Annotated in this window: 56 protein-coding genes (1 of these 56 cut by a window edge); 27 read left to right on the plus strand and 29 right to left on the minus strand. The window is 61.6% G+C overall.

Going from position 1 to position 54,565, the window contains the following annotated elements:
* Nucleotides 1–76 precede the first annotated feature (76 nt).
* Complete coding sequence (gene lnt / locus ACTJKT_RS26760) at nucleotides 77–1,612, plus strand: apolipoprotein N-acyltransferase (RefSeq protein ID WP_440789213.1); 1,536 nt, start codon at nucleotides 77–79, stop codon at nucleotides 1,610–1,612.
* Nucleotides 1,613–1,683: 71 nt separating this feature from the next.
* Here the strand turns inward: lnt and ACTJKT_RS26765 are convergent, their stop codons facing one another.
* Nucleotides 1,684–2,454, minus strand: a complete 771-nt coding sequence (locus tag ACTJKT_RS26765) for a YdcF family protein (RefSeq protein ID WP_440789215.1) — start codon at nucleotides 2,452–2,454, stop codon at nucleotides 1,684–1,686.
* A 127-nt stretch (nucleotides 2,455–2,581) separates the two neighbouring features.
* Complete coding sequence (locus ACTJKT_RS26770; RefSeq protein WP_025807683.1) at nucleotides 2,582–2,902, minus strand: hypothetical protein; 321 nt, start codon at nucleotides 2,900–2,902, stop codon at nucleotides 2,582–2,584.
* 259 nt (nucleotides 2,903–3,161) lie between these two features.
* On the opposite strand from ACTJKT_RS26770, the gene leuS reads away from it, so the two are divergent.
* From leuS to ACTJKT_RS26795, 5 genes are all read left to right on the plus strand, one after another.
* Nucleotides 3,162–5,768, plus strand: a complete 2,607-nt coding sequence (leuS, locus tag ACTJKT_RS26775) for a leucine--tRNA ligase (RefSeq protein ID WP_440789217.1) — start codon at nucleotides 3,162–3,164, stop codon at nucleotides 5,766–5,768.
* Between the two features lie 88 nt (nucleotides 5,769–5,856).
* The gene (locus ACTJKT_RS26780; protein ID WP_025807686.1) at nucleotides 5,857–6,462 is read left to right on the plus strand and encodes an LPS-assembly lipoprotein LptE; all 606 of its coding nucleotides are present in this window, start codon (nucleotides 5,857–5,859) and stop codon (nucleotides 6,460–6,462) included.
* A gap of 29 nt (nucleotides 6,463–6,491) precedes the next feature.
* A complete protein-coding gene (gene holA / locus ACTJKT_RS26785; RefSeq protein ID WP_063433146.1) occupies nucleotides 6,492–7,529 on the plus strand; it encodes a DNA polymerase III subunit delta in 1,038 nt (345 codons plus the stop codon).
* A 214-nt stretch (nucleotides 7,530–7,743) separates the two neighbouring features.
* Nucleotides 7,744–7,905, plus strand: a complete 162-nt coding sequence (arfA, locus tag ACTJKT_RS26790; RefSeq protein WP_007927093.1) for an alternative ribosome rescue factor ArfA — start codon at nucleotides 7,744–7,746, stop codon at nucleotides 7,903–7,905.
* 61 nt (nucleotides 7,906–7,966) lie between these two features.
* Nucleotides 7,967–9,289, plus strand: a complete 1,323-nt coding sequence (locus ACTJKT_RS26795) for a lytic murein transglycosylase (protein ID WP_440789220.1) — start codon at nucleotides 7,967–7,969, stop codon at nucleotides 9,287–9,289.
* Nucleotides 9,290–9,384: 95 nt separating this feature from the next.
* Here the strand turns inward: ACTJKT_RS26795 and ACTJKT_RS26800 are convergent, their stop codons facing one another.
* From ACTJKT_RS26800 to ACTJKT_RS26860, 13 genes are all read right to left on the minus strand, one after another.
* Entirely contained in the window at nucleotides 9,385–10,332 is a 948-nt protein-coding gene (locus ACTJKT_RS26800) for a S66 peptidase family protein (protein ID WP_440789222.1), read from the minus strand.
* A gap of 168 nt (nucleotides 10,333–10,500) precedes the next feature.
* Complete coding sequence (gene lipA / locus ACTJKT_RS26805; RefSeq protein WP_053281074.1) at nucleotides 10,501–11,523, minus strand: lipoyl synthase; 1,023 nt, start codon at nucleotides 11,521–11,523, stop codon at nucleotides 10,501–10,503.
* A 1-nt stretch (nucleotide 11,524) separates the two neighbouring features.
* On the minus strand, nucleotides 11,525–12,172 hold the full coding sequence (gene lipB, locus ACTJKT_RS26810) for a lipoyl(octanoyl) transferase LipB (RefSeq protein ID WP_124309638.1): 648 nt from the start codon (nucleotides 12,170–12,172) through the stop codon (nucleotides 11,525–11,527).
* Nucleotides 12,172–12,447, minus strand: a complete 276-nt coding sequence (locus tag ACTJKT_RS26815) for a DUF493 domain-containing protein (RefSeq protein ID WP_008152827.1) — start codon at nucleotides 12,445–12,447, stop codon at nucleotides 12,172–12,174. The genes lipB and ACTJKT_RS26815 overlap by 1 nt, the downstream gene beginning before the upstream one ends.
* 80 nt (nucleotides 12,448–12,527) lie before the next feature.
* The gene (locus ACTJKT_RS26820; RefSeq protein ID WP_025807694.1) at nucleotides 12,528–13,685 is read right to left on the minus strand and encodes a D-alanyl-D-alanine carboxypeptidase family protein; all 1,158 of its coding nucleotides are present in this window, start codon (nucleotides 13,683–13,685) and stop codon (nucleotides 12,528–12,530) included.
* Nucleotides 13,686–13,870: 185 nt separating this feature from the next.
* Nucleotides 13,871–14,872 carry a septal ring lytic transglycosylase RlpA family protein gene (locus ACTJKT_RS26825; protein WP_440789225.1) on the minus strand — a complete coding sequence of 334 codons (1,002 nt, stop codon included), beginning with the start codon at nucleotides 14,870–14,872 and terminating at the stop codon, nucleotides 13,871–13,873.
* Nucleotides 14,872–15,885 (minus strand): lytic murein transglycosylase B, encoded by a 1,014-nt coding sequence (mltB, locus tag ACTJKT_RS26830; protein WP_044465252.1) that lies wholly within the window; start codon nucleotides 15,883–15,885, stop codon nucleotides 14,872–14,874. Before mltB ends, ACTJKT_RS26825 begins: the two co-directional genes overlap by 1 nt.
* Before the next feature lie 17 nt (nucleotides 15,886–15,902).
* The gene (rodA, locus tag ACTJKT_RS26835) at nucleotides 15,903–17,006 is read right to left on the minus strand and encodes a rod shape-determining protein RodA (protein ID WP_189635944.1); all 1,104 of its coding nucleotides are present in this window, start codon (nucleotides 17,004–17,006) and stop codon (nucleotides 15,903–15,905) included.
* 31 nt (nucleotides 17,007–17,037) lie between these two features.
* Entirely contained in the window at nucleotides 17,038–18,933 is a 1,896-nt protein-coding gene (gene mrdA, locus ACTJKT_RS26840; protein ID WP_440789227.1) for a penicillin-binding protein 2, read from the minus strand.
* A 12-nt stretch (nucleotides 18,934–18,945) separates the two neighbouring features.
* On the minus strand, nucleotides 18,946–19,413 hold the full coding sequence (gene rlmH, locus ACTJKT_RS26845; RefSeq protein ID WP_003185785.1) for a 23S rRNA (pseudouridine(1915)-N(3))-methyltransferase RlmH: 468 nt from the start codon (nucleotides 19,411–19,413) through the stop codon (nucleotides 18,946–18,948).
* 9 nt (nucleotides 19,414–19,422) lie between these two features.
* Complete coding sequence (gene rsfS / locus ACTJKT_RS26850; protein ID WP_009051039.1) at nucleotides 19,423–19,845, minus strand: ribosome silencing factor; 423 nt, start codon at nucleotides 19,843–19,845, stop codon at nucleotides 19,423–19,425.
* Between the two features lie 60 nt (nucleotides 19,846–19,905).
* Complete coding sequence (nadD, locus tag ACTJKT_RS26855) at nucleotides 19,906–20,550, minus strand: nicotinate-nucleotide adenylyltransferase (protein WP_025807711.1); 645 nt, start codon at nucleotides 20,548–20,550, stop codon at nucleotides 19,906–19,908.
* The gene (locus tag ACTJKT_RS26860; RefSeq protein WP_009051041.1) at nucleotides 20,550–21,815 is read right to left on the minus strand and encodes a glutamate-5-semialdehyde dehydrogenase; all 1,266 of its coding nucleotides are present in this window, start codon (nucleotides 21,813–21,815) and stop codon (nucleotides 20,550–20,552) included. The genes nadD and ACTJKT_RS26860 overlap by 1 nt, the downstream gene beginning before the upstream one ends.
* Nucleotides 21,816–21,991: 176 nt before the next feature.
* Between ACTJKT_RS26860 and ACTJKT_RS26865 the strand changes: the two genes are divergently transcribed.
* Together ACTJKT_RS26865 and ACTJKT_RS26870 are read left to right on the plus strand one after the other, a co-directional pair.
* A complete protein-coding gene (locus ACTJKT_RS26865) occupies nucleotides 21,992–22,678 on the plus strand; it encodes a DNA-3-methyladenine glycosylase (RefSeq protein ID WP_440789230.1) in 687 nt (228 codons plus the stop codon).
* Between the two features lie 94 nt (nucleotides 22,679–22,772).
* Nucleotides 22,773–24,089: a bifunctional DedA family/phosphatase PAP2 family protein gene (locus ACTJKT_RS26870; protein ID WP_440789232.1), complete on the plus strand. Its 1,317-nt coding sequence runs from the start codon at nucleotides 22,773–22,775 to the stop codon at nucleotides 24,087–24,089.
* Nucleotides 24,090–24,203: 114 nt separating this feature from the next.
* Here ACTJKT_RS26870 and ACTJKT_RS26875 read toward each other — a convergent pair whose 3' ends face one another.
* From ACTJKT_RS26875 to ACTJKT_RS26885, 3 genes are read right to left on the minus strand one after another with little or no spacing between them, the layout of a single operon-like run.
* Nucleotides 24,204–24,794 (minus strand): LON peptidase substrate-binding domain-containing protein, encoded by a 591-nt coding sequence (locus ACTJKT_RS26875; RefSeq protein WP_063433150.1) that lies wholly within the window; start codon nucleotides 24,792–24,794, stop codon nucleotides 24,204–24,206.
* Between the two features lie 10 nt (nucleotides 24,795–24,804).
* A complete protein-coding gene (locus ACTJKT_RS26880) occupies nucleotides 24,805–25,521 on the minus strand; it encodes an LrgB family protein (RefSeq protein ID WP_440789234.1) in 717 nt (238 codons plus the stop codon).
* Nucleotides 25,518–25,880: a CidA/LrgA family protein gene (locus ACTJKT_RS26885; protein WP_053269999.1), complete on the minus strand. Its 363-nt coding sequence runs from the start codon at nucleotides 25,878–25,880 to the stop codon at nucleotides 25,518–25,520. The genes ACTJKT_RS26880 and ACTJKT_RS26885 overlap by 4 nt, the downstream gene beginning before the upstream one ends.
* Nucleotides 25,881–26,060: 180 nt before the next feature.
* Here ACTJKT_RS26885 and ACTJKT_RS26890 point away from each other — a divergent pair, with 180 nt between their 5' ends.
* The 3 genes from ACTJKT_RS26890 (at nucleotide 26,061) to ACTJKT_RS26900 (ending at nucleotide 29,008) form a co-directional block, all read left to right on the plus strand.
* A complete protein-coding gene (locus ACTJKT_RS26890) occupies nucleotides 26,061–26,516 on the plus strand; it encodes a MaoC family dehydratase (protein WP_053281082.1) in 456 nt (151 codons plus the stop codon).
* A 103-nt stretch (nucleotides 26,517–26,619) separates the two neighbouring features.
* Nucleotides 26,620–28,338 (plus strand): C13 family peptidase, encoded by a 1,719-nt coding sequence (locus ACTJKT_RS26895; RefSeq protein WP_440789237.1) that lies wholly within the window; start codon nucleotides 26,620–26,622, stop codon nucleotides 28,336–28,338.
* A 28-nt stretch (nucleotides 28,339–28,366) separates the two neighbouring features.
* Nucleotides 28,367–29,008 (plus strand): oxidoreductase, encoded by a 642-nt coding sequence (locus tag ACTJKT_RS26900; protein WP_440789239.1) that lies wholly within the window; start codon nucleotides 28,367–28,369, stop codon nucleotides 29,006–29,008.
* A 58-nt stretch (nucleotides 29,009–29,066) separates the two neighbouring features.
* Here ACTJKT_RS26900 and ACTJKT_RS26905 read toward each other — a convergent pair whose 3' ends face one another.
* The 4 genes from ACTJKT_RS26905 to ACTJKT_RS26920 all read right to left on the minus strand — a co-directional run bounded on the left by ACTJKT_RS26905 (nucleotide 29,067) and on the right by ACTJKT_RS26920 (nucleotide 33,522).
* Nucleotides 29,067–29,354, minus strand: a complete 288-nt coding sequence (locus ACTJKT_RS26905) for a YceK/YidQ family lipoprotein (RefSeq protein WP_025807731.1) — start codon at nucleotides 29,352–29,354, stop codon at nucleotides 29,067–29,069.
* Nucleotides 29,347–29,979 (minus strand): flavin prenyltransferase UbiX, encoded by a 633-nt coding sequence (ubiX, locus tag ACTJKT_RS26910; protein ID WP_025807733.1) that lies wholly within the window; start codon nucleotides 29,977–29,979, stop codon nucleotides 29,347–29,349. The genes ACTJKT_RS26905 and ubiX overlap by 8 nt, the downstream gene beginning before the upstream one ends.
* A complete protein-coding gene (gene mpl, locus ACTJKT_RS26915; RefSeq protein WP_440789241.1) occupies nucleotides 29,976–31,325 on the minus strand; it encodes a UDP-N-acetylmuramate:L-alanyl-gamma-D-glutamyl-meso-diaminopimelate ligase in 1,350 nt (449 codons plus the stop codon). Before mpl ends, ubiX begins: the two co-directional genes overlap by 4 nt.
* A gap of 280 nt (nucleotides 31,326–31,605) precedes the next feature.
* The gene (locus ACTJKT_RS26920) at nucleotides 31,606–33,522 is read right to left on the minus strand and encodes a sigma-54-dependent Fis family transcriptional regulator (protein WP_440789243.1); all 1,917 of its coding nucleotides are present in this window, start codon (nucleotides 33,520–33,522) and stop codon (nucleotides 31,606–31,608) included.
* Nucleotides 33,523–33,922: 400 nt separating this feature from the next.
* Here ACTJKT_RS26920 and exaC point away from each other — a divergent pair, with 400 nt between their 5' ends.
* From exaC to ppa, 8 genes are all read left to right on the plus strand, one after another.
* A complete protein-coding gene (gene exaC / locus ACTJKT_RS26925) occupies nucleotides 33,923–35,443 on the plus strand; it encodes an acetaldehyde dehydrogenase ExaC (RefSeq protein ID WP_440789245.1) in 1,521 nt (506 codons plus the stop codon).
* A gap of 166 nt (nucleotides 35,444–35,609) precedes the next feature.
* Nucleotides 35,610–37,058: an ethanolamine permease gene (eat, locus tag ACTJKT_RS26930; protein WP_009051053.1), complete on the plus strand. Its 1,449-nt coding sequence runs from the start codon at nucleotides 35,610–35,612 to the stop codon at nucleotides 37,056–37,058.
* A gap of 55 nt (nucleotides 37,059–37,113) precedes the next feature.
* Nucleotides 37,114–38,508, plus strand: a complete 1,395-nt coding sequence (locus ACTJKT_RS26935; RefSeq protein ID WP_009051054.1) for an ethanolamine ammonia-lyase subunit EutB — start codon at nucleotides 37,114–37,116, stop codon at nucleotides 38,506–38,508.
* A gap of 10 nt (nucleotides 38,509–38,518) precedes the next feature.
* Nucleotides 38,519–39,343, plus strand: a complete 825-nt coding sequence (gene eutC / locus ACTJKT_RS26940; protein ID WP_440789248.1) for an ethanolamine ammonia-lyase subunit EutC — start codon at nucleotides 38,519–38,521, stop codon at nucleotides 39,341–39,343.
* A 106-nt stretch (nucleotides 39,344–39,449) separates the two neighbouring features.
* Complete coding sequence (locus ACTJKT_RS26945) at nucleotides 39,450–39,908, plus strand: GNAT family N-acetyltransferase (protein ID WP_009051056.1); 459 nt, start codon at nucleotides 39,450–39,452, stop codon at nucleotides 39,906–39,908.
* Nucleotides 39,909–40,161: 253 nt separating this feature from the next.
* Complete coding sequence (locus tag ACTJKT_RS26950; RefSeq protein ID WP_053281090.1) at nucleotides 40,162–40,818, plus strand: DedA family protein; 657 nt, start codon at nucleotides 40,162–40,164, stop codon at nucleotides 40,816–40,818.
* A gap of 5 nt (nucleotides 40,819–40,823) precedes the next feature.
* Nucleotides 40,824–41,633, plus strand: a complete 810-nt coding sequence (locus ACTJKT_RS26955; RefSeq protein WP_097305256.1) for a zinc-dependent peptidase — start codon at nucleotides 40,824–40,826, stop codon at nucleotides 41,631–41,633.
* Nucleotides 41,634–41,895: 262 nt separating this feature from the next.
* Entirely contained in the window at nucleotides 41,896–42,423 is a 528-nt protein-coding gene (gene ppa, locus ACTJKT_RS26960; RefSeq protein ID WP_007933577.1) for an inorganic diphosphatase, read from the plus strand.
* Between the two features lie 522 nt (nucleotides 42,424–42,945).
* Here ppa and ACTJKT_RS26965 read toward each other — a convergent pair.
* The gene (locus tag ACTJKT_RS26965) at nucleotides 42,946–43,740 is read right to left on the minus strand and encodes an alpha/beta fold hydrolase (protein ID WP_106698735.1); all 795 of its coding nucleotides are present in this window, start codon (nucleotides 43,738–43,740) and stop codon (nucleotides 42,946–42,948) included.
* A 285-nt stretch (nucleotides 43,741–44,025) separates the two neighbouring features.
* On the opposite strand from ACTJKT_RS26965, the gene ACTJKT_RS26970 reads away from it, so the two are divergent.
* Nucleotides 44,026–44,487, plus strand: coding sequence for a nuclear transport factor 2 family protein (locus tag ACTJKT_RS26970; RefSeq protein WP_081251693.1), 462 nt, complete (start codon nucleotides 44,026–44,028; stop codon nucleotides 44,485–44,487).
* 134 nt (nucleotides 44,488–44,621) lie between these two features.
* Here ACTJKT_RS26970 and ACTJKT_RS26975 read toward each other — a convergent pair whose 3' ends face one another.
* Nucleotides 44,622–45,548: a LysR family transcriptional regulator gene (locus ACTJKT_RS26975; protein ID WP_440789252.1), complete on the minus strand. Its 927-nt coding sequence runs from the start codon at nucleotides 45,546–45,548 to the stop codon at nucleotides 44,622–44,624.
* A gap of 224 nt (nucleotides 45,549–45,772) precedes the next feature.
* A complete protein-coding gene (locus tag ACTJKT_RS26980; RefSeq protein ID WP_124325606.1) occupies nucleotides 45,773–46,801 on the minus strand; it encodes a helix-turn-helix transcriptional regulator in 1,029 nt (342 codons plus the stop codon).
* 167 nt (nucleotides 46,802–46,968) lie between these two features.
* Here ACTJKT_RS26980 and ACTJKT_RS26985 point away from each other — a divergent pair, with 167 nt between their 5' ends.
* The 6 genes from ACTJKT_RS26985 (at nucleotide 46,969) to ACTJKT_RS27010 (ending at nucleotide 52,040) form a co-directional block, all read left to right on the plus strand.
* Entirely contained in the window at nucleotides 46,969–47,502 is a 534-nt protein-coding gene (locus ACTJKT_RS26985; RefSeq protein WP_440789254.1) for a 2,4'-dihydroxyacetophenone dioxygenase family protein, read from the plus strand.
* A gap of 144 nt (nucleotides 47,503–47,646) precedes the next feature.
* Nucleotides 47,647–48,471, plus strand: coding sequence for an SDR family NAD(P)-dependent oxidoreductase (locus ACTJKT_RS26990; protein ID WP_036998127.1), 825 nt, complete (start codon nucleotides 47,647–47,649; stop codon nucleotides 48,469–48,471).
* Nucleotides 48,472–48,649: 178 nt separating this feature from the next.
* Nucleotides 48,650–49,330, plus strand: coding sequence for an isochorismatase family protein (locus tag ACTJKT_RS26995; RefSeq protein ID WP_440789256.1), 681 nt, complete (start codon nucleotides 48,650–48,652; stop codon nucleotides 49,328–49,330).
* Nucleotides 49,331–49,515: 185 nt separating this feature from the next.
* Entirely contained in the window at nucleotides 49,516–49,920 is a 405-nt protein-coding gene (locus tag ACTJKT_RS27000; RefSeq protein WP_063433159.1) for a DoxX family protein, read from the plus strand.
* Nucleotides 49,921–50,285: 365 nt separating this feature from the next.
* Nucleotides 50,286–50,678, plus strand: coding sequence for a DUF6124 family protein (locus ACTJKT_RS27005; protein ID WP_440789259.1), 393 nt, complete (start codon nucleotides 50,286–50,288; stop codon nucleotides 50,676–50,678).
* Between the two features lie 198 nt (nucleotides 50,679–50,876).
* Entirely contained in the window at nucleotides 50,877–52,040 is a 1,164-nt protein-coding gene (locus tag ACTJKT_RS27010; protein ID WP_440789261.1) for a diguanylate cyclase, read from the plus strand.
* Nucleotides 52,041–52,045: 5 nt separating this feature from the next.
* Here the strand turns inward: ACTJKT_RS27010 and ACTJKT_RS27015 are convergent, their stop codons facing one another.
* Both ACTJKT_RS27015 and ACTJKT_RS27020 read right to left on the minus strand, forming a co-directional pair.
* On the minus strand, nucleotides 52,046–52,339 hold the full coding sequence (locus ACTJKT_RS27015) for an addiction module antidote protein (RefSeq protein ID WP_053281098.1): 294 nt from the start codon (nucleotides 52,337–52,339) through the stop codon (nucleotides 52,046–52,048).
* Entirely contained in the window at nucleotides 52,336–52,635 is a 300-nt protein-coding gene (locus ACTJKT_RS27020) for a type II toxin-antitoxin system RelE/ParE family toxin (protein WP_440789262.1), read from the minus strand. Before ACTJKT_RS27020 ends, ACTJKT_RS27015 begins: the two co-directional genes overlap by 4 nt.
* A 179-nt stretch (nucleotides 52,636–52,814) precedes the next feature.
* On the opposite strand from ACTJKT_RS27020, the gene ACTJKT_RS27025 reads away from it, so the two are divergent.
* Nucleotides 52,815–53,264 carry a DUF3828 domain-containing protein gene (locus tag ACTJKT_RS27025; protein WP_440789264.1) on the plus strand — a complete coding sequence of 150 codons (450 nt, stop codon included), beginning with the start codon at nucleotides 52,815–52,817 and terminating at the stop codon, nucleotides 53,262–53,264.
* Between the two features lie 24 nt (nucleotides 53,265–53,288).
* Here the strand turns inward: ACTJKT_RS27025 and ACTJKT_RS27030 are convergent, their stop codons facing one another.
* Together ACTJKT_RS27030 and ACTJKT_RS27035 are read right to left on the minus strand one after the other, a co-directional pair.
* Nucleotides 53,289–54,299 (minus strand): zinc-dependent alcohol dehydrogenase family protein, encoded by a 1,011-nt coding sequence (locus ACTJKT_RS27030; RefSeq protein ID WP_440789346.1) that lies wholly within the window; start codon nucleotides 54,297–54,299, stop codon nucleotides 53,289–53,291.
* 55 nt (nucleotides 54,300–54,354) lie between these two features.
* Nucleotides 54,355–54,565: the 3' portion of an ArsR/SmtB family transcription factor gene (locus ACTJKT_RS27035; RefSeq protein WP_007924100.1), read on the minus strand. 89 nt of this gene lie beyond the right edge of the window; the window shows 211 of its 300 coding nt (coding positions 90–300); its start codon lies beyond the right edge, outside the window; it ends in the stop codon at nucleotides 54,355–54,357.

Consider the following 54,565-nt stretch of genomic DNA (forward strand, 5'->3'; position numbering starts at 1 on the left):
TTGAAAAAACCAAACCACACTCCTCGCGCCTTGCCCTGCGCAACAGCAGGCTCCGGCGCGACACAGGAAAGAGCAGATGACACGCCTCTTGCTGCGCTTAACCCGCCCCGGCTGGCCCGGTAACCTGCTGGCCATGGCGGCTGGCGCAATCACCACCCTGGCCCTGGCGCCGTACGACATCTGGCCGCTGGCACTGCTGGCGGTCGGCTTCTTTTATGCCGGCCTGCGCGAGCTGAACCCGCATCAGGCGCTGTGGCGCGGCTGGTGTTTCGGCTTCGGCCTGTTTGCCGCCGGCACCAGTTGGATCTACGTCAGCATCCATACCTACGGTGGCGCCTCGGTGCTGCTGGCCAGCTTGCTGATGCTGGCCTTCATTGCCGCCATCGCCTTCTTTTTCGCCCTCCCGGCCTGGCTCTGGGCGCGCTGGCTGCGCCGCAATGAGGCGCCCCTCGCCGACGCCCTGGCCTTCGCTGCCCTCTGGGTGGGCCAGGAAGCCTTCCGCGGCTGGTTCCTGACGGGTTTCCCCTGGCTCTACTCCGGCTACAGTCAGCTCGACGGCCCTCTGGCCGGCCTGGCCCCGCTGGGTGGCATGTGGCTGATCTCCTTCACCCTGGCGCTGACCGCCGCCCTGCTCTACAACCTGCCCGGCCTGATCCGCGCTGGACGCAAAGGCTTTATCGCCGCCGGTCTGGTGCTGCTGGTCGGCCCCTGGATGATCGGCATCGCGCTCAAGGGACATGCCTGGACCAGCCCGTCGGGCGAGCCGCTGACCGTGGCGGCGATCCAGGGCAATATCGAACAGAACCTGAAATGGGACCCCGCGCAACTCAACTCCCAGCTGGCGCTGTACCGCGACATGAGCTTCAGCTCCAAGCGCGTGGATCTGCTGGTGTGGCCGGAAACCGCGGTGCCCGTGCTCAAGGAATCGGCCGAAGGTTATCTGAACATGATGGGTAACTTCGCCGCCGACCGACATTCGGCGCTGATCACCGGCGTACCGATCCGCCAGGAAGTGCATCACCAGAAACGTTACTTCAACGGCATTACCGTGGTCGGCGAAGGCGATGGCGAGTACCTCAAGCAAAAGCTCGTGCCCTTCGGCGAGTACGTGCCCCTGCAAGACCTGTTGCGCGGCCTGATCGCCTTCTTCGACCTGCCCATGTCGGATTTCGCCCGCGGCCCCGCCGACCAGCCGTTGCTGCAAGCCAAGGGTTACCAGATTGCGCCATTCATCTGCTACGAGGTGGTGTATCCGGAATTCGCCGCCGGCCTGTCAGCCCGTAGCGACCTGCTGCTGACCATCAGCAACGACACCTGGTTCGGCACTTCGATCGGCCCGCTGCAGCACCTGCAGATGGCCCAGATGCGCGCCCTGGAAGCCGGCCGCTGGATGATCCGCGCCACCAACAACGGGGTGACCGGCCTGATCGATCCGTTCGGCAAGATCACCGTGCAGATTCCACAGTTCGAACGCGGAATTCTCTATGGCGAAGTAGTGCCGATGCACAACCTGACGCCTTACCTGCAGTGGCGCTCATGGCCCCTGATCATCCTGAGCGTTCTGCTGTTCGGCTGGGCCCTGCTGGCTAGCCGGATCGCCAAGACTGTCTGACCTCATCATAGCCAGCTCGCTCCTGCCAGGAATCTGCGACTCCTGCGGGAGCTGGCTGGCTCGAGATGAGCCTAGTCCTCTCCACGATAAAACAGCTTGTAGCCCACCAGCCCCACCGCCTCGTTCAGCAACTGGCCGCTCTGCCAGATCGACTTGAACTCCGGCATCCAGCCGCCCAGCGGCCTGGCGTTATCCACCCCGAGGAATCCCACCGGTGCCGGCACCACGGTGAATCCTGCCTGCTCGAAACTCCAGACAGCCCGCTGCATATGCCAGGCCTGGGTGACCAGCACTATACGTTTGACGCCTTGCGGTTCCAGCACTTGCGCAGTGAATTGGGCGTTTTCCCAGGTTGTGCGGCTGCGCCCTTCCTGCCAACGCACCTTCACGTCGAAATCGTTCAGCAACGACTCGGCCATCAACGCCGCTTCCGTAGGCGGCGTGCCGTAGTGCAGGCCTCCGCTGGTCAGGATCGGCAATCCGGAAGCCTTGGCCAGGCGCGCCGCGTAACGCTGGCGCTCAAGCCCGACCCCGGTCGGCTGGTCGCTTCCCCAGGCCGGATCGCCACGCTCCCGTCCAGAGCCCAACACCACGATCGCATCGGCCTGTTCGGCCAGGGTCGACCACTGGCTTTGCGTCAGAGCCGGCTCAATCTCCAGGGTACTGGCGCCCCACTCCACCATCACAGGCAGGCTCATCAACCAGAACCCGCCCAGGCCTAGGGCAAAACACACACCGGCCAATCGCGGCCTAGAGCGACGAAACCACCAGGCGAGCAGAAGCAACAGCAACAGAAGGCCTGGCGGCAGGAACAGTTGTTTGACGAAATAACGAAAAGGCATCGAGCATCTCCAAAGATGCTCGAAGCCTAAGTGGGTAAAAGCAAAGCAACAACAGATACGAAACAGATTTTACGCACAAGGTACGCGGCGTTGACGCTGCGCAGATGCCCGAATGGGCGGCGCAGACTCATTTGAACTGCAGGGACCGGACCTTTACCGCATCCCGGGCGGGCACCTTGTCTTTCAACCAGATGACCTTGGCCGAATGTGGAGTCACTTCGTGCCTCAGGCATTCGAGCACGCTCAATTGCGTCTCACGCTCACTACGATCCAGATAGGCCTTGATCACCTCGAGCTCGGCATGACTCAGGCCCCGCAACTCCAACTCCGCAGGACGCTCATTACGCAAGCTCCCTGCTGTTCTCGCTGCGTCCAGGGCCAAAGCCAGACGATCTATCAATCGTTCGTACAACTCGGGTTTTGTAACTTTCCGCTGCGACTCAACCATCCATTCACCTCATGAAAGTAAGACTCACTCCCCTTTTTGAGCTTAGTCGCACTGCCAAAACCGGCAGGGTGCCGCGACCAACGGCCCACGGCGCGTAATCAGGGTTTCCCTCGGTAGAGCGCGGTCATGTATGCTACGGCGCTTCCTGTAACTCCACTTCCAGCTCGACTGGGTCGCGAAAACGCCATATCTGGCGTCATCACCGCCCAACGTTGCATTGAAGAGGATTAGGCCACCCCTATTCAGTTCAAAAGTAGCCATGCACGAACACTATCAGCCCCGTGAAATCGAAGCCGCCGCCCAGTCGTTCTGGGATGAGCAAAAGTCCTTTGAAGTCAGTGAACAGCCAGGCAAGGAAACTTACTACTGCCTGTCGATGTTCCCTTACCCCAGCGGCAAGCTACACATGGGGCACGTGCGTAACTACACCATCGGCGACGTGATCTCCCGCTACCAGCGCATGCAAGGCAAGAACGTGCTGCAACCCATGGGTTGGGACGCCTTCGGCATGCCGGCGGAAAACGCCGCGATGAAGAACAACGTCGCACCGGCCAAGTGGACCTACGAAAACATCGCCTACATGAAGTCCCAGCTGCGCAGCCTGGGCCTGGCGGTGGACTGGTCCCGCGAGGTCACGACCTGCAAGCCGGACTACTACCGCTGGGAACAATGGCTGTTCACTCGCCTGTTCGAAAAAGGCGTGATCTACCGCAAGAACGGCACCGTGAACTGGGACCCGGTCGACCAGACCGTTCTGGCCAACGAACAGGTGATCGACGGTCGCGGCTGGCGCTCCGGCGCGCTGATCGAAAAACGCGAAATCCCGATGTACTACTTCAAGATCACCGCCTACGCGGATGAACTGCTGGAGAGTCTCGACGAGCTGCCGGGCTGGCCCGAGCAGGTCAAGACCATGCAACGCAACTGGATCGGTAAATCCCGTGGCATGGAAGTGCAATTCCCCTACGACCAGGCCTCCATCGGCGAAGCGGGCGCACTGAAAGTCTTCACCACCCGCCCTGACACCCTGATGGGCGCGACCTACGTTGCCGTAGCCGCCGAACACCCGCTGGCCACCCTGGCGGCGCAGAACGATCCGGCGCTGCAAGCCTTTATCGCCGAGTGCAAGGGCGGCAGCGTCGCCGAAGCCGACATCGCCACTCAAGAGAAGAAAGGCCTGCCGACTTCGCTGTTCGTCGAGCACCCGCTGACCGGTGAAAAACTCCCGGTATGGGTCGCCAACTACGTGCTGATGCACTACGGCGATGGCGCGGTAATGGCCGTTCCGGCGCACGACGAGCGCGATTACGAGTTCGCCACCAAGTACAACCTGCCGATCAAGAACGTGGTGCGTACCAGCGCTGGCGACGAAACGCCTGCGCCTTGGCAGGACGCCTACGGCGAGCACGGCGAACTGATCAATTCCGGCGAGTTCAACGGCCTGGATTTTGCCGGTGCCTTCGACGCCATCGAAGTGGCCCTGCTGAAGAAAAACCTCGGCCAATCCCGTACCCAGTTCCGCCTGCGCGACTGGGGCATCAGCCGTCAGCGCTACTGGGGCTGCCCGATCCCGATCATCCACTGCGACAGCTGTGGCGATGTACCGGTACCGGAAGACCAACTGCCGGTAGTACTGCCGGAAGATGTGGTGCCGGACGGCGCCGGTTCGCCACTGGCGCGCATGCCCGAGTTCTACGAGTGCAGCTGCCCGAAATGCGGCAAGCCTGCCAAGCGTGAAACCGACACCATGGACACCTTCGTCGAGTCCTCCTGGTACTACGCCCGCTACGCCTCGCCAAAATACGAGGGTGGCCTGGTCGACCCGGCCGCCGCCAACCACTGGTTGCCGGTGGACCAGTACATCGGCGGTATCGAACACGCGATCCTGCACCTGCTCTACGCCCGCTTCTTCCACAAGCTGATGCGCGACGAGGGCCTGGTCAGCTCCAACGAGCCGTTCAAGAACCTGCTGACCCAAGGCATGGTGGTCGCCGAGACCTACTACCGCCGCGAAGCCAACGGTGCCTACACCTGGTACAACCCGGCCGACGTCGAGCTGGAGCGTGACAGCAAGGCCAAGATCGTCGGCGCCAAGCTGATCAGCGACGGCCTGCCGGTGGAAATCGGCGGTACCGAGAAAATGGCCAAGTCGAAGAACAACGGCGTCGACCCTCAGTCGATGATCGAACAGTACGGCGCGGATACCTGCCGCCTGTTCATGATGTTCGCTTCGCCGCCTGACATGAGCCTGGAATGGTCCGACTCCGGCGTCGAGGGTGCCCACCGCTTCCTCAAGCGCGTCTGGCGCCTGGCCCAGTCCCATGTAGCCCAGGGCCTGCCGGGCACACTGGAGTTGGGTGCGCTGAATGACGAACAGAAAGTCATTCGTCGCGCCATCCACCTGGCGATCAAGCAAGCCAGCCAGGACGTCGGCCAGAACCACAAATTCAACACCGCCATCGCTCAGGTCATGACGCTGATGAACGTGCTGGAAAAAGCACCGCAAGCCACCCCGCAGGACCGTGCCCTGTTGCAGGAAGGCCTGGAAACCGTGGCCCTGCTGCTGGCGCCGATCACCCCGCACATCAGCCACGAGCTGTGGAGCCGGCTGGGTCGCAGCGGCGCCATCATCGACGCCGGCTGGCCGGTGCTGGATGAGAACGCGCTGGTTCAGGACAGCCTGCAGCTGGTCATTCAAGTGAATGGCAAACTGCGTGGCCAGATCGAAATGCCGGCCAGCGCCAGCCGTGAAGAGATCGAAGCCGCCGCTCGGAGCAACGAGAACGTGCTGCGCTTCACCGAAGGCCTGACGATTCGTAAAGTGATCGTCGTGCCTGGCAAGCTGGTCAATATCGTCGCTAGCTAATTGGATCAGGCGTCAGCCCAAGGCTGACGCCGAATAAAACCTCCAGGGCCGCCCTATCGGCCCACATGGTTTCAAGGGGAGCAACAAGATGATCAAACGCAACCTCCTGGTGATGGGCCTGGCCGTACTGCTGAGCGCCTGCGGCTTTCAGCTGCGCGGCACCGGCACTACCGAACTGGCGATCAAGGAACTCGACCTGAGCGCGCGCAACGCTTACGGCGAAACCGTGACCCAGCTGCGCCAGGTTCTGCAGAGCAGTGGCGTCAAGGTCTACGCCGGCGCGCCTTACAAGCTGGTACTGACCCGCGAACAGGAATCCCAGCGCAGCCTGAGCTACGCCGGTGCCGGTCGTTCGGCCGAGTATGAAATGACCACCGTGCTGAACTACGACATCCAGGGCCAGAACAACCTGACCCTGCTCAGCGACAAGCTGCAAGTGCAGAAGGTCTACATCCACGACGGCAACAACCTGGTGGGTTCCGACCAGGAGTCGCTGGAAGTGCGCAAGGAAATGCGTCGCGACCTGGTACAGAACATGATGCTGCGCCTGCAACTGCTGACTCCGACCCAGCTGGATCAACTGCAGCAGACCGCGGATGCCCGCGCCAAGGCCGAGGCCGAGGCGCTGGAAGCCGCGCAGAAGGCTGAGGCGGAAACCCCGCAACAGTCGCCCATGCAGCTGCCGAACCAGTAAGTCTTGCGGGNCCCCGCTTGCCCCTCCTTATGAAACTCGCCCCCGCTCAACTCGGCAAACACCTGCAAGGCACGCTCGCACCGGTCTATGTCATCAGTGGCGATGACCCGTTGCTGTGCCAGGAAGCCGCCGATGCCATTCGCAGCGCCGCCCGCCAGCAGGGCTTCGACGAACGCCAGGTATTCAGCGCCGACGCCAATTTCGATTGGGGAACGTTGCTGCAAGCCGGCGCGAGCATGTCGCTGTTCGCCGAAAGACGCCTGCTGGAACTGCGCCTGCCTTCGGGCAAGCCCGGTGACAAAGGCGCCGCGGCCTTCATCGAATACTGCTCACGGCCGGCCGAAGACACCCTGCTGCTGATCAGCCTGCCCAAGCTCGATGGCAGCGCGCAAAAGACCAAATGGGGCAAGGCCCTGATCGACGGCGAGCAGACCCAGTTCATCCAGATCTGGCCGGTGGATGCCAGCCAGTTGCCGCAGTGGATTCGCCAACGCCTGTCCCAGGCCGGGCTTTCCGCCAGCCAGGACGCCGTGGAACTCATCGCGGCCCGGGTAGAAGGCAACCTGCTGGCCGCCGCCCAGGAAATCGAAAAGCTCAAGCTGATGGCCGAAGGCGGCCAGATCACGGTGGAAACCGTGCAAGCGGCAGTCGCCGACAGCGCGCGCTTCGACGTTTTCGGGCTGGTGGATGCCATCCTCAATGGCGAGGCGGCGCATGCCTTGCGCATGCTCGAAGGCCTGCGCGGCGAAGGTGTCGAGCCTCCGGTGATTCTCTGGGCCCTGTCCCGGGAATTGCGGGCGCTGGCCAATATGTCGCTGCAGTACAGCCAGGGCACTCCGCTGGACAAAGTGTTCAGCCAGGCCCGCCCGCCCGTCTGGGACAAACGCAAGCCGCTGATGAGCAAGGCCCTGCAGCGCTATTCGGCGCCGCGCTGGGCGCAATTGCTGCTCGATGCCCAACGTATCGATGCGCAGATCAAGGGGCAGGCCGCCGGTTCGCCCTGGAGCAGCCTGAGCCGCCTGTCGCTGCTGATGGCCGGCCAGCGTCTGCCTCTCCCCGCCGAATAAACCCGACACTTTGCAGGAGCGAGCTTTCTCGCGATCAGCGTCAGCCTTGGTACCGCGGTTTCCTGGCTGATCACCATCGCGAGCAAGCTCGCTCCTACAGGTTCGGGAGATCCAACGAAAAACACTGAAAAGTCCTACACATCGCGGGGCTGGACAGCAGGACAAAGCTGGCCGATCATCTGCCGCGCAAACCCACCTCAAGCGAGAACCCAAAATGAGCAAGCCATCCAAGCATGGCCCCAACAAGGCCAAATCCATCATCGCCCAGCCCCTGTTCCGCAGCCGTCAGGAACGACCCGCCAAGGGCAAAGGCAGCTACCGCCGCGAAGCCTTCCAGTCTAAAAGCTGGGAGGCTTCTTACTTTCTGGCTGCATAAAGCGGAGAACCCCGCCGGCGTGATAAGGTCTGTATCTGATTCGTATTCTCTGGACCTGTGCATGCCCTTTTGTCTTTCCCGTCGTTGGCACCTGCGCCAACTGATCGCTGCCTCCAGCCTTGCCCTGCTCGTCGCCTGCGCGGAAAAACCCACCGCCGCCGATGCCCAGCCACTCCAAAGCATTCAAGCCGCCCCTCTCGCCGCACCTGCGACCGTCGCTGCGCTGGCCGTCGACAATCTGGACATCCAGCCAACCCAGACCTTTGCCCAATGGCAGGCAGGCTTCCGTGTCGAAGCACTGAACGCCGGGATCCGCGCCGATCTTTTCGACCGGGCGTTCGCCGGCGTCACCCCGGACATGGGCGTGATCAAGGCCGACCGCAGCCAGCCGGAATTCACCCGGCCGGTGTGGGAATACCTCGACGGCGCTCTGTCGCCGCTGCGGGTGCGCAAGGGTCAGGCGCTGATCAATCAATACGCCGACATCCTGCAGCAGATCGAACAACGTTATGGCGTCGATCGCCAGGCGCTGGTGGCGGTCTGGGGCATGGAAAGCAACTTCGGCGAGTTCCAGGGCAACAAATCGGTGATCCGCTCCCTCGCCACCCTGGCCTACGAAGGTCGCCGTCCGGCCTTTGCCAACAGCCAGCTGCTGGCCGCCCTGCAAATCCTCCAGCACGGCGACATCCAGCCCGAGAAAATGCTCGGCTCCTGGGCCGGTGCGATGGGGCAGACCCAGTTCATCCCGACCACCTACAACACCCACGCCGTGGACTTCGACGGCGATGGCCGTCGCGACATCTGGAACAGCCCGGCCGATGCCCTGGCCTCGACCGCGCACTATCTGCAAAGCTCCGGCTGGCAGAAAGGCCAGCCCTGGGGGTTCGAGGTGCAGCTGGCGAACGGCTTCGACTATGCGCTGGCGGACGGTGCGACCCGTAAGCCGGTGGCCGAATGGCTGCGCCTGGGCATGAAACTGCCCAATGGCGCCAACGTTCCGGCCGGCTCCGAACAGCTTTCGGCGGCCTTGCTGCTGCCGGCGGGTTATCGCGGTCCGGCGTTCCTGATCCTCGACAACTTCCGCGCCGTTCTGAAGTACAACAACTCTTCGTCCTATGCCTTGGCGGTGAACCTGTTGTCGCAACGCTTCAACGGTTCAGGCCTGATCAACGGCATCTGGCCGAAAGACGACATGCCTCTCAGCCGCTCCGAGCGCATCGAGTTGCAGAACCTGCTCAGCGCCAACAATTACGATGCCGGCAACCCGGACGGCATTATCGGCGCCAATACCCGCAAGGCGATTCGCAGCGCGCAGCAATCGCTGGGCTGGCCTGCCGATGGCTATCCGACCCACAAGCTGCTGGAGAGCCTGCGCTCGCGTTGAAACTGGAAGGGCGACGCCTGAAGCGCCGGCGCCATCGCGAGCAAGCTCGCTCCTACAGAGGAGCGGTTTGTTCGCGATAGCCAGTTGAGGGCTGATCAGCCGAATACCACATCCTGTTCCAGGATCAACTGCTTCTCCCCCGCATCCAGCCTGACCATCGCCCCCAGCGGCAGGGTCAGGTTCGGATCGCAGTGACCACTGCGCCACCCAGCCAGCACAGGAATGCGCAGGGGTTCGAAGGTCTGCTTGAGCAGCCCGGCAAGCGCCTGGGGCTCCACTCCCGCCACATCCCCCACCAGCACGCCGCGAAGCCTGTCGAGCTTGCCCGCCAGGCGCAGATGCGTCAGCAGACGGTCGATCCGGTACAGCGGCTCGTTGATGTCTTCGATAAACAGAATGATGCCGTCGGCGTTGATCTCATACGGCGTGCCCATGGTTGCGGCGATCAACGACAGATTCCCCCCGAGCAGTTGGCCGCAGGCGATGCCGGGTTCGATGGTGGTCAAGGGATAAGCCGTTGGATGGGCCAACAGGCTGCCGGCCTTCAGCTGCCCCCTGAGCAGGCTGAACAACGAAGACTCGGTCGGCGGCTGTTTGTCGCCCAGCAGATCGGCATTGAGCATCGGCCCGTGAAAGGTCACGAAACCCGCATAACGATTGATGGCCAGATGTAACGCGGTGATGTCGCTGTAGCCGACAAACGGCTTGGCATGGCGGCGTAGCAGGTCGTAATCGATCCGGTCGAGCAAGCGTGGGCTGCCGTAGCCGCCTCGCAGGCACAGGATGGCATCGACATCGTCATCGGCAAAAGCGGCGTGCAGGTCATTCAGGCGGACCTCGTCGCTACCGGCCAGATAGCCATCGCTCTGTTGGACCCCGGGGTAGATCCGCAGCGAATAACCTCGAGCGCGCATCCAGCGAACGGCTTGCTCGGTATCCAGGGCAGCAGGCCCGGCGGGTGCAATCAAGCCGATCCGCCCTTGCGAAGGCAGCGCCGGCACCGGCCGTTGCGCACAAAGGACGTCAGTCGGTTGGAGGGTCATCCAATGGTTCTCCCTGTGTGGATTCTCTAGTGCACAGTAGACATGAAAGCGGGCAAACAGAAGTGCCGAAACGCCACGGCGCTTGCAGGGAAAGTCTATGAAGGGAGGGAAACGCGGGCGTAACGGAAGATGACGCCCGCAAGGAAAAGACCTTGCGGGCGCTTTACATCAGGAGACCAGGCCTTCTTTGGCCAGCTTCGCCTGCTCGTCGGCGTGGTAGGAGGAACGTACCAGCGGGCCCGAGGCGACGTTCTTGAAGCCCATCTTGTAACCTTCCTCGGCGAACCAGGCGAAGGTGTCCGGGTGCACGAAACGCTGCACCGGCAAGTGGCTGCGGGACGGTTGCAGGTACTGACCGAGAGTCAGCATGTCGATGTCGTGCTCGCGCATGCGCTTCATGACCTCGATGACTTCGTCGTCGGTCTCGCCCAGGCCCAGCATCAGGCCGGACTTGGTCGGTACGTGCGGCACCAGCTGCTTGAACTTCTGCAGCAGGGTCAGCGACCACTGGTAGTCCGAACCCGGACGCGCGGCCTTGTACAGGCGCGGAACGGTTTCCAGGTTGTGGTTGAACACATCCGGTGGCTCGGCCGCGGTGATTTCCAGCGCGACGTCCATGCGGCCACGGTAGTCCGGGACCAGGGTTTCCAGCTGCACGTTCGGCGACAACTTGCGGATTTCGCGGATGCAGTCGGCAAAGTGCTGGGCACCGCCGTCACGCAAATCGTCGCGGTCGACCGAGGTGATCACCACGTACTTCAGGCGCAGGTCGGCGATGGCTACCGCCAGGTTCATCGGCTCATCGACGTCCAGAGGCTTCGGACGACCATGACCGACGTCGCAGAACGGGCAGCGACGGGTGCAGATGTCGCCCATGATCATGAAAGTCGCGGTACCGCCGGAGAAGCATTCGCCCAGGTTCGGGCAGGAGGCCTCTTCGCAGACGCTGTGCAATTTGTGCTTGCGCAGCAATTGCTTGATCCGGTCGACTTCCGGGGAAACCGGAATACGCACGCGAATCCAGTCAGGTTTCTTCGGCAGTTCGGTGGTCGGAATGATCTTCACCGGGATACGTGCGACTTTCTCGGCACCGCGCAATTTAACGCCGGCTTCAACTTTCGCACGGGCCGGGCGCTCGGAAACATCCAGCGTCGGGATCAGGGTTTGCACAGCGTCTTGCGCAGTAGTCATATCAGTCGATTCCGCCCGTTAGGGTCGTCTGCTCAGCATAGTCGAGGTGTTTGACGAGCTGCGCGCGCAGCCGGGCACTTACCTCGGCAAATTCAATCGGTCCTGTGTGGTCGCTCAGCTGGGTCATTGCCAGCCCGGCATAGCCACAGGGGTTAATCCGTCGAAACGGCTGCAGATCCATGTCCACGTTCAAGGCCAGGCCGTGAAAGGAACAACCATGGCGGATCCGCAGGCCCAGGGAGGCGATTTTCGCGCCATCGACGTAAACGCCAGGGGCATCCGGCTTGGCCGCCGCAGTCACGCCGTAGCTGGCCAGCAGCTCGATCAGGCACTGCTCCATCCGGCTGACCAGGTCGCGCACGCCAAAACCCAGGCGGCGCACGTCCAGCAGCAGGTAGGCCACCAGTTGGCCAGGACCGTGATAGGTCACCTGGCCACCCCGGTCGACCTGCACCACCGGGATATCCCCGGGAAGCAACAGATGTTCGGCCTTGCCCGCCTGGCCCTGGGTAAAGACCGGCGGATGCTGCACCAGCCAGACTTCATCGGGAGCGTCGGTGCCGCGTTCGTTGGTAAAGCGTTGCATGGCCTGCCAGACCGGCTCGTAGGCCATCTGGCCGAGCTCGCGAAAGCCCAGCGTTTGCGGCATCACAGCACCATGTGCACGAAACCGGTGGCCCGCAACTCGCTGTTGATGTCGTACAGCTGTTCTTGACCGGTGGCGATGATGTGCAGCTGGATGGTCGTGTACTTGCCGTTGGTGCTCTGACGCTCGGCCAGGGTCTTGTGGTCAACGGTCGCGTGTTTTTCAAGGATCGCGATGATCTTGTCCTTGAAACCCACGCCGGTGTCGCCGATCACCTTAATCGGGTAATCCGCGCAGGGGAATTCGATCTTTGGCGCCTTTACTTCGGTGTCTGTCATGGCGTAACGGCCTCGTAAGCCGTGGCGACGGACGTGGCCCCCGCTCTACTTCAGAGCGAGGGCCACGCGGGTCGACAATATCAGTTGAACAAGCCGTAGAAGAATAGGCGGATGCTATCCCACATGCGGCGGAAGATACCACCTTCGTCGACCGCGTCCAGAGCGATCAGGTCGGCACTATGCACCACCTTGTCGTCCAGTTTCACTTCGACTTTACCGATCACATCACCCTTGGCGATAGGCGCGGTCAATTGTGGATTCATGGTCATGCTGGCGGCGAGCTTCTTCAGCTGGCCTTTTGGCATGGTCATGGTCAGGTCCTGGGCCAGACCGGCCTTGACCTGGGAAGTGGTGCCCTTCCAGACAGGCGCCTGAGCCAGCTCGGTGCCCTTCTGGTAGAAGGTCTGGGTTTCGAAGAAGCGGAAACCGTAGGTCAGCAGCTTCTGGGTTTCGGCTGCGCGAGCCTGCTCGCTGTTGGTACCGAATACCACGGCGATCAGGCGCATGCCGTCACGCACGGCCGAGGACACCATGCAGTAGCCGGCTTCGTCGGTGTGACCGGTTTTCAGGCCGTCGACAGTCTTGTCACGCCACAGCAATAGGTTGCGGTTAGGTTGCTTGATGCCGTTCCAGAAGAACTCTTTCTGCGAGTAGATCGCGTAGTGAGCCGGGTCTTCATGAATGATGGCGCGAGCCAGTACCGCCATGTCGTGCGCCGACGAGTAGTGCTCGGGGTTCGGCAGGCCGGTCGGGTTCATGAAGTGGCTGTTGGTCATGCCCAGGTCGCCGGCGGTCTTGTTCATCATGTCGGCAAAGGCGTCTTCGCTTCCGGCGATGTGCTCGGCAACCGCGACGCTGGCGTCGTTACCCGACTGGATGATGATGCCGTGCAGCAGGTCGCTGACGGTAACTTGCGAGCCGACCTTGATGAACATCCGCGAACCGCCGGTACGCCAGGCGTTCTCGCTGACGGTCACCGGGTCGTTCTCACCGATCTGGCCGCGACGGATTTCCAGGGTCGCGATGTAGGCCGTCATCAGCTTGGTCAGGCTGGCTGGCGGCAGACGCTGGTCACCATTGTTCTCCACCAGCACGTTACCGCTGCTGGCCTCCATGAGCACATAGGACTTGGCGGCCAGCTGCGGTGGCGACGGCATCACTTCTACCGCCCAGGCGGCAGGCGTGATGATCAGCGGGACAAGCAGACACAGGCGTTTGGCAAAGGTGGTGATGTTCATCCGTCTCTCGAAATTGCTAATGGAAACTTGTCCTCGCGGACAAAACTATTCAGACAGCCTTCTAAAGGGCTGTCGCGTGTTCAGTTGTTCACTCACTGACCCTTGCCGGGCTTTTGTTGTACGACGAGCCAACAACCTGGGTTCACCCCCCAAATACCGCAGGCGAACCATGAATCAGTATCCGATTACTCGGCGGTTACCAGGCTCGGCTGCCCCAGATTGGCCAGCCGGACACTGTTCTGCACTTGCTGGATCTCACCCTGCGAGCCGATCGGCCCCAGGCGCACCCGATGCAGGGTCTGTTGATTGCGCACGATCGAGCTGATGAACACCGGAGCGCTCACCATCCCGCTCAGCTTCGAGCGCAGGAGCTCGGCAGCGTCCGGGTTGGCGAAGGCGCCCACCTGCAGATACTGGCCAGAGGCTTGCGCAGAAGCGTTTTTTTTTGCATCCAGCTGCACCGGCACAACGGCCGCGGCGTGCTGCTGCGGAGGCGGAGTCCATTGTTCTACGGTGCCCGTGGACGCCGTCATCACTGGCGTGGCTTTCGGCTCGTTGAGCATCAAGGGCGCCGGCCGGCCGCGCTGGGCCCACCATTCCTGCGGGTCGATGCCCTCGACCTTGACCCGGGCGGTACCGATCTCGGCGTAACCGAGCTTCTTGGCCGCGGCGTAGGACAAATCGATGATCCGGTCCGAATAGAACGGCCCACGGTCGTTGACCCGCAGGATCACGCTCTTGTGGTTGTCCAGGTTGGTCACCCGGACATAACTCGGCAAGGGCAGGGTCTTGTGCGCGGCACTCATGCCGTACAGGTCGTACACCTCGCCATTGGCGGTGTTCTGCCCGTGGAACTTGGTGCCGTACCAGGAGGCCGTGCCCGAAGCGACATAACGCTTGGATTCGGCCATCGGGAAATAGGTCTTGCCCAGCACCGTATAAGGGTTGGCCTTGTACGGACCGGTGTGCAGGGTCGGCGTGGCGTCGGGGATGCGCGATACATCGACGTCCCACCAGGGCGCACCGTCTTTGTGGGCGCGGTTGATGTCCAGGCCTGGCGTCGCACGTACAGCCGTCGCCGGGCCTTTCTGTTTTGGCGCCTGGGTCGACGAACAACTGACCACCAGCAAGGACAACGCGGCAAGAGCCACCAGCTTCAGGGGTTTGCGGATTGGCGATGCCAGCATTACTTGACGCCCCGTGCTTGGACCAGCTGTTCAGAGAGCTGATGTACGGCCATGGCGTACATCACGCTGCGGTTATAACGCGTGATCGCGTAGAAATTCTTCAGGCCCATCCAGTATTCGGGGCCATTGTCACCTTCCAGGCGGAAAGCCGTGACCGGCATATCATCGCGCAGCGCATCATGACTCGACCAGCCCAGCGCCCGCAACTCCCCGACGGTTTTCGTCGGTTCGATACCGGTGGTCAGGCCTTCGTCGACCCGGTCGCCACGCACTTCGGCCCGGCTGACCACCGGCTGCCCGGCCTCCCAGCCGTGACGCTTGAAATAGCTGGCAACACTGCCGATGGCATCGTCCGGATTGGTCCAGATATTGATGTGACCATCACCGTCGAAGTCCACAGCATAGGCGCGAAAACTGCTTGGCATGAACTGCGGCAAGCCCATGGCACCGGCGTAGGAGCCTTTCAGGGTCAGTGGATCGACCTGTTCCTCACGGGCCAGCAGCAGGAATTCGCGCAATTCCTTGCGGAAGAACTCGGCGCGTGGCGGGTAATCGAAGCCCAGGGTCGACAGCGCATCGATCACCCGGTAATTACCGGTGTTGCGCCCGAAGAAGGTTTCAACGCCGATGATCGATACGATCACCTGGGCCGGTACGCCGTATTCCTGCTCGGCACGGGCCAGTACTGCCTCGTGCTGGCGCCAGAAGTCCACACCGCGGGCGATCCGCGCGTCGGTGATGAACATCGGCCGGTATTCTTTCCACTGCTTGACCCGCTCGGCGGGCCGGGAAATGGCGTCGAGGATCGACTGCTTGCGCTCGGCCTCGCGAAACACACCCATCAGCTGTTCGCCCGCAAAGCCGTAGTCGCGAGTCATTTCGCCCACGAATTCGGCCACTTGGGGCGAACCTTCGTATTCGCCGCCGGCCAGCGCTTCCTGCGCTGCGCCAAGGATGCCTACCAGACCGACCCACGGCGCATACCGAGCGGTCCAGCCACGCATTGCTTGCATTGAATTCTTCACCTTATTCAAACCTGCGCGATCCACTTACGATGGGTATGGATCGACATCAAAACCCCAAACGCTGACAGCAGCGTCACCAGCGAAGTTCCTCCGTAGCTAATGAACGGCAACGGCACCCCCACGACCGGCAACAGGCCACTGACCATACCGATGTTGACGAAAACGTAAACAAAAAACGTCATGGTCAGGGCGCCGGCAAGCAATTTGCCGAACAGCGTCTGCGCCTGGGCGGTGATCACCAGACCACGACCGATCAGCAGCAGATAGATCAGCAGCAGGGCGCAAATGCCCACCAGGCCGAACTCTTCGCCCATGACCGCGATAATGAAGTCGGTGTGACTCTCGGGCAAAAAGTCCAGGTGGGACTGAGTACCCAGCAACCAGCCTTTGCCGAAGACGCCGCCGGAGCCGATGGCGGCCTTGGACTGAATGATGTTCCAACCAGTGCCCAGCGGATCGCTTTCCGGGTCGAGGAAGGTCAGGATCCGCTGCTTCTGGTAGTCGTGCATGATGAAGAACCACATGGCGATCGCCACCGGCACCGCGGCGGCCAGCACGCTGAGGATCCAGCGCCAGCGCAGCCCGCCCATGAACAGCACGAAGGCGCCGCCGGCAAGGATCAGCAGCGAGGTCCCCAGGTCCGGCTGGCGCACGATCAGAATGAACGGAATACCGATCAGGACCAGGCTGATGCCCACATGCTTGAGTTGCGGCGGCAAGCTGCGCTTGGCCAGGTACCAGGCGATGGTCGCCGGCATGATGATCTTCATGAACTCCGAGGGCTGGAAGCGAATCACCCCGGGGATATTGATCCAGCGGGTGGCACCCATGGCGTTGTGCCCCATGACATCCACCACCACCAGCAGCACCACGCCGAACACATAGGCCAGCGGCACCCAGCGGGCCATGAACCGGGGTTCGAACTGGGCAATGACGATCATCGACACCAGACCGATGCCGAACGATGTCGCCTGCTTGCCCAGCAGGTCCCAGCTCTTGCCGCTGGCCGAATACAGGACGAACAGGCTGCCAGCCGCCAGGGTCAGCAACAGGATCAGCAATGGACCGTCGATGTGCATGCGCTGCAACAGCGTCGCGCGGCGACGCATCACATCCTCGCTGGACAGGATGCGATCGAAATTACTCTTCACGGGCCGTAGCCTCCGCACTGATAGGGCCGGCAAACTCAGGCTTGAGCAGGCCATCCGGGCCGAGGAGCCAGGCATCCATCACCTGGCGCACCACCGGGGCCGCCACGCCGGAACCGGACTCGCCGTTCTCGACCATGACCGAGACCACGATTTTCGGGTTTTCCGCCGGCGCGAAGCCGACGAACAGGGCGTGGTCGCGATGGCGCTCCTGAACCTTGGAGCGGTCGTACTTCTCGCCCTGCTTGATCGCAACCACCTGGGCCGTACCACTCTTGCCGGCGATCCGGTATTGCGAGCCGATGGCCGCCTTGCGCGCCGTACCGCGGGCACCGTGCATCACCTGCTGCATGCCGTGGTTGACCTTCGTCCAGTCCGACGGATCGCGCAGGACGATGTCCGGCATAGGGTTTTCATCCACCGGTTTTTCGCCTTCGATGGTCTTGGCCAGGTGCGGACGGTTCCACTTGCCCTTGTTCGCCACCAGCGCCGTGGCCTGGGCCAGCTGCAACGGGGTGGACTGCATGTAACCCTGGCCGATCCCGAGAATCAGCGTCTCGCCCGGGAACCAGGCCTGGCGCCGGGTGGCGCGCTTCCATTCCCGCGACGGCATCAGGCCCGGCGACTCCTCGAACATATCCAGCGAGACCTTCTGGCCGATCCCGAACTTGTTCATGTAGGCCGACAACCGATCGATCCCCAGCTTGTGGGCCAGGTCATAGAAATAGGTGTCGTTGGACCGCATGATCGCGGTATCGAGGTCGACGTAACCGTCGCCGCTGCGGTTCCAGTTACGGTACTTGTGATCGTAGTTGGGCAGTTGGTAATAGCCCGGGTCATAGACCCGCGTGGAGGCCGTCACCACCCCGGAATCGAGACCGGCGATCGCCACTGCCGGCTTGATGGTCGAGCCCGGCGGATACAGGCCGCGCAATACCCGGTTGAACAGCGGACGGTCGATGGAGTCGCGCAGTTCGGCATAGGCCTTGAAGCTGATACCGGTCACGAACAGGTTCGGGTCGAAGCTCGGCTGGCTGACCATGGCCAGCACTTCCCCGGTGTTCGGGTCCAGCGCCACCACCGCGCCACGCCGACCGCCCAAGGCAGCCTCGGCGGCTTCCTGCAGTTTGATGTCCAGGCTCAGGACAATGTCCTTGCCGGGAATCGGGTCGGTACGCTTGAGCACCCGCAACACGCGGCCGCGAGCGTTGGTCTCGACCTCTTCGTAACCCACCTGGCCGTGCAGTTCAGGCTCATAGAAGCGCTCGATCCCGGTCTTGCCGATGTGGTGGGTGCCGGCGTAGCTCACCGGGTCCAGGGTCTTCAGCTCTTTTTCGTTGATCCGCCCCATGTAGCCCACCGAGTGCGCAAAGTGCGCGCCCTGAGGGTAATGGCGGACCAACTGCGCCACCACTTCCACCCCGGGCAGGCGGAACTGGTTGACCGCGATCCGGGCAATTTGCTCTTCGTTGAGTTCGAACAGGATCGGCACCGGCTCAAATGGCCGGCGCCCCTGTTTCATGCGCTTCTCGAACAGCACTCGGTCTTCCGGCGTCAGCTCCAGCACCTCGACAATGACGTCGAGCACCTGGCGCCAGTCCCCGGAACGCTCGCGGGTCATGCTCAGGCTGAAACTCGGCCGGTTATCAGCCACCACCACGCCATTACGGTCGAAGATCAGACCGCGAGTCGGTGGAATCGGCTGGGTATGGACCCTATTACTCTCCGACTTGGTCGAGTGATATTCGTACTGAATCACCTGCAGGTAATACAACCGCGCGATCAGCACCCCGATCAGGCAGACCACGGCAATAGCCCCGAACACGACCCGGCTACGCACCAGACGGGCGTCTTTTTCGTGGTCCTTGATACGGATCGGCTGGGACATTAGGGGCGCGGACTATTTATGATAAGGGTGCCCGGACAGGACTGTCCAGGCGCGATACAGCTGTTCACCGATCAGAATCCGTACCAGCGGGTGCGGCAAGGTCAGCGGCGACAGCGACCAGCGCTGATCCGCCCGCGCGCAGACTTCCGGCGCCAGCCCCTCGGGGCCGCCGACCATGAAGTTCACGGTACGCGAGTCGAGGCGCCAGCGATCCAGCTCCACCGCCAGTTGCTCGGTGCTCCAGGGTTTGCCGTGAACCTCGAGGGTGACGATCCGCTCGTTCGGGCCGACCTTGGCCAGCATGGCTTCGCCCTCCTGACGGATGAAGCGAGCCACATCAGCGTTCTTGCCACGGGTATTGAGCGGTATTTCCACCAGTTCCAGCGCCAGCTCGGATGGCAGACGCTTGGCATACTCGTGCCAACCCTCTTCCACCCACTTGGGCATGCGTGAACCGACAGCGATCAGACGCAGGCGCACAGCCGTCCCTTATTGCTGGTCTTTGTTGAGCTTGGTGAAGTGCTCATGGGTGTGCTCCGGGCTGTGATGCTTGCCATCGGCCGCACGGCTCTGCTCGGCGCCCTGCCACAGACGCTCCAGGTCGTAGAACTGGCGTGCGGAGGCGGTCATCATGTGCACGATCACGTCGTCCAGGTCCAGCAGCACCCAGTCGCTGTCGCCCTTGCCTTCTTCACCCAGCGGCTTGACGCCCTGGGCCTTGACCATCTCGCGGACCTTTTCCAGCATCGCGCCGATCTGGCGGTTGGAAGTACCGGTGGCGATGATCATGTAGTCGGTGATGCTCTGCTTGTCGCGAACATCGATCACCAGGACGTCCTGGGCCTTGACGTCTTCCAGCGCGGCGACTGCCACCTTGACCAGATCTTCGCCTTTCATTACTTGGTTAGTCATATAAAACTCGTTCAGCTCGTATGTTTGGCGCGTTGCACGGCATTGGCCGGCAGCGCGCCTTCAGTTCGGCCCACGGTAAAGACCGTGGGCATCGATATAGGCCAGGACCGCATCAGGCACCAGGAAACGTACCGACTTACCGCTGGCCAGCAGTTGACGGATCTGGGTGGCGGACACCGCGAGCGGTGTCTGCCAGACGAATGCAATGTGTCCTCCGGGCCCTTGCAGGGCCAGGGGATCGCTCACCGAGCGCGCCGCCAGCAGGTTGCGCAACGCATCCGGCGGCTCGCTGTCGGCATCCGGGCGTTGCAGCACCAGGATGTGGCAATGCTGGAGCAACTCTTCCCAGCGATGCCAGGTAGGCAGGCCGCAAAAAGCGTCCCAGCCCAGCAACAGGAACAACTGGTCATCCGCGGCCATCTCGGCCCGCATCTGTTCCAGGGTGTCTATGGTGTAGGACGGCTTGTCCCGTTTCAGCTCACGGTCGTCCACCACCAGGGGTGAAACGCCCGCCACCGCACACTCGACCATCGCCAGACGGTCCAGGGCCGACACCTGCGGTGCATCGCGATGCGGCGGCCGCGCGCTGGGGGTCAGACGCAGCTCATCGAGCCCCAGCGAGTCGGCCACCTCCAGCGCGCTGCGCAGGTGACCGATGTGCACGGGGTCGAAGGTACCGCCCAGCAGACCGATACGTTTGCTCATCAAGTGCGCACATGGCCGTCGCCGAAGACGACATACTTCTCGCTGGTCAGCCCTTCCAGGCCGACCGGACCACGGGCGTGCAGCTTGTCGGTGGAAATACCGATCTCCGCGCCCAGGCCATATTCGAAACCGTCGGCAAACCGGGTCGAGGCATTGACCATCACCGAGCTGGAGTCCACCTCGTTGAGGAAGCGCCGGGCATCGGTGAAGTTCTCGGTGACGATGGCGTCGGTGTGCTGCGAACCGTAGGTGTTGATGTGCTCGATAGCCGCATCCAGGCTGTCGACCACCAGGATCGACAGGATCGGCGCGGTGTACTCGGTGCGCCAGTCTTCTTCGGTGGCCTCGATCACATCGTCGCCCAGCAAGGCGCGGGTACGCGGGCAACCGCGCAGCTCGACCTTCTTGTCGCGATAGATCGCAGCCAGTGGCGGCAACACGCGTTCGGCAATACCGGCGTGGACCAGCAGGGTCTCCATGGTGTTGCAGGGCGCGTAACGCTGGGTCTTGGCGTTGTCGGCGATGCGAATGGCCTTGTCCAGGTCGGCCGCCACGTCGATGAACACATGGCAGACGCCATCCAGATGCTTGATCACCGGGACCTTGGCATCGCGGCTGACCCGCTCGATCAGGCTCTTGCCGCCACGCGGCACGATCACGTCGACGAACTCGGGCATGGTGATCAGCGCGCCGACGGCTGCGCGATCGGTGGTTTCCACCACCTGCACCACCTGCGCCGGCAGACCGGCCACCGCCAGCCCTTGCTGGATGCAGGTGGCAATGGCGCGGTTGGAATTGATCGCCTCGGAGCCACCCCGCAGGATGGTAGCGTTGCCGGACTTCAGGCACAGGCTGGCGGCGTCGATGGTCACGTTGGGACGCGACTCGTAGATGATGCCGATCACGCCCAGGGGCACGCGCATCTTGCCGACCTGGATGCCCGAAGGCAGGTAGCGCATATCGCGGATTTCACCGATGGGGTCAGGCAGCTTGGCCACCTGACGCAGGCCTTCGATCATTTCGTCGATACGCACCGGGGTCAGCGCCAGACGATCGAGCAATGCCGGTTCCAGACCATTGGCCCGGCCGTTGGCCAGGTCCTGCTCATTGGCGGCGCTCAGTTCGGGGCGAGCAGCGTCCAATGCATCGGCAGCCGCCAGCAATGCGCGGTTCTTCTGCGCAGTGGTGGCACGGGCGATTACCCGCGAGGCTTCGCGGGCAGCGCGACCCAAACGGGTCATGTAGTCAAGAACGGACTCAGTCATGGTCTGCTGTGGTCTTGGCAAAGAGGAAAGCGGCTGATTATAGCTGTCGCGCCGGCCCACGGACAGCGGTCACGGGCGGATGGTCGAAATGGACGGCAAATACCTCTCGTTCAGCCTGAATTAAGCCTGGAATTGATATCATTCCGACCCAATTCCCGTCATCGCTCCTGGCTACCATGTCCATTCTGTCCACTCCGACGCTGCCCAAGGCCCTGCCCGACGGCTTTTTCGACCGAGACGCCCAGGTCCTGGCCCGTGAACTGCTCGGCAAAATCATCCGCCATCGGGTCGGCGATCTGTGGCTGTCGGCGCGCATTATCGAAACAGAAGCCTATTACTGCGAGGAAAAAGGCAGCCATGCCTCCCTCGGCTACACAGAAAAGCGTAAGGCTTTGTTTCTGGACGGCGGCCACATCTATATGTACTACGCCCGCGGTGGCGATTCGCTGAACTTCAGCGCCCAGGGCCCGGGTAACGCAGTGCTGATCAAGTCGGCCTACCCCTGGGTCGACGAAGCCTCAGGTCCCGCCAGCCTGGCGCAGATGCTCCTGAACAATCCCGATGCCAGCGGCCGGCCGCGCCCCTCGCAGAAGCTCTGCGCCGGCCAGACCCTGCTGTGCAAGGCCCTGGGCCTGAAAGTCCCGGTGTGGGATGCCAAGCGCTTCGACCATGAAGTGCTGTTCGTCGAGGATGTCGGTACGCCTGTCGCCAGCATCATCCAGACCACCCGCCTGGGCATTCCCCATGGCCGCGATGAACACCTGATGTACCGCTTTGTCGATGCCGCCTACGCCCCCTACTGCACTCGGAACCCGCTACGTCGCGGGCAGGTCGAAGGTCGCGACTATTTGCTGCTCGATTGATCCCTTTCGCAGGAACCGGCGTGCCCGCGGATGGTTTATCGCGAGCCAGCCCGTCCCTACAGTTGAACCACCGAATAACCGGAGTTGAAAACCTATGGGCCAATGGCTCGATGGAATAACCGGCTGGCTGACGATGAACCCCCAATGGCTGGCGGCAGCCGTGTTCATCGTCGCCTGCGTCGAATGCCTGGCGATTGCCGGCCTGATCGTACCTGGCACCGTGCTGTTATTCGCCATTGCCGTGATGGCCGGCAGCGGCGCGCTGTCCCTGGGTGAAACCCTGGCGCTGGGCTTCTTCGGCGGCTTGCTCGGGGATGTGGTGTCCTACCTGCTGGGCCGGCGTTTTCACCAGAACATCCGCCGCCTGCCGGGGCTGCGCCATCACCCGGAATGGATCAACGGCGCCGAAGCCTATTTCCAGCGTTACGGTATCGCCAGCCTGTTGGTCGGGCGTTTTATCGGCCCCTTGCGGCCCATGCTGCCGATGGTGGCCGGCATGTTCGACATGTCGTTCCCACGCTTTTTCGCCGTCAGCCTGCTGGCCGCGGCCGGCTGGACAGTCGCCTACCTGCTGCCGGGCTGGGCCACGGGCGCGGCGATCCGCCTGCCCTTGCCTGAAGGTTTCTGGCCGCAGGCGGGAATAGTCGCCGCCAGCATCGCCCTGCTGCTGGGCCTGAGCATCAACAGCACCGTGCGCCGCCATCGCAAGGCCAGCCCGCTGGTGGCGGGCCTCAGCCTGGCGATCCTGGCTGGGCTGTTCATCGGTTATCCCTACCTGGACCATTTCGACCAGGGCCTGATGGCGCTGGTCCAGGAGCACCGCAGCCCGGTAATGGACGAGGTGATGGTGGTGCTCACCCAGTTTGGCGAATTTCGCACCATGCTGTTCGCCAGCGCCCTGGTCACCCTGCTGTTGCTGGTTGCCCGGCAGTGGCGGCAGGCGATTTTCGCCGGTGCCACGCTGTTGTGCACCGCGCTGGCCAACACCGGCACCAAACTCTTCTTCGCCCGCGTGCGCCCGGAAGTCCTGACCGACCCACTGACCAGCTACAGCATGCCCAGCGGCCACAGCTCCGGTTCATTCGCCCTGTTCCTGACCCTGGCGGTACTCGCCGGTCGCGGCCAGCCGCCGCGCATGCGCCTGACCTGGCTGCTGCTGGGCTGTCTGCCGGCGGCCGCGATTGCCGTGTCACGGATTTACCTGGGCGCGCATTGGCCCTCCGACATCCTCGCCGGCGCCATGCTTGCCGCTTGCGTGTGCGCCGCCAGCCTGTGGCTCGCCCAGCGCCAGACCCCGCTGGAACCCATGCCGGCCAAGATCTGGTGGCTGGTATTGCCGGCACTGGTAGCGCTGTTCGGTTTCGAGGCGGTCAGGCATCTGCCGCACGCCATGCTGCGTTACGCCTATTGAGGCCCTGTAGCCGCTGCCGCAGGCTGCGATCGACCGGAACGGTCGCGAGATCTCAGGATCGCTGAAGGCCTTCGGCCTTATCGCAGCCTTCGGCAGCGGCTACAGGTGTCTGGGTCAGGCGAACAGCTCGCCCTGCAATTCGTCCAGCAAGGCCTGGATCGCATCCAGGCGTTGTTGCGGGTCGTCCAGTTGCAGCAGGTCGATCTTGTCCAGTTCGGAGAACGGCAACAGGTAGGCCAGCTGGTTGGCCAGCGACTGCTGGCCGGTGGCTTCGGTGCCCATGTTCAGGGCTTCGACCATCGGGTGTTCGGCCAGCGCCTTGAGCAAGGCGATCAGGTCCCCGTCTTCATCCTGCAACGGCCGCTCCGGCGCCTCGCTCAGCCACTCGACTTCAGCCACCCGCAACTGATCGCGCTGCACTTCGCTGCTCAGCACCCGAAAGCGCCGCCCGCCCTTGACCCGAATCCCCAGCAGGCCGTTGTCCTGCTGATGGAAGTCGGTGATCAGCGCTTCACAGCCCACCCGCGCAAAACCTTCCGGGGCGATGCCCACCTCTTCGCCCTCAAGGATGCAGACCACGCCGAAGCCGCTGCCCTGTTTCATGCAGCGACCGATCATGTCCAGGTAGCGCGCCTCGAAAATCTGCAAATCGAGAATGCAGTCGGGGAACAGCACCGTGTTCAGCGGGAAAAGCGCCAGGCTCATACAGGTTTCCTTAAACCACCAACGACACCGCCAACGGCAGGAAGACCGCCGTGGCCACACCCATCAGACTCATCGCCAGCGCCGCGAAAGCACCGCACTCATCACTTTCCTGCAAGGCCACCGAAGTGCCCACCGCGTGAGCCGTCATGCCCAGCGCCATGCCTCGGGCTTCCGGGCTATGCACCTGCAGGCGGTTGAGGATGGCCGGGCCGAAAATCGCCCCGATCACCCCGGTGATCAATACGAATACCGCAGCCAGCGCGGCGACACCGCCAATCTGTTCGGCCACCAGCATGGCGATCGGCGAGGTCACCGATTTCGGCGCCATGGTCATCAGGATCATGTTCTCGGCACCGAACCACCACCCCAGCAGTACGCCCAGGCCGGTGGCGACCACCCCTCCAATCACCAGCGTAGTAAATATCGGCCAGAACAACTGTCGAATCCGCCGCAGGTTGAGGTACAGCGGTACGGCCAGCGCCACCGTGGCCGGGCCCAGGAGAATGCTGAGGATCTCCGTGCTCTTGCGGTACTCGGCGTAGCTCAGGCCACAGCTCAGCAGCACGCCGATCACCAGCAACATGGAGACCAGCACCGGTTGCAGAAAGACCCAGCGGGTTTTCTCGAAGGCCGCGAGCACCAGTTGATAGGCGCCCAGGGTAATGCCGATGCCGAACAAGGGATGGTGGATCACCGACATCCAGGCGCCCTGCCAGTCGAACATCATTGGCCGCCCTCCCGATGTCCGTGGCGCTTGACCAGCCGCTGCATCAGCACGCCGACGAAGGCCATGGAGATCACCAGCGACAACACCAGCGCGCCGACTATCGCCCAGAAATCCGCAGCGATATCCGCCGCGTACACCATCACGCCCACCGCGGGCGGCACCAGTAACAGGGGCAGGTAACGCAGCAGGCTGGAGGCGGCCAGGTTCAGTGGCTCGCCCACCTCACCGCGCGCCACCAGGAAGATCAGCAACAACAGCAGACCGACAATCGGCCCCGGCAGGATCGGCAGCAACAGATGATTGATCGCCGTGCCGAGCAATTGAAACAGCACCAGCCATGTCAGACCGCGTAACAACATCCCTCATCCCCCCGAAAAAACGCCGGGCATTATAAGCACGCGAACGCTATGGACCGGCATTCGCCAAAAGCATGGAAGGTTGACCGGAGCAAACCCCCATGATGATCTACAGTGGGTTGTCAGGGGGTACGCCCCCGACCCTTTAGAACGATAAAACCGATGAACCCAAGGAGAGTCTCAATGCCGTATGTTCCTGTTGCAGAGCTCAAAGATTATGTCGGAAAGGAACTAGGACGTTCCGAATGGCTCACCATCGACCAGCAGCGTATCAACCTGTTCGCCGAAGCCACGGGTGACTTCCAGTTCATCCACGTAGACCCAGTAAAAGCCGCCCAGACACCGTTCGGCGGCACCATTGCCCACGGTTTCCTGTCGCTGTCGCTGATCCCGAAACTGATGGAAGACATCCTGATCCTGCCCGAGGGTCTGAAGATGGCGGTCAACTACGGCCTGGACAGCGTGCGTTTCATCCAGCCGGTCAAGGTCGATTCCAGGGTCCGCCTCAAGGTCGACCTGGTGGACGTCACCGAGAAGAAACCCGGCCAATGGCTGCTCAAGGCCACCGCCACCCTTGAAATCGAAGGCCAGGAAAAACCAGCCTACATCGCCGAGCCATTGTCCCTCTGCTTTGTCTGAAACCTTCCTGATGCGAAACAGCTCACGCTGTTTCGCACAGCCTCTCTATATATAAGCCTCGTTGCTACGGCATACTCGGTCCCCTAATTATCCGGATCCCGCTATGCGCCCACTTGTACCCCTGGCTCTGACCCTGTTGCTCACCGCATGTGGAGACGGCGAATCGCTGCTGCCTCCCGATGCCCGTCTGCCGGACGGTGGCCGCTACCGCGGCGATGTGGTCAACGGGTTGCTGCAGGGTCAAGGCCGCATCGACTACCCCAACGGCAGCTGGTATGCCGGCCAGTTCGACAGCGGCCAGTGGCATGGTCAGGGCGAATGGCACGGCAGCGACGGCGAGGTCTACCGCGGACAATTCCAGCAGGGCCTGTTCCACGGCCAGGGCAGCCTGACCACCAAGGACAGCAGCTACACCGGCGGTTTCAAACTGGGCCGGCGCGACGGTGAAGGCACCCTCAAGGAACGCGGCATGACCTACCGCGGCGAATTCAAGTCCGACCTGTATTCCGGGCTCGGCCGTCTCGAACTGGAAGACGGCAGCCAGTACCAGGGCCAGTTCTCCCGCGGCAAACCCAACGGCGAAGGCCAGCGCAGCGATGCCAGCGGCAACCAGTTCAGCGGCCACTTCGTCGATGGCCAGCTGGAAGGCAACGGCACCTTCGGCAGCGCCGAGGGCGACCTCTACGTCGGCAGCTTCAAACAGAACCAGCTCAGCGGCAAGGGTCGCTACGAAAACGCCGACGGCGATGTCTGGATCGGCCAGTTCAAGGAGGGCGCCCTCAGTGGCAAGGGTGAACTGATCGGCGTCGACGGCAGCCACTACATCGGTCGTTTCAGCGACTGGCGCTTCAGCGGCCAGGGCCGCCTGAACCTCAGCGACGGCAGCTTCTACATCGGTGGCTTCGAAGGCGACAACTACCAGGGCCACGGCGTGCTGGTGCTGCGCGATGGCACCGTGCAAAGCGGCGACTGGATCAACGGCCTGCGGGTTCGCGATGCCGACGGCCGACTGTTGCCCGACCCATTGGAGACCGGCCTGCTGGCCCAGGGCCACCTGCTCGACGAGGCCCTCGCCGCGGTGCCGGCGTCGACGCCCGCCATCGAGCTCTACAGCCTGACGCTGGCCGGCGATGGCAAGCAAAGCGTGTTTCTGCGCGAGGCCGACTATGTCAGCAACATGCTCGCCACCCGCTTCGGCGCCTACGGGCAGATCCGCCTGGTCAACCACCGCGACCGCCTCGACAGCCGCCCCATGGCCACCCGGGAAAACCTGCGGCGCGCAGTCCAGACCCTGGCCGAACGCAGCGGCCCGGAAGACTTGCTGTTCATCTACCTGACCAGCCACGGCACCAGCGAACACGAACTGGTGCTCGACCAGCCGCGCCTGGAGCTGGCCGACCTGCCGGCCGACGAGTTGGCCGCGGTGCTGGCGCCCCTGAAAAACCGCGACAAGATCATCGTGATCTCGGCCTGTTATTCCGGCGGATTCATTCCCGCGCTCAAAGATGACCGGACCCTGATCATGACCGCTTCACAGGCCGATCGCGTATCCTTCGGCTGCTCGGAAGAAGCCGATTTCACCTACTTCGGCGACGCCCTGTTCGCCCAGGCACTGAACCAGACCGACGACCTGGAACAGGCCTTCAAGCTGGCCAGGGCGACCGTGGCCGAACGCGAACTGGCAGACAACTTCGAAGCCTCCGAACCGCAGATCTGGGCGCCCAAGGGGGTCTTGGCGCACTGGCAGCATCTGCGCAAGCAACAAGCACGAAAGGCGCTGCAGAGCGCCGCCAACGACAGCAAGGAAGCAAAGAGCAACTAAGCTGAAACAGTATCAAGGGGGAAACATTATGTACTTGACGCCTCAGCATATCTTGCTCGCCGGCGCGACCGGCCTGACTGGCGAGCACTTGCTCGACCGCCTGCTCAACGAACCCACGGTAACCCGCGTACTGGCGCCCAGCCGGCGCCCCTTGAGCGAACATCCACGCCTGCAAAACCCGGTCGGCGATCCGGCGGTAGTCCTGCCGCAGCTCAGCGGTCGGGTGGACCTGGCGTTCTGCTGCCTGGGCACCACCCTCAAGAAGGCCGGCTCCGAACAGGCGTTCCGCGCCGTCGACCTGGACCTGGTGGTGGCCTTCGGCAAGCGCGCGCGGGAGATGGGCGCGCGGCACCTGGTGGTGATCAGTGCCCTGGGCGCGGACGCGAAATCCTCGATTTTCTACAACCGGGTCAAAGGCGAAATGGAACAGGCGCTGAAGGCCCAGGACTGGCCGCAACTGACCATTTGCCGGCCGTCGCTGCTGCTCGGCGAACGTATCGAACCGCGTCTCGCCGAACAGTTGGCCGGGCCGCTGTCCAAGCTGATTCCCGGCAAATACCACGGCATCGAAGCCTGCCATCTGGCCCGGGCCATGTGGCGCCTGGCGCTGGAAGAACAGGATGGCGTGCGGATCGTCGAGTCCGACGAGTTGCGCAAACTGGGTAAATAAACGCAATCGCGGGCAANAGCACGTGCGTCTGTAGGAGCGGAGCTTGCCCGCGATGGAACTACAACCCGCCCGTGGCCTGAAACCCAACCCCCAGTACCGTCAGTACCGACAGCGGCAACAGCAGCGTGTCGAGCAAGGCGCTGGCCGGCAGGTCGACACCCGGATAGCTCGGTGCTTCAGCCCCGAAGCGATCCATCGGGCAACAGCCGCCCTGCATCACATACCAGTCCAGGCGCGTCCCGGAATACACCACCGGCGCCCCCGGCTTGGCCGCGTTCAGCGTGCGGGCCGTGGCGCAACCGCCCAGCTGCAGGGCGACCAGCAGGATCAGCAGCGACTTACTCATCGCTGCCGGGATGATGCTCGCCCCACCGCGGCAACATGTCCTGCGGGATGTTCAACAGGTTGAGAATCCGCGCCACGACAAAATCCACCAGGTCGTCGATGGTCTGCGGCTGGTGATAGAAGCCCGGAGAGGCCGGCAGGATGGTCACGCCCATGTTCGACAGCTTGAGCATGTTCTCCAGGTGGATGCTGGAGTAAGGCGCCTCGCGCGGCACCAGGATCAACTGGCGGCGCTCCTTCAGGGTGACGTCCGCCGCTCGCTCGATCAGGTTGTTGCAGGCGCCCGTGGCGATGGCCGACAAGGTGCCGGTGGAGCAAGGCACCACCACCATCGCCGCCGGCGAACCGGAGCCCGAGGCCACCGGCGACATCCAGTCTTCCTTGCCATACACGCGGATCTGCCCGTCCGCCGCACCGGTGTACTCGGTAAGAAAGGCCTGCATGGTCTGCGGCTTGGACGGCAGCGTCACGTCAGTCTCGGTCGCCATCACCAGCTGCGCGGCCTTGGAGATCAGGAAGTGCACTTCACGGTCTTCGCGCACCAGGCAATCCAGCAAGCGCAGGCCGTACTGGGCGCCCGAGGCGCCAGTCATCGCCAGGGTGATGCGTTCCGGGCCGTTGTTCATCGCAGCGCCTCGGCCAGTTTGCCGTGCAGGCCGCCGAAGCCGCCGTTGCTCATGATCACCACGTGGGTGCCCGGCTTGGCCTGGCTCTTCACCCGCTCGATGATGCCTTCCAGGGAATCGCTGACAATCGACGGCACCGTGCACAGCGCAGCAGTGGCACCCAGGTCCCAGCCGAGGTTGGCCGGCGAATACCAGACCACCTGATCGGCCTGGTTGACGCTTTCCGGCAGCCCGTCACGGTGAGCGCCGAGCTTCATGGAGTTGGAGCGCGGCTCGATGATCGCGATCAGCGGCGCATCGCCAATTCGCTTGCGCAAGCCGTCCAGGGTAGTGGCGATGGCGGTCGGGTGGTGGGCGAAGTCGTCGTAGATGGTGATGCCGTGGACTTCAGCCACCTTCTCCATCCGCCGCTTGACGCTCTTGAACGCACTCAGCGCGGCGATACCCATGGCTGGCACCACGCCGACATGGCGCGCCGCGGCCAGGGTGGCCAGGGCATTGGCGACGTTGTGCTGGCCGGTCATATCCCACTCGACCACGCCTTGGACCTCGCCTTCGAACATCACTTCGAACTTCGAGCCGTCTTCGCTGAGCAGCTTGACCTGCCATTGGCCGCCCGCGCCGGTGGTTTGCACCGGGGTCCAGCAGCCCATGTCGATCACCCGCTGCAGGGCCGGCTCTGTGGTCGGGTGGATGACCAGGCCTTCGCTCGGGATGGTCCGCACCAGATGGTGGAACTGCCGTTCGATAGCTGGCAGATCGGGGAAGATATCCGCATGATCGAACTCGAGATTGTTCAGGATCGCCGTGCGCGGACGGTAGTGCACGAACTTCGAACGCTTATCGAAGAAGGCGCTGTCGTATTCATCGGCTTCGATCACGAAGAACGGTGTGCCGCCCAGACGCGCCGACACCGAGAAGTTCTGCGGCACGCCACCGATCAGGAAGCCCGGGCTCATGCCCGCATGCTCCAGCACCCAGGCCAGCATGCTGCTGGTGGTGGTCTTGCCGTGGGTGCCGGCCACCGCCAGTACCCAACGGCCTTGCAGCACATGGTCGGCCAGCCATTGCGGGCCGGAAACATAGGGAAGGCCCTTGTTCAGCACATATTCCACCGCCGGGTTGCCGCGGGACATGGCATTGCCGATCACCACCAGGTCCGGCGCCGGGTCAAGCTGGGCCGGGTCGTAGCCCTGGGTCAACTCGATGCCCTGGGCTTCGAGCTGGGTGCTCATCGGCGGGTAGACATTGGCATCGGAGCCGGTGACATGATGGCCCAGCTCTTTGGCCAGAACCGCCATCGAGCCCATGAAAGTGCCGCAAATACCGAGAATATGAATGTGCATAGTCGACCTCGTAAAACATCGAGGCAGGTTAGCGTAGAGGGCTGCAAATCGCACTCTTTAGCTGATGGGGGAACAGGCTGTTGTCGCTGACGGTGGCTGTGACGAGTCCTGTGGGGCTTTTGCCGGGGAGTCGCCCGAATGCGGTTAGGGGCTTGGACTGCGGTTAGCGATGTATCGGCGGCTGCGCCGCCTATCGCGAGCAAGCTTCGCTCCTACAGGAATGCGCATTGCTTTGTAGGAGCGAGGCTTGCCCGCGATGAACGATGACGCGGTGCCAGGCCTAGCGAGCGATCCCATGCTTGCGCAGCTTTCTATAGAGGGTGTTGCGGCTCACCCCCAGCTGCTTGGCGGTGTGGGTCATATGCCAACGCTGTTGCTCCAGGGTGTTGAGCAAGGCCAGGCGTTCGGCATCGTCCAGCGGGTATTCGCCCGCCTCCTCGACAGCTGCCGGCACCGGCGCCGGGCGGCCCTGGCGAATCATCGCCGGCAGATCCTCCAGGCCTATTCGCCCGTGGTCACAGAGCGCCGCCAGGGTGCGCAGCACGTTGCGCAGTTGCCGCACGTTGCCTGGCCAATGGAAGTCCAGCAGGGCCTGGCGCGCCGGGCCGTCGAGCGACACCTGCTGATCGCCGGCTTCCTCGGCCAGGAGAAAGTCCAGCAACTGGGACTTGTCGCTGCGCTCGCGCAGGGCCGGCAAGCTGATTTCCAGGCCATTGAGGCGGTAGTACAGATCCTCGCGGAAGCTGCCATCCCGCACCCGCTCCAGCAGGTCCCGGTGAGTGGCGCTGATAATGCGCACGTTGACCGCCTGCGGCTCGCCGCCGATAGGCACCACCATGCGGTCTTCCAGCACCCGCAACAGGCGGGTCTGCAAGGCCAGCGGCATATCGCCGATTTCATCGAGGAACAGCGTGCCGCCATCGGCCTGCTGCAACTTGCCGCGCATGCCTTCCTTGCGCGCCCCGGTAAAGCTGCCGCCGCGATAACCGAACAGCTCGCTTTCGATCAGGCTTTCGGGAATCGCCGCGCAGTTCAAGGCAACGAAGGCTTTCTCCGCCCGCTGGCTGGCTTGGTGCACCGCCTTGGCGAACGCCTCCTTGCCGGAGCCGGTCTCGCCGTTGATCAGCAGCGGCACATCGCGCTCGAACACGCGCAAGGATTTGCGGAAGTCGTTTTGCAGGGCCGCATCGCCCAGGCAGATCCCGGACAGGCGCGGACGCTCCAGCTCCAGCACCTTCGGCGGCAGCGGTTTCGGCACACTGCGCGGCTGGCCACGCAACACCGCGAACAGATGCCGACCATCGCGGGTGCGCAGCGGCCAGCTGGCGCTGGCATTGACACTCGCGCGGCCCAGCAGCTCGTCCAGCGAGCAGTCGAAAAAGGCTTCCACCGGTTTGCCGAGCAAGCCGCCGCGAATATGCCCCAGCAGGTTCAAGGCGCTCTGGTTCACCGCGCTGATCCGCCCTTCCCCGTCGAACGCCAGCAAGCCTTCGCTGAACAAGCCGACGGACTCGGCCTGCAGGTGAAAACGCAGCAACCATTGATTGTCGAAATAGCGCAGGAAATAGCAGCTCTCGATCATCTTCGCCGAGAGATTGACCAGGGCCATGGTGTGGAACTGGCTCTGCCGCGACACATCCGGGCGCGCCGATGAAACGTCGAGCACCGCCAGCAGTTCGCCGTGGGGGTCGAACACCGGGCTGGCCGAGCAGGTCAGGCCGGTGTGGCGGCCACGGAAATGCTCGTCCTGGTGGATGGTCAGGGACTGACGCTCCACCAGGCAGGTGCCGATGCCGTTGGTGCCCTCGCAGGCCTCGCTCCAGTCGGCGCCGAGCCAGAGCCCGGCGCGTTCGAAAATCCTGCGCTCGGTGGGCGCGGTGACACAGTTGAGGATCACCCCGCGGGCGTCGGTCAGCAGTACCGCATGGCCGGCGCCGGACAGCTGCTGGTGCAGGCTGGTCATCTCGTTGCCGGCGATCTGCAGCACCTGCTGCAGGCGTTCGCGGCTTTCCAGCAGGCGGCCATGCTCGAGCACGGTGGGCGCCATGCTCAGGGCCGGGTCGAGGTGATAGTCCTCCAGGCACCGCAGCCAGGAGCGGGCGATAGAAGGATCGCTGCCGGGCCCCTGCAGATGGGCCTTGCCCTGGGTCACAGTGAGCACTTGCTGGGCGTGCCGGGTGAGGTGATTGCTGTGCATTTCTTATTGTTCTCCCCGAGAGGTAAGACCGGATCGCTCGTCAAGCGAACCCTGTAGCCGCTGCCGAAGGCTGCGATAAGGTCCGCNTTTGCGGTCGATCGCAGCCTTCGGCAGCGGCTACATCGGCCCCTTCAGATCAAGGCGAAGCCCAGCATCCTCCAGCCATGGATGCATTGCAATGCCACTTCGACCAATGAGTCACGGGCCGTGCCATAAGCGGTACAAAGTGTCACCCGCGCTGTGCCACAACTGCCACAGGCACTCGGCGCAGGGTCGCTGAAACATTCGCAAACCCTTGATTTACCTGCCCTGTTACGCAGTGGCCCGGGCTTTGCTCTACGCTTTGTCAAGCGCAACAGCGCGTCCTCCCAATAAGCACAAAAGCCAGGAGATACCCACCATGCGTTATGCACACCCCGGTACTGAAGGCGCTATCGTTTCGTTCAAGAGCAAATACGGTAACTACATCGGCGGCGAATTCGTCGCGCCTGTCAAAGGTCAGTACTTCACCAATACCTCGCCAGTAAACGGCCAACCGATCGCCGAGTTCCCGCGTTCCACCGCCGAAGACATCGAGAAAGCCCTGGACGCCGCCCATGCCGCCGCCGATGCCTGGGGTGCCACCTCGGCACAGGCCCGCTCGCTGATCCTGCTGAAAATCGCCGACCGTATCGAGCAGAACCTCGAACTGCTGGCCATCACCGAAACCTGGGACAACGGCAAGGCCGTGCGCGAAACCCTCAACGCCGACATCCCCCTGGCCGCCGACCACTTCCGCTACTTCGCTGGCTGCCTGCGGGCCCAGGAAGGCAGCGCCGCGGAAATCGACGGCAACACCGTGGCCTATCACATTCACGAACCGCTGGGCGTGGTCGGGCAGATCATCCCGTGGAACTTCCCGCTGCTGATGGCCGCCTGGAAACTCGCGCCCGCCCTGGCCGCCGGTAACTGCGTGGTACTCAAGCCGGCCGAGCAGACCCCGCTGGGCATCTGCGTGCTGATGGAGCTGATCGGCGACCTGCTGCCGTCGGGCGTGCTCAACGTGGTGCAAGGTTTCGGCAAGGAAGCGGGCGAAGCCCTGGCCACCAGCAAGCGCATCGCCAAGATCGCCTTCACCGGTTCGACCCCGGTGGGCTCGCACATCATGAAATGCGCCGCCGAGAACATCATCCCGTCCACCGTGGAACTGGGCGGCAAATCGCCGAACATCTTCTTCGCCGACATCATGCAGGCCGAACCGAGCTTCATCGAAAAGGCCGCCGAAGGCCTGGTGCTGGCGTTCTTCAACCAGGGCGAAGTCTGCACCTGCCCGTCCCGCGCCCTGGTGCAAGAGTCGATCTACGACGAGTTCATGCAAGTGGTGATGAAAAAGGTCGAGCAGATCAAGCGCGGCGACCCGCTGGACACCGACACCATGGTCGGCGCCCAGGCATCCGAGCAGCAGTTCGACAAGATCCTCTCCTACCTGGAAATCGCCAAGGGCGAAGGCGCGCAGCTGCTGACCGGCGGCAAGGTGGAAAAACTCGAGGGCAACCTGGCCAGCGGTTATTACATCCAGCCGACCCTGCTCAAGGGCAACAACAAGATGCGCGTGTTCCAGGAAGAAATCTTCGGCCCGGTGGTGAGCATCACCACCTTCAAGGACGAAGCCGAAGCCCTGGCCATCGCCAACGACACCGAGTTCGGCCTCGGCGCCGGCCTCTGGACCCGCGACATCAACCGCGCCTATCGCATGGGCCGGGCAATCAAGGCCGGCCGTGTATGGACCAACTGCTACCACCTGTACCCCGCCCACGCGGCGTTCGGCGGTTACAAGAAGTCCGGCGTCGGCCGTGAAACCCACAAGATGATGCTCGACCACTACCAGCAGACCAAAAACCTGCTGGTGAGCTACGACATCAATCCGCTGGGCTTCTTCTAAAGCCAATAAAGCCAGGGACAAGGGTGGAGCCGCCAATGCGGCTTCACCCTTGGGGGCTGGTCGCGAACAAGCTCGCGATGACGACCTCAAGGCAAAACGCACCATCGCCTTGCAACACCGATCCGGTCTGCCGACCGGGCACAACAATAAGAACAGGTGAATCCTTATGCCCAGCGAACATACCGGCGTGCAGCCGGCTGGCTCTTCCGTCGACTTTGAAAAAGTCGGCTCCGACTATTTCCAACAACGCGAACTGAAAAAAGGCGCGGCAGGTTGGGTCCTGCTGGTGGGCCTGGGTGTGGCCTACGTCATCTCCGGCGACTATGCCGGCTGGAACTTCGGCCTGGCCCAGGGCGGCTGGGGCGGCATGTTCCTCGCCACCTTGCTGATGGCCACCATGTACCTGTGCATGTGCTTTTCCCTGGCCGAACTGTCCTCGATGATCCCCACCGCCGGCGGCGGCTACGGTTTTGCCCGCAGTGCCTTCGGCCCCTGGGGCGGCTTCCTCACCGGGACCGCGATCCTCATCGAATACGCCATCGCCCCGGCGGCGATCGCGGTGTTTATCGGCGCCTATTGCCAGTCGCTGTTCGGCATCGGCGGCTGGATGATCTACCTGGCGTTCTACATAGTGTTCATCGCCATCCACATCTTCGGGGTCGGCGAGGCGCTGAAGCTGATGTTCATCATCACCGCCGTCGCCGCCCTGGCCCTGGGCGTGTTCCTGGTGGCGATGGTGCCGCACTTCTCCGTCGCCAACCTGCTGGATATCCCGGTCACCGAGGCCGTGGGCGCCAGCAGCTTCCTGCCGTTCGGTTATGTCGGTGTGTGGGCGGCGATTCCCTACGCCATCTGGTTCTTCCTGGCGGTCGAAGGCGTGCCGCTGGCCGCGGAAGAAACCAAGAACCCCAAACGCGACCTGCCCCGCGGCCTGATCGGCGCCATGCTGGTGCTGCTGAGCTTCGCCCTGCTGATCCTGGTGATCGGCCCGGGCGGCGCGGGGGCCAACGCCCTGCTGACCTCGGGCAACCCGCTGGTGGAAGCCCTGGCCAAGGCCTACGGCGGTTCGACCTGGATGGGCAGCTTCGTCAACCTGGTGGGCCTGGCCGGCCTGATCGCCAGCTTCTTCTCGATCATCTACGCCTACTCGCGGCAGATTTTCGCCCTGTCCCGCGCCGGCTACCTGCCGCGCAAGCTGTCGGAAACCAACAAGAGCAAGGCGCCGGTCCTGGCGCTGGTGATCCCCGGCATCATCGGTTTCGGCCTGTCGCTGACCGGCCAGGGCGACCTGCTGATCCTGGTGGCGGTGTTCGGCGCGACCATCTCCTACGTGCTGATGATGGCCGCGCACATCACCCTGCGCATCCGCCGCCCCAAAATGGATCGTCCGTACCGCACCCCGGGCGGCATCTTCACCTCCGGCGTGGCCCTGGTACTGGCCTGCATCGCCGTGGTGGCGGGCTTCCTGGTGGATCCGCGGGTGGTCATTGGCGCCGCAATCATCTATGGAGTATTAATTGCTTACTTTGCTTTCTACAGTCGGCATCACTTGGTAGCAGGCACGCCCGAAGAAGAATTCGCGGCGATTCAGAAAGCTGAAGAAGCCTTGCACTAACCGCCGAAAACCTCGACGCAGGGAGTGGCTCCCTGCGTCGTCACGGAGAACCTGTATGGCAAGTTTCGCCCACACCGTCGGCGCCCAGACCTACCGCTTCGACAGCCTCAAGGACGTCATGGCCAAGGCCAGCCCGGCACGCTCCGGGGACTTCCTGGCCGGCGTCGCCGCCCTCAACGACGGCGAGCGGGTCGCCGCGCAAATGACCCTGGCGGACATTCCGCTCAAGCATTTCCTCGAAGAAGCGCTGATTCCCTACGAGACCGATGAAGTCACCCGGTTGATCATCGACACCCACGACAAAGCCGCCTTCGCCACCGTCAGCCACCTCACGGTCGGCGGTTTCCGCGACTGGCTGCTCAGCGACGCCGCCGACGAACAGAGCCTGCGCGCCCTGGCACCCGGGCTGACCCCGGAAATGGCCGCCGCCGTGTCGAAGATCATGCGCGTCCAGGACCTGGTGCTGGTGGCGCAGAAGATCCGCGTGGTCACCCGCTTTCGCGGCACCCTGGGCCTGCGCGGGCGGCTGTCGACCCGCCTGCAACCCAACCATCCGACCGACGAACCGGCGGGCATCGCCGCGAGCATTCTCGACGGCCTGCTCTACGGCAACGGCGACGCCATGATCGGCATCAACCCGGCCACCGACAGCATCGCCTCGATCTGCGCCCTGCTGGAAATGCTCGACGCGATCATCCAGCGTTATGAAATCCCCACCCAGGCCTGCGTGCTGACCCACGTCACCACCTCCATCGAGGCGATCAACCGTGGCGTGCCGCTGGACCTGGTATTCCAGTCGATCGCCGGCACCGAGGCGGCCAACGCCAGCTTCGGCATCAACCTCAATGTCCTGCAGGAAGGCTACGAGGCCGGCCTCAGTCTCAAGCGCGGCACCCTGGGGCAGAACCTGATGTATTTCGAGACCGGCCAGGGCAGCGCGCTGTCGGCCAACGCCCACTTCGGCGTCGACCAGCAGACCTGCGAAACCCGCGCCTACGCCGTGGCCCGGCACTTCAAGCCGTTCCTGGTGAACACCGTGGTCGGCTTCATCGGCCCGGAGTACCTGTACAACGGCAAGCAGATCATCCGCGCCGGCCTGGAAGACCACTTCTGCGGCAAGCTGCTGGGCGTGCCCATGGGCTGCGACATCTGCTACACCAACCACGCCGAAGCCGACCAGGATGACATGGACACCCTGCTGACCCTGCTGGGCGTGGCCGGGATCAACTTCATCATGGGCATCCCCGGCTCCGACGACATCATGCTCAATTACCAGACCACCTCCTTTCACGACGCGCTCTACGCCCGCCAGACCCTGGGCCTGAAACCAGCGCCGGAGTTCGAGCAGTGGCTGGCGAAAACCGGCATCTTCACCCAGCCCGACGGCAAGGTGCAGTTCGGCCACAACCTGCCGCCGGCCTTCCGCCAGGCGCTGGCACAGCTTCAGTAAGGACAGGCTTATGGACAAACACCCGACCGACAGCCAGAACCCCTGGCTGGAGCTGCGCCGCCTGACCCCGGCGCGGATCGCCCTGGGCCGCACCGGTACCAGCCTGCCCACCGGCGCCCAGCTGGACTTCCAGTTCGCCCACGCCCAGGCCCGCGATGCGGTGCACCTGCCCTTTGACCATGCCGGGTTGAGCAGCCAACTGGCCGAACGCGGCCGCGACAGCCTGCTGCTGCACAGCGCCGCCAGCGATCGCCACAGCTACCTGCAACGCCCGGACCTGGGGCGCAAGCTCAGCGACGTATCGGCCCAGGCTCTGCGCGATCACGCATCGGTCAACCCGGACGGGGTAGACCTGGCGGTGGTGGTGGCGGACGGTTTGTCAGCCCTGGCGGTGCATCGCCATACCCTGCCGTTTCTCGCCCGTCTTGAAGAACAGACCGAGGCCGAGGGCTGGTCGCTATCGCCAGTCATCCTGGTGGAACAGGGTCGGGTGGCGGTGGCCGACGAAATCGGCGAACTGCTCGGCGCGAAAATGACCGTGATCCTGATCGGCGAACGCCCGGGCCTCAGCTCACCGGACAGCCTGGGGCTATATTTCACCTATAACCCGAAGGTCGGGCTCACCGATGCCTATCGCAACTGCATCTCCAACGTGCGCCTGGAGGGCCTGAGCTACGGCATGGCGGCCCACCGCTTGCTGTACCTGATGCGCGAGGCCTGCAGGCGGCAGCTCTCGGGGGTCAACCTGAAGGATGAGGCGCAGGTGAACACCCTGGACAGCGACTCGCCCGACACGCTCAAGGGCAATTTCCTGCTGGGGCCGGCAAAGCCGTGATTTTTCGAGACGATTGCGCTTTTTCCACGCTTTAGGCAGCATCGAAACACGGCTGCCCGAGTAATGAACCGTTTGCCGTCGTATCCATTTGAAGTTGAGGACAACCATGCGGATTACTCAAGCGACCCTCGAACACCTGGATCTGTTAACGCCACTGTTCGTCAAATACCGCGAGTTCTATGGCGCCCTGCCTTTTCCGGACTCGTCCCGGGCCTTCCTGGAAAAGCGCCTGCGCCGCAAGGAATCGGTGATCTACCTGGCCCTGCCCGACGATGACGACAAGAAACTCCTCGGTTTCTGCCAGCTCTACCCCAGCTTCTCCTCCCTGTCCCTCAAGCGCGTATGGATCCTCAACGATATTTATGTCGCCGAAGACGCTCGCCGCCAGTTGGTGGCCGACAACCTGATCCGCACCGCGAAGAAAATGGCCAAGGACACCCATGCCGTGCGCATGCGCGTCTCCACCAGCAGTGACAACGAAGTGGCGCAGAAAACCTATGAATCCATCGGTTTTCGCGAAGATACCGAGTTCAAGAACTACATATTGCCGATCAGCGACGACTAAGCCCCCTCTGAAACCGCCCGCTCACAACCTTCGACTGCGCCAGGGAAGACGCTGCCGAAGGCCACGATCTTTCGCCTCTGGCCAGCCAGCGCCGCCAAGACATTCCTCGCTACAAACTCAACGCCTATTTCACATATCAGGTCTTATAATGCCGACCTTTTCGGGGCGTAAGATGAATCTGCGCCAGCTGTAAGTTTTTGTCCCCAGTCATCGCACAGGCCCGCAGAGTCGGGCCGTCACCACAGGTGCCCTAATGGATTTCAACCCGATCGACCTCATCCTCCATCTCGACGTTTATCTCGACATGTTGGTGACCAACTACGGGCCATGGATCTACGCCATCCTGTTCCTGGTGATTTTCTGCGAAACCGGCCTGGTGGTGACGCCATTCCTGCCTGGCGACTCCTTGCTGTTCATTGCCGGCGCCGTCGCTGCTGGTGGCGCCATGGACCCGGTACTGCTCGGCGGCTTGCTGATGCTGGCGGCCATCCTCGGCGACAGCACCAACTACATCATCGGGCGAACGGCCGGCGAGCGGTTGTTCAGCAACCCGAACTCGAAGATCTTCCGCCGCGACTACCTGCAAAAGACCCACGATTTCTATGACCGTCATGGCGGCAAAACCGTGACCCTGGCGCGTTTCCTGCCGATCATCCGCACCTTCGCCCCCTTCGTCGCCGGCGTGGCCAAGATGCCTTACCCGCGTTTCTTCGCCTTCAGCGTGGCCGGTACCATCCTCTGGGTCGGCGGCCTGGTGACACTGGGCTACTTCTTCGGCAACGTGCCGTTCATCAAGAAAAACCTGTCGCTGCTGGTAGTGGGCATCATCCTGCTGTCGCTGGTGCCGATGATCATCGGCGTGGTGCGCAGCCGCCTGGGCCGCTCGGCGGCAAAGGCCGAAAGCCACTGATCGGTATGTGGCCCCTCAGCACTTGGCGCCGCCGGCGTCGGCTGGCCAAGCACCCGGTTGCCGATGAAATGTGGCAACGGGTGCGCCAGCATCTGCCCTTCCTTGATGGCCTGAGCGCTGCCGAGGACCAGTGGCTACGGGAAACCAGCGTACTGTTTCTCGACGACAAGCACCTGAGCGCCCTGCCCGGAGTCGAACTGCACCAGTTCGAACGCCTGCTGCTCGCCGCCCAGGCCCAGCTGCCGCTGCTGCACCTGGGGGATTTGAACTGGTACCAGGGCTTTCACGAAATCGTCCTCTACCCCGACGACTTCCTCAGCCCCCAGCGCCATCGCGATGCCAGCGGCGTCGAACATGAATGGGACGGCGAACACAGCGGCGAAGCCTGGCAACAGGGCCCGATCATCCTGGCCTGGCCCGGCGTACTCGCCAGCGGCGGCTGGGAAGCCTACAACCTGGTGATCCACGAACTGGCGCACAAGCTGGACATGCTCAACGGCGATGCCAACGGCCTGCCGCCGCTGCACAGCGACATGCGCATCAGCGACTGGGCCCAGGTGATGCAAGCGGCCTACGACGACCTCAACCGCCAGCTCGACCACAACCCGGACGCCGAAACCGCCATCGATCCCTATGCCGCGGAAAACCCCGCGGAATTCTTCGCCGTCACCAGCGAATACTTCTTCAGTGCCCCGGATCTGCTCCACGAGGCCTATCCGAAGGTCTACGAACAACTGCAGCTGTTTTACCGGCAGAATCCCCTGGCCCGGCTCCAGCAACTGCAGGCCAGCGACCCGCACTACCAGCAACACTGAGGCGTCCATCGGAGCCAGTCCGCTGGCGAAATAGTCGTCGATCCTGAGGCGTGTTCCTGAACTAAACGCCTTGCAGCGACTCTTCTTTTCGCAAGCAATCGAGCGTCGCTAGTCGCTTCTGCACAGGGTTTGCGGCGGTGGGCCCAAGGCCTCCATACGTCCTTCGGTACGTGGCACAGCCCTTGGAATATGCCTATAATCGCCGCCACTTTTTGGTCAATCCGGCCAAGACATTTTGGTCAACTAACGGGGGCATCGCCCAATGAGCTACAGCAAGATTCCGGCTGGCAAAGACCTGCCGAACGACATCTACGTCGCAATCGAGATTCCGGCCAACCATGCGCCGATCAAATACGAAATCGACAAAGACAGCGACTGCCTGTTCGTTGACCGTTTCATGGCCACCCCGATGTTCTACCCGGCCAACTACGGCTACATCCCGAACACCCTGGCCGACGACGGCGACCCCCTCGACGTGCTGGTAGTCACTCCTTACCCGGTTGCTCCAGGCTCGGTGATCCGCGCCCGTCCGGTCGGCATCCTGAACATGACCGACGACGGCGGCGGCGATGCCAAAGTCATCGCTGTTCCTCACGACAAGCTGTCCCAGCTGTATGTCGACGTGAAGGAATACACCGACCTGCCAGCGCTGCTGATCCAGCAGATCGAGCACTTCTTCGCGAACTACAAGGATCTCGAAAAAGGCAAGTGGGTGAAGATCGAAGGCTGGGACGGCGCAGACGCCGCCCGCGCCGCGATCACGAAGTCGGTTGCTGCCTACAAAGGCTAAGCACCCCTTCAATAAAAAGCCCCGCCAAGGCGGGGCTTTTTTGTGCCTGTTGGAAACGGACTTGCACGCACTCCCCCACCCCAACAACGCCCCCAGATACAAAACATCTGCACTTTTCTGCCTTGCCAAAGGCTCTGGAGAGCGTTTCCCGCTGGGAATTCTCCTCGAATATCAGTATGCTGCGCCCCACCTTTGCGCATCGACCTGTTCAACCGGTCAGATCCGCCCGACGCGGCAGATGATTTTCTCGCCAAGTCCCACAGCCAGCCGCAAGAGCTGGGTGTACGTTTTGCAGGCTGGTGCGGTTTACCAAAAATGAACCAAGCCAGTCCCCGAGAAGCCGGCCACAAGCCGGCTTTTTAATGCCTGGAGTATTCCTCCCCCATCCGCAAACCTAGCCGTACGCAGGTGCAGGTCTGGAGACGGATGCGTTTGTCGAGCAGGCCGCTAAATAGCCATTGGCAAAGCAGACGATCTGTAAATTGATGGCGCCCGTTTACCTCAGGCTTCATCAATTCTGGCTCAGTGCCCCAGCAGGAACTGCAGTGTGTTCTCCACGAAATTGACAGGTGTCTCGATCATCGGGCAATGCCCTGAATGCTCAAGGCGTGTGTAGCTTGAGCCCATGATGTTGTCGAGCATCTCGAACTGATGGATTTCAGGTATGAGCTTATCCTGCGCGCCCCAGAGGATATGTGTCGGGGTAGTGATGTGCTTCAGACGATTGTAGATATCGACGGTCAGATCAACCTCCCACTGACGAACCAGCGCTTCCCGAGGCTGCCCTGGCCCGCCTTCCGCAAGAGAGGCGGCTACCTGGCTCAGCGCTCCACCGTGAATGGAGTCCTCGCCCAGGGCCAGGAAGTACAGCGACTTCACCAGGAGTTCCTGATCCTTTATGGCATGACACCATGCAAGAGCCATGGAAATGACTGTTTGCGTATAAGTCCCCAGCCTTGACGTGGTGTTGACCAGGGTAAGGCTGGCAACGCGCTGTGGGGCCAAGAGGGCCAGTTCCTGCGCGATCATGCCGCCCAGCGAATGGCCCATGACATGCGCCTGTGAAGAGCCAGCGGCATCCAGGACAGCACGAGCATCCTTGGCGAGATCTTGAAGGACATAGCCGGTGGTGCAGAGGCTGCTTTCTCCGGAATCGCGATTGTCGAAGGCAATGGTCCTGAAGTGTTTTGCCAGATCGGCGCGCACCAGGGACCAAAGCGTACGATCGGCCGCAGTGCCGGCAATCAGTAAAAGATCGGGACCCTGGCCTTGGATATCGAAAACGAGTTCTATGTTATCTCTGTATACGCTTGACATGGATATGGAGCTCCGCCGCAGGGAATTGTCCTGCTATTTTTATTGGGCGGGTGAAACGCGGATAGCCATAAAAACGGTAACTATGTGTTCTGTTTCTTTGTACGGCCCCACTTAGCCTATAGCTCCAACAGCTCAACTTTCCCTTCAACCTTATACCCGTTACTTGGCCATCCGGCAGATGTTCTTTTTTTCCGAACCTGGCGTTTTCGTTTTTGCCTCTATACTTTTCTGCCTGCCAGACAGAGGATGTTTTTCGAAAAATTCATGCGCAATGGAGAACCTGTTATGTCTCGCAACCCTATTGAAGTGGTCCAGGACTTTCTCGCCAACACCACAAACAGCGAGATGGTCAATAAACTGGTTGCAGCTGACGCAACCTATATCTCCTTGAACTTTGAAAACCCGGCACTCAAGCAGATCATGCCTTGGGCTGGCATGGGCAAAGGGCCGGAAGCCTTTTTAAGCACCTTTGTTCGCGTTGGCCAATATTGGGACAACCTGGACTTTGAAGTAACGGATATCTTCGGTTCCGATGAGCGCGTTGCCGTTTTTGGCAAATTCACTTACAAGTCCAAGGTGGTAGGTAAAACCCTGACCTCCCCTTTCTCTATTTTGGCCAAGGTCAAAGAGGGGCAAATTACCTACTTCCAGTTCATGGAAGATACCTTTGGTACGGCATCGACCTTCAAAGTCAAAGGTAGTTGGACTTTTCATAGTGACCCTAAAGGAAAGCCATTCGATATTTGAGCTGTTCCTTGAGGCGCCTCACAAGCTGCATAAGTTATTTCATGCGGCTTTTTTTGTTTTTAGGGCGAGCGTGATCCCCTACTCTGATAGTCATACCGAGTCGGCACACAGCCTTCGCTGGAAAGCCCGCCCATTCAGTAAAGCAGTCCTCTCTCTGCCAATGCTCGATCCCACGGGGCAGGATGGCCGATTTCATCCCCAAGAAACTGCGCCAGCGCCAGTATCTTGTGGGGCGTCTTTATCGCTTTGCGGTAAACGACTGAAATATGACCGCCAGAAGGTGAATAAGGCAACAACACCGGTATCAACTCTCCGCAAAGCAAAGCATCTTGGGCCAGAAAGGTTGGCAAGATGGCCAGGCCGATACCCGCCTTGGCACTTTCCAGCAGTTGATGTCCTGAGTCGGTACGCAAGCGCGTGCGGATTCGAAACGACTCTTGATGGCCATTAAACGGGAGCCTCCAGAAACCATTGGGCTCGCGGTTGTAGTACATCAACCCATCATGCAGTTGCAGGTCTTCCGGATGTTGCGGTGTGCCATTTTTCTCCAGATATTCGGGGCTGGCACAAATCAGATGATGATTATCCGTAATGATTCTTGCCACCAGCGATGAATCTTCCAGCCGGCCAATGCGTATGGCCATGTCGAAGTGCTGGTCCTGAAGACTGACAAAGCTATCGGTACTTTGTACGTCGATATCCAGGTCAGGATGCTTTTTTGCAAACTTGGAAAAAATCGGCGCCAGGTAACGTGGGGTGAATGCCAACGGCGCGGAAACACATAGACGCCCCTGGAGAGAAGTATCGGTGCGCCTGACTGACTGCTCGGAATTTTTCAGTTCCTGTAGAAGATGGACCGCCTGGGTGTAATACACCTGCCCTGCATCGGTTATCGAGATTGGCCGGGTTCTACTGACCAAGGTACAACCCAGGTGTTTTTCCAACTGTTGAATGCGCTGGCTCACTTGGGATTTCGTTGCTCCCAGACGACGTGCTGCCTCCGAGAAGCTCAAGGCATCGACGACGGTGACAAAGGTGTTCATGTTGATAAATATATTCATAGGGCTCTCGGTTTTTTGCTTTCCGTACTGCTTTGTCTTATGCCGGCGGAAGCCACAATCTTTGCCTCTAACCAAAACAGTCAGGTCTGCATATAAGACGATAGAGAATTCAGCTATTAAAACGACAGGATGATCTTCAGAGGAACTTAATGACTTCTCCGCAGAACGAGAAAGGTTACCGCTCTACGTGGACCTCTCACGCCGCCTGGATGGTTTGCGGCACATCAGGATGGCTCCGCTTCGGTTGAGCCCAATAGAATCTTATGTTGCACGCGCCATTGCCGCGGTGATACGCCAGTCCACTTCTTGAAGTGACGACTGAATACGGCTGTCTCGGCATACCCAAGAGAAAGGGCAATTTCGGTAATACTCAAGTTGACATCCAGCAAGTGGTGCTGGGCCATGTCCAGACGGGTGGCCTGTAGTAATTCCCTGAAACCCTCACCTTCTTGTGCCAAGCGTTTCTGCAATACGCGCGAGCTCAAGTTCAAAGCGGCACTGACCCGGCCAATGCTGCATTCGCCATAGGGTAGAAGGGTGAAAATCAAGTGGCGAACCTGCGATTGCAGATCGTTTGGGTGACGAGCCTCCAGGAGTCGGGTGCGCTGCTCGAGACACTCACGAATGAGCGCTTTATCTATATGTGGGGAGCGCTGCAGCCATTGCTTGGGAAAACTTACGCCATCGAACCGGCTATTAAAATGAAGATAACCCTCTGGAAAGATGTCAACCCAACGGGGCGCCTCTGGCCTTGCCTGCCTTAAATGCAAGTGCAAATTCAGGTTATTACCTTCCATCATGGTACGAATGGCGTTGAATAGTTGTCTTGCACTTAATTGCCTCAGGTGCAACAAACCACTTTCGTTGTTGAAGCTGAAATGAACGGAGACATCTACAGCCTCGTCACGAATCTGTATTTTCAAAGCAAGGCCGTTCGAATGCAGGTGAACGTGCTGGTTAAAATAGTCGATGGCCTGTTCCAGATTTGCTTGATAGCTGGCTAATAAAGCCAATTCCCCGATGACGACAAAAGACTGTTCTGAGGCGAGGCGCAATCCAAAATAAGGATCAATACAACGCTGTGCCGCACTGTCTAGCAGGGAGGCTATCTTTACATAGGAAACCAAGGTGTTGGGTTGTTGTAACTGGGCCGAACTAAGTCCGGCATCGCGTAGCATCACCGTAGGGTTTTGGCCCAGGTGTGAGACCAGTCTTTCGAAACCATGAATAGCGCCTGTTCGTAGTAAATGCATTTGATTTGCCTGCGGGGTGATTAAAAACGTTCGTAAAAGGTCAATTGCTATTCATGTTTTATCAATATCTGCCGCAGTAGACTGCGTATATTTACGTAGCAGACTTTGTATATTTAATAGTAGGTTATGGTTTTCCAGCCTGTGTCAAGCCCTTATAAGGAATCGCTATGAACGATAGCAATAGTCCCGTGCTGGAGTTATTGGCCGCCTTGCAAAGCCAAGGTGTTATTACACGTGAGGGTGCTCGTGAAGCTATCTTGTTGAATGAAGATGACCTGCCATGGGTAACATTGCCAGATGGTTCTTTATTGCAAGTGCTGCAGGTGGATCTAAACCAGAACCTATGGGTCGTGCGCAATCGTCTTAAGCCGGGGTTTTCAATCGACACGCACTACCATACGGGCCCAGTGTTTGCTATCACTCTTTCTGGAGAATGGTTCTATAAAGAATATCCGGACAAGATAAACAAGGCAGGCTCTTATCTGTTCGAGCCAGCCCACTCGGTTCACACACTAGTTGTCGATGCCGACGCCAAGGAAGATGCGGTTGTCTGGTTTGCTGTTTTTGGCAGCAATGTAAACATCAATGAAAAGGGTGATGTAACGAGTGTATTGGATGCCAGGAGCCTACTCATGATCTATCGACTGCTGTGCCAGGCACAAGGCGAGAACTGCGATAAGGTCATTGTGCTGGGTGAGTAACAAGCCCTGATCACAGAGCATGGTTTTTTGAAAACCACAGACTGCAAAAGATTGGTTGTGAGTGGTTCTTGAACCTCGTGCTTTTAATTCCTTGGCCCTTAAAACACACCTTCACCCAGTGAGTTTCTGACGCAGGAGTGCATCATGGCATCTTGGCTATATGGGGCACCTCAAGTAGCTTTTATCTCCGGAGGCGCCAGCGGCATTGGTTTGCATATAGTTCGAGCGCTTATCGATGAAGGTACAAGCATTGCCATTTTCGACCTGAACATTGAACAGAGCCTGTTGGCAGAACTACGGCTCGGTTGTTCCAGGCTGGGGCAAGTCGTCGAAGCTTATTCTGTGGATGTCAGCAATAGCGCTGCCATGCTGTCGGCGATGGATGAAGCGGCCATCTATGTAGGCAGGCCGGACTTGGCCTTCAACTCTGCCGGCATACTGCGTACCGCTCTCTTTACGGAACTTGCCGCTGAAGTCTTTGAAACAGTGGTGCGCATCAACCTTCTGGGCAGCCGCAACTTCTCCGCTGCAGCGCTCAAGCATATGCAAGCCAATGGTCATCTGGTGCTGGTGGCTTCATTGGCAGGCGTTGTTGGCAGTTATACCCAGTCTGCCTACGCCGCATCGAAGTTCGGTGTTGTCGGGCTGGCGGAAGTATTAAGGATTGAACAGAAGTTGCTCGGGATTGATGTATCCGTGGTGTGCCCGGGTGAAATCAGTACTCCCCTGTTGGCTTATGAGCGACAGCACGGCAGCCCAATTACCGAAGTGCTCAACCAGTTTGCCGGTGTACTTCCCGTCGAAAAGGCCGTGGCCGGAATACTCAATGGCGTGCGACGGCGCGAATTCATGATTACCCCCGGATTCAAGGCCCGGTTGACCCGTGCCCTGGCTCGGAAAACCAGCACGCTGATGCGCTGGCTGGTTGATCGAACACTGGAAAAAGCCATTACCAAGGCTCGCGGATAACCTGCCTGGACAGGCGCCAACGAAGTTTCAACTCAAGGCTTCGGAGCGCTCACCGGCGACCTGGCTATTCGCCCAAACCCGGCCCGACTGTTTGCAATGGTGGTCTACGCAGGACGCGCGGACCGAATCGGGCATAGCCCGAAACTCACGGACGATCCCACCAAATGAGGAAATAGAAATGAGTGCTCCAGCCAACTTCAACGGCCAGACCCCGAAAATCGATCCTGCCAACGCAGCCATGCTGCTGATCGATCACCAGAGCGGTCTGTTTCAGACGGTGAAGGACATGCCGATGACCGAGCTGCGTGCCAACGCGACGACGCTGGCCAAGCTCGCCACCCTGGCGAAGATTCCGGTCATCACCACCGCTTCGGTCCCGCAAGGACCTAACGGCCCGCTGATCCCGGAAATCCACGAGTCCGCGCCACACGCGCAGTACGTGGCGCGCAAGGGTGAAATCAACGCCTGGGACAATCCGGAGTTCGTTGCCGCGGTCAAGGCGACCGGCAAGAAGCAACTGATCATCGCCGGCACCATCACCAGCGTGTGCATGGCGTTCCCCAGCATCGCCGCGGTGCATGACGGCTATCAGGTGTTCGCGGTGATCGACGCCTCCGGCACCTACTCCAAGATGGCCCAGGAAATCACCCTGGCGCGCGTGGTCCAGGCCGGCGTAGTGCCGATGGACACCGCCTCCGTCTGTGCCGAAGTCCAGCAGACCTGGCATCGCAGCGACGCCGAGCAGTTTGCCGGCGCCTACAGCGCGGTGTTCCCGCACTATCAGTTGCTGATCGAGAGTTACCTCAAGGCCCAGGCCGTTGTGACCAACAATGAGCCGTTGGACTCGCAGCGCGGCTGATCGCTCCAGCGCGAAAGGCCACCCCTGCCTTTCGCGCCTCTCTACCTGCCCTATAGGCCAATGCCACGCGGCCCATGCATGTCCCCCTTGATGATTGAGCGAGCGATGCATTGCATCTGGAACGTTGCGCAATCGGCGCTTTGCACGTGTGAAAAACCCAACCTGTTTTTATTGAGAATAGAGCGATGATCGGCATCGAAGATTTTGCCCTGCTGGTAGCCCGCTGCCTGCTAGCCACCCTGTTTGTGGTGAGCGCTTTTGACAAACTGCGCCTGGATCCGGACGAGATGAAACAGATCGAGTCTCTGCACCTGCCCTTTCCCGCGGTGGTTGAATGGCTGACCGGCCTGTTCGAGATCCTGGGCGCGATCAGCCTGGTGTTCGGCATCTATGCCCGGGTAACCGCTGTAGTACTGGCGCTGTTTGTCGCCTTTGTCTCGCTCATGTTCGTGCGTTTCTGGACAGTGCCTGGACCGAAAAACGTACGGGTCATGGTTCGCAATATTTTTGTCGGCAATGTGACCGTGGTCGGTGGGCTCCTGTATGTCGCGGTGCTGGGCGCCGGGCAGCTGGCGCTGGTGGATATTTAGGCAGTGAACGCAAAACGATGGGGGCGAACGCGTCCATTCTCACCCCATCGACGTCAGGCTCTTCGCTTTCTATTGAGCGACTTTTCCTAGAAACTCCAACCCGCTTGCGCCTGCCAAACCTGCTGCCTAGGCTCGGCCTGTCACTGCCAATTCAGTGACCGGGTTTAGCAGCCCACCGGACTAGGCGCAAAGTGCCCCCTCAGCGAGGCGCTTTTATTCGGCCCAAGCTTTTATGGTGGCCGTGCGCAGGGCACCCTCGGGTGCGCCGGTTTTCCTAGTCACCGGTCTGCTAACCTGCAAACGGCTGCCACCCTATCGTTTAGCAGCGATGGTGATGGCTCCTAATCTGTACTAGGAGTTAAACCATGAAAAAGCTGGTCCCCGATCCACCCATGCCCCTGCCCGGGCAATTCAGAAACCCCGAACACGACCTCGCCACCCAGCACATCCGCCTGGCCCTGGCCGCGAACAACCCTGAGCCGCCGACGCTCAACGGCCTGAAGGACACAGCCCCGACCGCCGTGGGCCGCGACTCCCTGTTTAACGTCCGCCCCGGCGTCAGCGCCGAAGAAGCCCTGGTGCATGTGTCGCTGCTGCTGGATTGCGCGGTGCAGGTCAGCGATGAAATCAGCGAACGCGCCAGCGGCGTGGAGCGCGGGCTGATCTGGTCGATGATCCATTCGGTGGAAATGGCCAGGGCCGTGGTGGATTCGCTGCTGGATGCCAACCGGCCGGTTGCAGCCCCGCCGGGCAGATAAAAGCCCAGCGCAATCGCCTGAGGGAGGCGGGACAAACCTCAACTGCCTCGTCTCCCTATCCAAACAACCCAGACAGTGGCCAAAAGATATCGCTACAATCCCGCACCTGATCCCCAGGCGGCGGCCCACCTACCGCGCCTCCCTCTCTGCCCACGACTTTGGGCATCCCCCGCATGACGCAAAACGAGAACCAAGGACATGGCGCTGCATATCCCCACCCTGCTCGTGGTGTCGCTCTTCATCTTCTGCCTGATGGGGCTGTTGAGCTTTCACGCCTGGTCCCGGGAAACCCGCGAGCGACCCCTGGCGTACCTGGGCGGCATGATGCTGCTGGCGGCGATCGGCCTGCTGCTCAACAGCCTGCGCAACCTGGGCGTGGACTTTGTGCCCTTGGTGCTGGGCAATGTGCTGTTGTTGCTGAGCGCAGCGCTGAACTGGACGGCGATGCGCCTGTTCGCCGGGCGGGCGCCTTCGCTGCCGGGCATTCTGGCGGGGGCGGGGCTGTGGCTGGGGTTGTGCCTGGTGCCAGCCTTCTATGGAACGATGGCGACCCGGGTGTTGGTCTACTCGTTACTGGTGGTCGGTTACGGGACGCTGACGGCGCTGGAGTTCTGGCGCAGCCGGCATCAACTGGACGTCGCCTATCTGCCAGCACTGGCCCTGACCCTGCTGCACACCGCGTTCTATGCCTTTCGGGCGGCCACCGATGGTGGGCTGACTTTCGATAGCGCCCTCTCGGGCACCGGCCAGGGCGTGCCGTTTTTTTCCTTCATGCTGTTCGAGTCGATGCTCTATGTGATCGGCATCGCCTACGTGACGCTGGCGATGGTCAAGGAACGCGCCGAGTTGCGCTTCAAGGCGGCGGCGTTCAGCGATGCCTTGACCGGCGTGGGTAACCGCCGGGCCTTTATGGTTCATGGCGAGCAGATGCTGGCCGAATGCGCACGCCGGGAAGAACCGGTGGCGCTGCTGCTGTGCGACCTGGACCATTTCAAACGGCTCAATGACGCCTTCGGCCATCAGATGGGCGATCAGGCGCTGGTCGCCTTCAGCCAGGTTTCCCTGGAAAACCTGCGCCAACAGGATGTGTTCGCGCGGATCGGCGGTGAGGAGTTTGCCTGCCTGCTGATGAATACCCGAGAGCCGCAGGCGGTGCAGGTAGCCGAGCGGATTCGCCAGGATTTCGCCACGCTGTCGATGCTCGAACCCGGGTTGCTCAGCGTGAGCATCGGCGTGGTGACCACCCAGGCGACGGGCTACGACCTTTCCCGGTTGCTGTCCCAGGCGGACGAGGCGTTGTATGGCGCCAAGGGCCAGGGGCGCAATCGGGTGCAGACACTGTTGACCCCAGAGCTGGGCTGAGGCCGCTACGGCCTGACATGCACCCGCGCCGTCATGTCCAGCCCCAGGGCGCGCATCACCGCCAGCAGGGTCTTGAGGGTCGGGTTGCCCTTGTCGCTGAACGAGCGGTACAGCTGCTCGCGGGACAGCCCGGTTTCGTGGGCCAGTTCGGTCATGCCCTTGGCCCGCGCCACCACGCCCAGGGCCTTGGCGATGTAGCCGGCATCGCCGGTCTCGAAGGCGTCCGCCATGAACAGGGCAATGGCCTGCGGGTCGCGCAGGGACGTGGCGGGGTCATAGTCGAAAAGCGGTTCGTTCATGATCGGCTCCAACTGCGGGCCAACTGTTTGGCCAGTTCGATATCGCGGCTCTGGCGACTCTTGTCGCCGCCGCACAACAGAATGACGAGTTGCGAACCGAGCTGCTGGAAGTAAACCCGATAGCCCGGCCCGTAATGGATGCGCAGCTCGCTGACGCCCTCGCCCACCGGTGACACGTCACCGGCAAGGCCGTTGGCCAGGCGAAAAATCCGCGCAGCGATCAACGCCCTGGCTCTGGAATCCTTGAGCCTGTTTTCCCACTCCATAAAGGTCGCGGTCTGTTTGATCTCGATCATCCCGCGAATGTAGTTTCAAGACTACAGCATTTGAAAGCGTATTTGTATTACAAGGCACTGCCAGCGCACAGGCCGATGGCGATCCGCGCCATCGCGTGGTGAAATCGAACACCCAAGCCTTTCTTACTGTCTTAATTACTCAATGCCTTAAGTCCCCCACTTCCCTGTAAGGACGCCCCATGAGAAAGCTGTTCCCCCTGCTGCTCCTCGCCGCGGCTTTCCATCAACCCTTCGCCCTCGCCGACTGCGCCAGCTCGCCCAAGCCGATGGCCGAGGCCTTCTACAACTGGTACCTGCAGAGTTTCAGCAACGAAAAAGACCCGATCACCGATGACCTGCCGCACCTGCAGCAGTACGTCACGCAAGCGCTGATCGAACGGATCAAGAAGCAGATGAGCAGCCCAGAAGGCCTGGAAGAGGACTACTTCCTCAAGACCCAGGACTACATGGATGAGTGGCTGACACAGATCAAGGTCAGCGAACCGCAGGTGCAAGGCACCTCGGCGCGCGAGTCGGTGACCCTGGGCAATACGCCGGACACCACGCAGATCGTCGACCTGCTGCTGGTCAAGGACAAGGGCTGCTGGAAGATCAACGAGGTGCTGGCCACCACGGATCAGAGTGAGTGATCCGCGGCGGCCGGCCAGGCAGGGTCAGATATCGAGAATGATCTTGCCGAAGTGCTGGTTGCTTTCCTGGTAGCGGAAGGCATCGACTATCGCCTCCAGGGCGAAATGCTTGTCGAGGACCGGATGCATGCCGTTGGCGTCGATGGCACGGACCATGTCCTGCTGTTGCCGACGGCTGCCCACCAGCACGCCTTGCAGGCGCAGTTGCTTGACCAGCGCGGTGACGATCGGGAACTCGCCGGCCACGCCGGTCAGGATACCGATCACCGAGATATGGCCACCAACCCGGGCGGCGATCATCGATTGCTCTAGGGTGGCCGGGCCGCCCACTTCGATCACATGGTCGACGCCACGGCCGGCGGTGAGCTTCTGCACGGTTTCGCCCCAGGCCGGATCCTCGCGGTAGTTGATCAGGTGATCGGCGCCGAGGGCTTTCAAACGCTCCAGCTTGGCGTCGCTGGACGAAGTGGCGATCACGGTGGCACCGAGCATCTTGGCGAATTGCAGGGCGAAGATCGACACGCCACCGGTGCCTTGCACCAGTACGGTATCGCCGGCGGTCACCCGGCCGTCGTCCACCAGCGCGCGCCAGGCGGTGAGGCCGGCAGTGGTCAGGGTCGCCGCTTCGGCGTGGCTCCAGCCCTTGGGCGCACGGGTAAAGGAGGTGGCGCGGGCGGTAACGACTTCCCGGGCATAGCCGTCCAGGCCGTCGCCCGGCACCGTGGCAAAACCTACGACATTGGGCCGGCCGTCCAGCCACTCGGGGAAGAAGGTGCTGACCACCGAGTCGCCGACGGCGAATTCACTGACCCCCTCGCCCACGGCTACCACTTCACCGGCGCCATCGGCCATCGGGATGCGCAATTCGCTCGGCCCCCACATGCCGCTGACCACCGCGAAATCGTGGTAGTTGAGGGAGCTGGCGCGCAGGCGCACGGTGATTTCGCCCGCTTGCGGCGCCGCTGCCGGAGCCTCGCCGACCACTACTTTGTCGTAGCCACCACCGATTTGTACGTAGATTGCTTTCATGGACAGATCTCCTGGGTTGCCTTTCATTTCGAAAAATAACGAAATGTTCAAGTAAAAAAACTCAGAGTTCGCGCTTCAGTTGCTCGGCAAAGGCCGCAATGGCGGCTTCGTTACGGCGAAAGTAGGTCCACTTGCCGATACGTGTGGCCTCGACCAGGCCAGCCTGCTGCAGGATCGCCAGATGGCTGGAGGTGCTGGACGCCGAAAGCGCGGCCTTGTGCTGCAGGTGAGTCATGCAGATGCCGATTTCTTTCGGCGCGTCATGCCCCTGG

Source organism: Pseudomonas sp. 22526 (assembly GCF_052044735.1).
GTDB lineage: Bacteria > Pseudomonadota > Gammaproteobacteria > Pseudomonadales > Pseudomonadaceae > Aquipseudomonas > Aquipseudomonas piscium.

What these genes read in the sequence shown, in the direction of transcription:
- lnt (WP_440789213.1), top strand. Translation starts at nt 77, where the DNA reads ATGACACGCCTCTTGCTGCGCTTAACCCGCCCCGGCTGGCCCGGTAAC.
- ACTJKT_RS26765 (WP_440789215.1), bottom strand. Translation starts at nt 2,454, where the DNA reads ATGCCTTTTCGTTATTTCGTCAAACAACTGTTCCTGCCGCCAGGCCTT.
- ACTJKT_RS26770 (WP_025807683.1), bottom strand. Translation starts at nt 2,902, where the DNA reads ATGGTTGAGTCGCAGCGGAAAGTTACAAAACCCGAGTTGTACGAACGA.
- leuS (WP_440789217.1), top strand. Translation starts at nt 3,162, where the DNA reads ATGCACGAACACTATCAGCCCCGTGAAATCGAAGCCGCCGCCCAGTCG.
- ACTJKT_RS26780 (WP_025807686.1), top strand. Translation starts at nt 5,857, where the DNA reads ATGATCAAACGCAACCTCCTGGTGATGGGCCTGGCCGTACTGCTGAGC.
- holA (WP_063433146.1), top strand. Translation starts at nt 6,492, where the DNA reads ATGAAACTCGCCCCCGCTCAACTCGGCAAACACCTGCAAGGCACGCTC.
- arfA (WP_007927093.1), top strand. Translation starts at nt 7,744, where the DNA reads ATGAGCAAGCCATCCAAGCATGGCCCCAACAAGGCCAAATCCATCATC.
- ACTJKT_RS26795 (WP_440789220.1), top strand. Translation starts at nt 7,967, where the DNA reads ATGCCCTTTTGTCTTTCCCGTCGTTGGCACCTGCGCCAACTGATCGCT.
- ACTJKT_RS26800 (WP_440789222.1), bottom strand. Translation starts at nt 10,332, where the DNA reads ATGACCCTCCAACCGACTGACGTCCTTTGTGCGCAACGGCCGGTGCCG.
- lipA (WP_053281074.1), bottom strand. Translation starts at nt 11,523, where the DNA reads ATGACTACTGCGCAAGACGCTGTGCAAACCCTGATCCCGACGCTGGAT.
- lipB (WP_124309638.1), bottom strand. Translation starts at nt 12,172, where the DNA reads ATGCCGCAAACGCTGGGCTTTCGCGAGCTCGGCCAGATGGCCTACGAG.
- ACTJKT_RS26815 (WP_008152827.1), bottom strand. Translation starts at nt 12,447, where the DNA reads ATGACAGACACCGAAGTAAAGGCGCCAAAGATCGAATTCCCCTGCGCG.
- ACTJKT_RS26820 (WP_025807694.1), bottom strand. Translation starts at nt 13,685, where the DNA reads ATGAACATCACCACCTTTGCCAAACGCCTGTGTCTGCTTGTCCCGCTG.
- ACTJKT_RS26825 (WP_440789225.1), bottom strand. Translation starts at nt 14,872, where the DNA reads ATGCTGGCATCGCCAATCCGCAAACCCCTGAAGCTGGTGGCTCTTGCC.
- mltB (WP_044465252.1), bottom strand. Translation starts at nt 15,885, where the DNA reads ATGCAAGCAATGCGTGGCTGGACCGCTCGGTATGCGCCGTGGGTCGGT.
- rodA (WP_189635944.1), bottom strand. Translation starts at nt 17,006, where the DNA reads ATGCGTCGCCGCGCGACGCTGTTGCAGCGCATGCACATCGACGGTCCA.
- mrdA (WP_440789227.1), bottom strand. Translation starts at nt 18,933, where the DNA reads ATGTCCCAGCCGATCCGTATCAAGGACCACGAAAAAGACGCCCGTCTG.
- rsfS (WP_009051039.1), bottom strand. Translation starts at nt 19,845, where the DNA reads ATGACTAACCAAGTAATGAAAGGCGAAGATCTGGTCAAGGTGGCAGTC.
- nadD (WP_025807711.1), bottom strand. Translation starts at nt 20,550, where the DNA reads ATGAGCAAACGTATCGGTCTGCTGGGCGGTACCTTCGACCCCGTGCAC.
- ACTJKT_RS26860 (WP_009051041.1), bottom strand. Translation starts at nt 21,815, where the DNA reads ATGACTGAGTCCGTTCTTGACTACATGACCCGTTTGGGTCGCGCTGCC.
- ACTJKT_RS26865 (WP_440789230.1), top strand. Translation starts at nt 21,992, where the DNA reads ATGTCCATTCTGTCCACTCCGACGCTGCCCAAGGCCCTGCCCGACGGC.
- ACTJKT_RS26870 (WP_440789232.1), top strand. Translation starts at nt 22,773, where the DNA reads ATGGGCCAATGGCTCGATGGAATAACCGGCTGGCTGACGATGAACCCC.
- ACTJKT_RS26875 (WP_063433150.1), bottom strand. Translation starts at nt 24,794, where the DNA reads ATGAGCCTGGCGCTTTTCCCGCTGAACACGGTGCTGTTCCCCGACTGC.
- ACTJKT_RS26880 (WP_440789234.1), bottom strand. Translation starts at nt 25,521, where the DNA reads ATGATGTTCGACTGGCAGGGCGCCTGGATGTCGGTGATCCACCATCCC.
- ACTJKT_RS26885 (WP_053269999.1), bottom strand. Translation starts at nt 25,880, where the DNA reads ATGTTGTTACGCGGTCTGACATGGCTGGTGCTGTTTCAATTGCTCGGC.
- ACTJKT_RS26890 (WP_053281082.1), top strand. Translation starts at nt 26,061, where the DNA reads ATGCCGTATGTTCCTGTTGCAGAGCTCAAAGATTATGTCGGAAAGGAA.
- ACTJKT_RS26895 (WP_440789237.1), top strand. Translation starts at nt 26,620, where the DNA reads ATGCGCCCACTTGTACCCCTGGCTCTGACCCTGTTGCTCACCGCATGT.
- ACTJKT_RS26900 (WP_440789239.1), top strand. Translation starts at nt 28,367, where the DNA reads ATGTACTTGACGCCTCAGCATATCTTGCTCGCCGGCGCGACCGGCCTG.
- ACTJKT_RS26905 (WP_025807731.1), bottom strand. Translation starts at nt 29,354, where the DNA reads ATGAGTAAGTCGCTGCTGATCCTGCTGGTCGCCCTGCAGCTGGGCGGT.
- ubiX (WP_025807733.1), bottom strand. Translation starts at nt 29,979, where the DNA reads ATGAACAACGGCCCGGAACGCATCACCCTGGCGATGACTGGCGCCTCG.
- mpl (WP_440789241.1), bottom strand. Translation starts at nt 31,325, where the DNA reads ATGCACATTCATATTCTCGGTATTTGCGGCACTTTCATGGGCTCGATG.
- ACTJKT_RS26920 (WP_440789243.1), bottom strand. Translation starts at nt 33,522, where the DNA reads ATGCACAGCAATCACCTCACCCGGCACGCCCAGCAAGTGCTCACTGTG.
- exaC (WP_440789245.1), top strand. Translation starts at nt 33,923, where the DNA reads ATGCGTTATGCACACCCCGGTACTGAAGGCGCTATCGTTTCGTTCAAG.
- eat (WP_009051053.1), top strand. Translation starts at nt 35,610, where the DNA reads ATGCCCAGCGAACATACCGGCGTGCAGCCGGCTGGCTCTTCCGTCGAC.
- ACTJKT_RS26935 (WP_009051054.1), top strand. Translation starts at nt 37,114, where the DNA reads ATGGCAAGTTTCGCCCACACCGTCGGCGCCCAGACCTACCGCTTCGAC.
- eutC (WP_440789248.1), top strand. Translation starts at nt 38,519, where the DNA reads ATGGACAAACACCCGACCGACAGCCAGAACCCCTGGCTGGAGCTGCGC.
- ACTJKT_RS26945 (WP_009051056.1), top strand. Translation starts at nt 39,450, where the DNA reads ATGCGGATTACTCAAGCGACCCTCGAACACCTGGATCTGTTAACGCCA.
- ACTJKT_RS26950 (WP_053281090.1), top strand. Translation starts at nt 40,162, where the DNA reads ATGGATTTCAACCCGATCGACCTCATCCTCCATCTCGACGTTTATCTC.
- ACTJKT_RS26955 (WP_097305256.1), top strand. Translation starts at nt 40,824, where the DNA reads ATGTGGCCCCTCAGCACTTGGCGCCGCCGGCGTCGGCTGGCCAAGCAC.
- ppa (WP_007933577.1), top strand. Translation starts at nt 41,896, where the DNA reads ATGAGCTACAGCAAGATTCCGGCTGGCAAAGACCTGCCGAACGACATC.
- ACTJKT_RS26965 (WP_106698735.1), bottom strand. Translation starts at nt 43,740, where the DNA reads ATGTCAAGCGTATACAGAGATAACATAGAACTCGTTTTCGATATCCAA.
- ACTJKT_RS26970 (WP_081251693.1), top strand. Translation starts at nt 44,026, where the DNA reads ATGTCTCGCAACCCTATTGAAGTGGTCCAGGACTTTCTCGCCAACACC.
- ACTJKT_RS26975 (WP_440789252.1), bottom strand. Translation starts at nt 45,548, where the DNA reads ATGAATATATTTATCAACATGAACACCTTTGTCACCGTCGTCGATGCC.
- ACTJKT_RS26980 (WP_124325606.1), bottom strand. Translation starts at nt 46,801, where the DNA reads ATGCATTTACTACGAACAGGCGCTATTCATGGTTTCGAAAGACTGGTC.
- ACTJKT_RS26985 (WP_440789254.1), top strand. Translation starts at nt 46,969, where the DNA reads ATGAACGATAGCAATAGTCCCGTGCTGGAGTTATTGGCCGCCTTGCAA.
- ACTJKT_RS26990 (WP_036998127.1), top strand. Translation starts at nt 47,647, where the DNA reads ATGGCATCTTGGCTATATGGGGCACCTCAAGTAGCTTTTATCTCCGGA.
- ACTJKT_RS26995 (WP_440789256.1), top strand. Translation starts at nt 48,650, where the DNA reads ATGAGTGCTCCAGCCAACTTCAACGGCCAGACCCCGAAAATCGATCCT.
- ACTJKT_RS27000 (WP_063433159.1), top strand. Translation starts at nt 49,516, where the DNA reads ATGATCGGCATCGAAGATTTTGCCCTGCTGGTAGCCCGCTGCCTGCTA.
- ACTJKT_RS27005 (WP_440789259.1), top strand. Translation starts at nt 50,286, where the DNA reads ATGAAAAAGCTGGTCCCCGATCCACCCATGCCCCTGCCCGGGCAATTC.
- ACTJKT_RS27010 (WP_440789261.1), top strand. Translation starts at nt 50,877, where the DNA reads ATGGCGCTGCATATCCCCACCCTGCTCGTGGTGTCGCTCTTCATCTTC.
- ACTJKT_RS27015 (WP_053281098.1), bottom strand. Translation starts at nt 52,339, where the DNA reads ATGAACGAACCGCTTTTCGACTATGACCCCGCCACGTCCCTGCGCGAC.
- ACTJKT_RS27020 (WP_440789262.1), bottom strand. Translation starts at nt 52,635, where the DNA reads ATGATCGAGATCAAACAGACCGCGACCTTTATGGAGTGGGAAAACAGG.
- ACTJKT_RS27025 (WP_440789264.1), top strand. Translation starts at nt 52,815, where the DNA reads ATGAGAAAGCTGTTCCCCCTGCTGCTCCTCGCCGCGGCTTTCCATCAA.